General features: G+C 38.0%; 63 protein-coding genes and 1 tRNA gene (2 of these 64 cut by a window edge). 40 read left to right on the top strand and 24 right to left on the bottom strand.

The features are described 5' to 3' along the window. Positions 1–1,733 carry the 5' portion of an acyl-CoA dehydrogenase FadE gene (fadE, locus tag AC1EU0_RS06000; protein ID WP_480301187.1) on the bottom strand. 718 nt of this gene lie to the left of the window's left edge, so the window shows 1,733 of its 2,451 coding nt (coding positions 1–1,733); it begins with the start codon at positions 1,731–1,733; the stop codon falls past the left edge of the window. A gap of 280 nt (positions 1,734–2,013) precedes the next feature. Between fadE and AC1EU0_RS06005 the strand changes: the two genes are divergently transcribed. Beyond that, positions 2,014–2,787, top strand: coding sequence for a class II glutamine amidotransferase (locus tag AC1EU0_RS06005; protein WP_480301189.1), 774 nt, complete (start codon positions 2,014–2,016; stop codon positions 2,785–2,787). On the opposite strand, the gene AC1EU0_RS06010 is transcribed toward AC1EU0_RS06005, so the two are convergent. The 4 genes from AC1EU0_RS06010 to AC1EU0_RS06025 form a co-directional block, all read right to left on the bottom strand. After that, positions 2,784–3,554 carry a DUF3108 domain-containing protein gene (locus AC1EU0_RS06010; protein ID WP_480301191.1) on the bottom strand — a complete coding sequence of 257 codons (771 nt, stop codon included), beginning with the start codon at positions 3,552–3,554 and terminating at the stop codon, positions 2,784–2,786. The genes AC1EU0_RS06005 and AC1EU0_RS06010 overlap by 4 nt on opposite strands. Before the next feature lie 8 nt (positions 3,555–3,562). After that, complete coding sequence (locus AC1EU0_RS06015; RefSeq protein ID WP_480301561.1) at positions 3,563–3,928, bottom strand: MGMT family protein; 366 nt, start codon at positions 3,926–3,928, stop codon at positions 3,563–3,565. 85 nt (positions 3,929–4,013) lie between these two features. After that, positions 4,014–4,427 carry a CBS domain-containing protein gene (locus AC1EU0_RS06020; protein WP_480301193.1) on the bottom strand — a complete coding sequence of 138 codons (414 nt, stop codon included), beginning with the start codon at positions 4,425–4,427 and terminating at the stop codon, positions 4,014–4,016. Positions 4,428–4,544: 117 nt separating this feature from the next. Beyond that, positions 4,545–5,192: a class I SAM-dependent methyltransferase gene (locus tag AC1EU0_RS06025; RefSeq protein WP_480301194.1), complete on the bottom strand. Its 648-nt coding sequence runs from the start codon at positions 5,190–5,192 to the stop codon at positions 4,545–4,547. 77 nt (positions 5,193–5,269) lie between these two features. Between AC1EU0_RS06025 and AC1EU0_RS06030 the strand changes: the two genes are divergently transcribed. The 5 genes from AC1EU0_RS06030 to AC1EU0_RS06050 all read left to right on the top strand — a co-directional run bounded on the left by AC1EU0_RS06030 (position 5,270) and on the right by AC1EU0_RS06050 (position 9,696). After that, complete coding sequence (locus AC1EU0_RS06030; RefSeq protein ID WP_480301196.1) at positions 5,270–5,815, top strand: hypothetical protein; 546 nt, start codon at positions 5,270–5,272, stop codon at positions 5,813–5,815. A 75-nt stretch (positions 5,816–5,890) separates the two neighbouring features. Next, positions 5,891–6,661, top strand: coding sequence for a class I SAM-dependent methyltransferase (locus AC1EU0_RS06035; RefSeq protein ID WP_480301198.1), 771 nt, complete (start codon positions 5,891–5,893; stop codon positions 6,659–6,661). Positions 6,662–6,673: 12 nt separating this feature from the next. Further along, positions 6,674–7,132 (top strand): nuclear transport factor 2-like protein, encoded by a 459-nt coding sequence (locus tag AC1EU0_RS06040; protein WP_480301200.1) that lies wholly within the window; start codon positions 6,674–6,676, stop codon positions 7,130–7,132. Positions 7,133–7,348: 216 nt separating this feature from the next. Further along, a complete protein-coding gene (locus AC1EU0_RS06045) occupies positions 7,349–7,738 on the top strand; it encodes a hypothetical protein (protein ID WP_480301201.1) in 390 nt (129 codons plus the stop codon). A gap of 47 nt (positions 7,739–7,785) precedes the next feature. Then, on the top strand, positions 7,786–9,696 hold the full coding sequence (locus tag AC1EU0_RS06050; protein ID WP_480301203.1) for an ATP-dependent DNA helicase: 1,911 nt from the start codon (positions 7,786–7,788) through the stop codon (positions 9,694–9,696). A 45-nt stretch (positions 9,697–9,741) separates the two neighbouring features. Here AC1EU0_RS06050 and trxB read toward each other — a convergent pair whose 3' ends face one another. Together trxB and ald are read right to left on the bottom strand one after the other, a co-directional pair. Then, positions 9,742–10,695, bottom strand: a complete 954-nt coding sequence (gene trxB / locus AC1EU0_RS06055; protein WP_480301204.1) for a thioredoxin-disulfide reductase — start codon at positions 10,693–10,695, stop codon at positions 9,742–9,744. Between the two features lie 138 nt (positions 10,696–10,833). Then, positions 10,834–11,946, bottom strand: coding sequence for an alanine dehydrogenase (ald, locus tag AC1EU0_RS06060; RefSeq protein ID WP_480301205.1), 1,113 nt, complete (start codon positions 11,944–11,946; stop codon positions 10,834–10,836). A 177-nt stretch (positions 11,947–12,123) separates the two neighbouring features. Between ald and lrp the strand changes: the two genes are divergently transcribed. From lrp to serS, 6 genes are all read left to right on the top strand, one after another. Next, the gene (gene lrp, locus AC1EU0_RS06065; RefSeq protein WP_480301206.1) at positions 12,124–12,627 is read left to right on the top strand and encodes a leucine-responsive transcriptional regulator Lrp; all 504 of its coding nucleotides are present in this window, start codon (positions 12,124–12,126) and stop codon (positions 12,625–12,627) included. 113 nt (positions 12,628–12,740) lie between these two features. Beyond that, complete coding sequence (locus AC1EU0_RS06070; protein ID WP_480301208.1) at positions 12,741–15,164, top strand: DNA translocase FtsK; 2,424 nt, start codon at positions 12,741–12,743, stop codon at positions 15,162–15,164. Positions 15,165–15,177: 13 nt separating this feature from the next. After that, positions 15,178–15,798 carry an outer membrane lipoprotein periplasmic chaperone LolA gene (lolA, locus tag AC1EU0_RS06075; RefSeq protein WP_480301209.1) on the top strand — a complete coding sequence of 207 codons (621 nt, stop codon included), beginning with the start codon at positions 15,178–15,180 and terminating at the stop codon, positions 15,796–15,798. An 11-nt stretch (positions 15,799–15,809) separates the two neighbouring features. After that, entirely contained in the window at positions 15,810–17,141 is a 1,332-nt protein-coding gene (locus AC1EU0_RS06080) for a replication-associated recombination protein A (protein ID WP_480301211.1), read from the top strand. Continuing rightward, entirely contained in the window at positions 17,134–17,508 is a 375-nt protein-coding gene (crcB, locus tag AC1EU0_RS06085; RefSeq protein ID WP_480301212.1) for a fluoride efflux transporter CrcB, read from the top strand. The genes AC1EU0_RS06080 and crcB overlap by 8 nt, the downstream gene beginning before the upstream one ends. Before the next feature lie 17 nt (positions 17,509–17,525). Further along, complete coding sequence (gene serS / locus AC1EU0_RS06090) at positions 17,526–18,812, top strand: serine--tRNA ligase (protein ID WP_480301214.1); 1,287 nt, start codon at positions 17,526–17,528, stop codon at positions 18,810–18,812. Positions 18,813–19,043: 231 nt separating this feature from the next. On the opposite strand, the gene AC1EU0_RS06095 is transcribed toward serS, so the two are convergent. From AC1EU0_RS06095 to punR, 6 genes are all read right to left on the bottom strand, one after another. Then, positions 19,044–19,379 carry a TusE/DsrC/DsvC family sulfur relay protein gene (locus AC1EU0_RS06095; RefSeq protein WP_480301216.1) on the bottom strand — a complete coding sequence of 112 codons (336 nt, stop codon included), beginning with the start codon at positions 19,377–19,379 and terminating at the stop codon, positions 19,044–19,046. Further along, a complete protein-coding gene (locus AC1EU0_RS06100) occupies positions 19,376–19,642 on the bottom strand; it encodes a DsrH/TusB family sulfur metabolism protein (RefSeq protein ID WP_480301217.1) in 267 nt (88 codons plus the stop codon). The genes AC1EU0_RS06095 and AC1EU0_RS06100 overlap by 4 nt, the downstream gene beginning before the upstream one ends. 11 nt (positions 19,643–19,653) lie before the next feature. Then, positions 19,654–20,007 carry a sulfurtransferase complex subunit TusC gene (gene tusC, locus AC1EU0_RS06105; protein ID WP_480301218.1) on the bottom strand — a complete coding sequence of 118 codons (354 nt, stop codon included), beginning with the start codon at positions 20,005–20,007 and terminating at the stop codon, positions 19,654–19,656. Further along, complete coding sequence (gene tusD / locus AC1EU0_RS06110; protein WP_480301220.1) at positions 20,007–20,396, bottom strand: sulfurtransferase complex subunit TusD; 390 nt, start codon at positions 20,394–20,396, stop codon at positions 20,007–20,009. Before tusD ends, tusC begins: the two co-directional genes overlap by 1 nt. Before the next feature lie 61 nt (positions 20,397–20,457). Continuing rightward, on the bottom strand, positions 20,458–21,114 hold the full coding sequence (locus tag AC1EU0_RS06115; RefSeq protein WP_480301222.1) for a Bax inhibitor-1/YccA family protein: 657 nt from the start codon (positions 21,112–21,114) through the stop codon (positions 20,458–20,460). A gap of 184 nt (positions 21,115–21,298) precedes the next feature. Further along, positions 21,299–22,201, bottom strand: coding sequence for a DNA-binding transcriptional activator PunR (gene punR / locus AC1EU0_RS06120; protein WP_480301224.1), 903 nt, complete (start codon positions 22,199–22,201; stop codon positions 21,299–21,301). 182 nt (positions 22,202–22,383) lie between these two features. Here punR and AC1EU0_RS06125 point away from each other — a divergent pair. Next, positions 22,384–22,473: transfer RNA gene (locus AC1EU0_RS06125), tRNA-Ser, on the top strand. Between the two features lie 61 nt (positions 22,474–22,534). On the opposite strand, the gene AC1EU0_RS06130 is transcribed toward AC1EU0_RS06125, so the two are convergent. Continuing rightward, positions 22,535–24,784 (bottom strand): hypothetical protein, encoded by a 2,250-nt coding sequence (locus AC1EU0_RS06130; protein WP_480301226.1) that lies wholly within the window; start codon positions 24,782–24,784, stop codon positions 22,535–22,537. A 229-nt stretch (positions 24,785–25,013) separates the two neighbouring features. Here AC1EU0_RS06130 and AC1EU0_RS06135 point away from each other — a divergent pair, with 229 nt between their 5' ends. Continuing rightward, positions 25,014–25,457 carry a hypothetical protein gene (locus tag AC1EU0_RS06135; RefSeq protein ID WP_480301227.1) on the top strand — a complete coding sequence of 148 codons (444 nt, stop codon included), beginning with the start codon at positions 25,014–25,016 and terminating at the stop codon, positions 25,455–25,457. A 47-nt stretch (positions 25,458–25,504) separates the two neighbouring features. Here AC1EU0_RS06135 and sodB read toward each other — a convergent pair whose 3' ends face one another. Then, positions 25,505–26,089, bottom strand: coding sequence for a superoxide dismutase [Fe] (gene sodB / locus AC1EU0_RS06140; RefSeq protein WP_480301229.1), 585 nt, complete (start codon positions 26,087–26,089; stop codon positions 25,505–25,507). A 210-nt stretch (positions 26,090–26,299) separates the two neighbouring features. Between sodB and AC1EU0_RS06145 the strand changes: the two genes are divergently transcribed. Continuing rightward, positions 26,300–26,638 (top strand): Grx4 family monothiol glutaredoxin, encoded by a 339-nt coding sequence (locus AC1EU0_RS06145; RefSeq protein ID WP_480301231.1) that lies wholly within the window; start codon positions 26,300–26,302, stop codon positions 26,636–26,638. A 35-nt stretch (positions 26,639–26,673) separates the two neighbouring features. Here AC1EU0_RS06145 and AC1EU0_RS06150 read toward each other — a convergent pair whose 3' ends face one another. The 6 genes from AC1EU0_RS06150 to AC1EU0_RS06175 all read right to left on the bottom strand — a co-directional run bounded on the left by AC1EU0_RS06150 (position 26,674) and on the right by AC1EU0_RS06175 (position 33,092). Continuing rightward, positions 26,674–28,206, bottom strand: a complete 1,533-nt coding sequence (locus AC1EU0_RS06150) for a SpoVR family protein (RefSeq protein ID WP_480301233.1) — start codon at positions 28,204–28,206, stop codon at positions 26,674–26,676. 12 nt (positions 28,207–28,218) lie between these two features. Further along, positions 28,219–29,484, bottom strand: a complete 1,266-nt coding sequence (locus AC1EU0_RS06155; protein ID WP_480301235.1) for a YeaH/YhbH family protein — start codon at positions 29,482–29,484, stop codon at positions 28,219–28,221. A 108-nt stretch (positions 29,485–29,592) separates the two neighbouring features. Further along, on the bottom strand, positions 29,593–31,527 hold the full coding sequence (locus AC1EU0_RS06160; protein WP_480301236.1) for a PrkA family serine protein kinase: 1,935 nt from the start codon (positions 31,525–31,527) through the stop codon (positions 29,593–29,595). A gap of 159 nt (positions 31,528–31,686) precedes the next feature. After that, on the bottom strand, positions 31,687–32,172 hold the full coding sequence (gene bfr / locus AC1EU0_RS06165) for a bacterioferritin (protein WP_480301238.1): 486 nt from the start codon (positions 32,170–32,172) through the stop codon (positions 31,687–31,689). A gap of 11 nt (positions 32,173–32,183) precedes the next feature. Next, the gene (gene bfr / locus AC1EU0_RS06170) at positions 32,184–32,654 is read right to left on the bottom strand and encodes a bacterioferritin (protein ID WP_480301239.1); all 471 of its coding nucleotides are present in this window, start codon (positions 32,652–32,654) and stop codon (positions 32,184–32,186) included. A 243-nt stretch (positions 32,655–32,897) separates the two neighbouring features. Continuing rightward, a complete protein-coding gene (locus AC1EU0_RS06175; RefSeq protein ID WP_480301240.1) occupies positions 32,898–33,092 on the bottom strand; it encodes a (2Fe-2S)-binding protein in 195 nt (64 codons plus the stop codon). Between the two features lie 174 nt (positions 33,093–33,266). Here AC1EU0_RS06175 and AC1EU0_RS06180 point away from each other — a divergent pair, with 174 nt between their 5' ends. The 4 genes from AC1EU0_RS06180 (at position 33,267) to AC1EU0_RS06195 (ending at position 36,349) form a co-directional block, all read left to right on the top strand. After that, the gene (locus AC1EU0_RS06180) at positions 33,267–34,244 is read left to right on the top strand and encodes an alpha/beta hydrolase (protein WP_480301241.1); all 978 of its coding nucleotides are present in this window, start codon (positions 33,267–33,269) and stop codon (positions 34,242–34,244) included. Between the two features lie 10 nt (positions 34,245–34,254). Next, positions 34,255–34,575 (top strand): antibiotic biosynthesis monooxygenase family protein, encoded by a 321-nt coding sequence (locus AC1EU0_RS06185; RefSeq protein ID WP_480301243.1) that lies wholly within the window; start codon positions 34,255–34,257, stop codon positions 34,573–34,575. Positions 34,576–34,687: 112 nt separating this feature from the next. Beyond that, positions 34,688–35,089, top strand: a complete 402-nt coding sequence (locus AC1EU0_RS06190; protein ID WP_480301245.1) for a LexA family protein — start codon at positions 34,688–34,690, stop codon at positions 35,087–35,089. 3 nt (positions 35,090–35,092) lie between these two features. After that, positions 35,093–36,349, top strand: coding sequence for a Y-family DNA polymerase (locus AC1EU0_RS06195; RefSeq protein WP_480301246.1), 1,257 nt, complete (start codon positions 35,093–35,095; stop codon positions 36,347–36,349). Between the two features lie 24 nt (positions 36,350–36,373). On the opposite strand, the gene AC1EU0_RS06200 is transcribed toward AC1EU0_RS06195, so the two are convergent. Next, positions 36,374–37,693 (bottom strand): flippase, encoded by a 1,320-nt coding sequence (locus AC1EU0_RS06200; protein WP_480301247.1) that lies wholly within the window; start codon positions 37,691–37,693, stop codon positions 36,374–36,376. 274 nt (positions 37,694–37,967) lie between these two features. Here AC1EU0_RS06200 and AC1EU0_RS06205 point away from each other — a divergent pair, with 274 nt between their 5' ends. The 17 genes from AC1EU0_RS06205 to AC1EU0_RS06285 all read left to right on the top strand — a co-directional run bounded on the left by AC1EU0_RS06205 (position 37,968) and on the right by AC1EU0_RS06285 (position 51,800). Next, complete coding sequence (locus AC1EU0_RS06205; RefSeq protein WP_480301249.1) at positions 37,968–38,219, top strand: hypothetical protein; 252 nt, start codon at positions 37,968–37,970, stop codon at positions 38,217–38,219. A gap of 34 nt (positions 38,220–38,253) precedes the next feature. After that, positions 38,254–38,556, top strand: a complete 303-nt coding sequence (locus AC1EU0_RS06210; RefSeq protein ID WP_480301250.1) for a hypothetical protein — start codon at positions 38,254–38,256, stop codon at positions 38,554–38,556. A gap of 294 nt (positions 38,557–38,850) precedes the next feature. Next, positions 38,851–39,228, top strand: a complete 378-nt coding sequence (locus AC1EU0_RS06215) for an SET domain-containing protein-lysine N-methyltransferase (RefSeq protein ID WP_480301252.1) — start codon at positions 38,851–38,853, stop codon at positions 39,226–39,228. A 200-nt stretch (positions 39,229–39,428) separates the two neighbouring features. Then, positions 39,429–39,677 carry a hypothetical protein gene (locus tag AC1EU0_RS06220; protein ID WP_480301254.1) on the top strand — a complete coding sequence of 83 codons (249 nt, stop codon included), beginning with the start codon at positions 39,429–39,431 and terminating at the stop codon, positions 39,675–39,677. 179 nt (positions 39,678–39,856) lie between these two features. Continuing rightward, a complete protein-coding gene (locus tag AC1EU0_RS06225; protein ID WP_480301256.1) occupies positions 39,857–41,230 on the top strand; it encodes a serine hydrolase in 1,374 nt (457 codons plus the stop codon). A 423-nt stretch (positions 41,231–41,653) separates the two neighbouring features. Next, positions 41,654–42,805 carry an alkylhydroperoxidase-related (seleno)protein gene (locus AC1EU0_RS06230; RefSeq protein ID WP_480301258.1) on the top strand — a complete coding sequence of 384 codons (1,152 nt, stop codon included), beginning with the start codon at positions 41,654–41,656 and terminating at the stop codon, positions 42,803–42,805. A 420-nt stretch (positions 42,806–43,225) separates the two neighbouring features. Next, entirely contained in the window at positions 43,226–44,089 is an 864-nt protein-coding gene (locus AC1EU0_RS06235) for a hypothetical protein (protein WP_480301260.1), read from the top strand. A 405-nt stretch (positions 44,090–44,494) separates the two neighbouring features. Next, complete coding sequence (locus AC1EU0_RS06240) at positions 44,495–45,868, top strand: hypothetical protein (RefSeq protein ID WP_480301261.1); 1,374 nt, start codon at positions 44,495–44,497, stop codon at positions 45,866–45,868. 619 nt (positions 45,869–46,487) lie between these two features. Continuing rightward, a complete protein-coding gene (locus AC1EU0_RS06245; RefSeq protein ID WP_480301262.1) occupies positions 46,488–46,859 on the top strand; it encodes a hypothetical protein in 372 nt (123 codons plus the stop codon). Positions 46,860–46,898: 39 nt separating this feature from the next. Further along, positions 46,899–47,420, top strand: coding sequence for a hypothetical protein (locus tag AC1EU0_RS06250; protein WP_480301264.1), 522 nt, complete (start codon positions 46,899–46,901; stop codon positions 47,418–47,420). Positions 47,421–47,535: 115 nt separating this feature from the next. Next, positions 47,536–49,356, top strand: coding sequence for an ATP-dependent nuclease (locus AC1EU0_RS06255; RefSeq protein ID WP_480301266.1), 1,821 nt, complete (start codon positions 47,536–47,538; stop codon positions 49,354–49,356). A gap of 188 nt (positions 49,357–49,544) precedes the next feature. After that, entirely contained in the window at positions 49,545–49,877 is a 333-nt protein-coding gene (locus tag AC1EU0_RS06260; protein ID WP_480301267.1) for a hypothetical protein, read from the top strand. Positions 49,878–49,997: 120 nt separating this feature from the next. After that, positions 49,998–50,216, top strand: a complete 219-nt coding sequence (locus tag AC1EU0_RS06265; protein WP_480301269.1) for a DUF6500 family protein — start codon at positions 49,998–50,000, stop codon at positions 50,214–50,216. A gap of 17 nt (positions 50,217–50,233) precedes the next feature. Next, a complete protein-coding gene (locus AC1EU0_RS06270; RefSeq protein ID WP_480301270.1) occupies positions 50,234–50,374 on the top strand; it encodes a hypothetical protein in 141 nt (46 codons plus the stop codon). Positions 50,375–50,400: 26 nt separating this feature from the next. After that, on the top strand, positions 50,401–50,766 hold the full coding sequence (locus AC1EU0_RS06275) for a hypothetical protein (protein WP_480301272.1): 366 nt from the start codon (positions 50,401–50,403) through the stop codon (positions 50,764–50,766). A gap of 288 nt (positions 50,767–51,054) precedes the next feature. Further along, positions 51,055–51,600 carry a GNAT family N-acetyltransferase gene (locus AC1EU0_RS06280; protein ID WP_480301274.1) on the top strand — a complete coding sequence of 182 codons (546 nt, stop codon included), beginning with the start codon at positions 51,055–51,057 and terminating at the stop codon, positions 51,598–51,600. Next, a complete protein-coding gene (locus tag AC1EU0_RS06285; RefSeq protein ID WP_480301276.1) occupies positions 51,597–51,800 on the top strand; it encodes a DUF3565 domain-containing protein in 204 nt (67 codons plus the stop codon). Before AC1EU0_RS06280 ends, AC1EU0_RS06285 begins: the two co-directional genes overlap by 4 nt. A 360-nt stretch (positions 51,801–52,160) precedes the next feature. On the opposite strand, the gene AC1EU0_RS06290 is transcribed toward AC1EU0_RS06285, so the two are convergent. Next, the gene (locus AC1EU0_RS06290) at positions 52,161–53,450 is read right to left on the bottom strand and encodes a tyrosine-type recombinase/integrase (protein WP_480301278.1); all 1,290 of its coding nucleotides are present in this window, start codon (positions 53,448–53,450) and stop codon (positions 52,161–52,163) included. Between the two features lie 139 nt (positions 53,451–53,589). Continuing rightward, the gene (locus tag AC1EU0_RS06295; RefSeq protein ID WP_480301279.1) at positions 53,590–54,039 is read right to left on the bottom strand and encodes a hypothetical protein; all 450 of its coding nucleotides are present in this window, start codon (positions 54,037–54,039) and stop codon (positions 53,590–53,592) included. A gap of 276 nt (positions 54,040–54,315) precedes the next feature. Between AC1EU0_RS06295 and ccoN the strand changes: the two genes are divergently transcribed. The 4 genes in view from ccoN to ccoP are tightly spaced (at most 12 nt apart) and all read left to right on the top strand, a layout consistent with a single transcriptional unit that may run on beyond the window. Continuing rightward, the gene (gene ccoN, locus AC1EU0_RS06300; protein ID WP_480301280.1) at positions 54,316–55,740 is read left to right on the top strand and encodes a cytochrome-c oxidase, cbb3-type subunit I; all 1,425 of its coding nucleotides are present in this window, start codon (positions 54,316–54,318) and stop codon (positions 55,738–55,740) included. A gap of 12 nt (positions 55,741–55,752) precedes the next feature. Further along, complete coding sequence (ccoO, locus tag AC1EU0_RS06305) at positions 55,753–56,358, top strand: cytochrome-c oxidase, cbb3-type subunit II (protein WP_480301282.1); 606 nt, start codon at positions 55,753–55,755, stop codon at positions 56,356–56,358. Between the two features lie 11 nt (positions 56,359–56,369). Then, complete coding sequence (locus AC1EU0_RS06310; RefSeq protein WP_480301284.1) at positions 56,370–56,567, top strand: cbb3-type cytochrome oxidase subunit 3; 198 nt, start codon at positions 56,370–56,372, stop codon at positions 56,565–56,567. Positions 56,568–56,572: 5 nt separating this feature from the next. After that, positions 56,573–57,445 carry the 5' portion of a cytochrome-c oxidase, cbb3-type subunit III gene (ccoP, locus tag AC1EU0_RS06315; RefSeq protein WP_480301563.1) on the top strand. 105 nt of this gene lie beyond the right edge of the window, so the window shows 873 of its 978 coding nt (coding positions 1–873); it begins with the start codon at positions 56,573–56,575; its stop codon lies beyond the right edge, outside the window.

Genomic DNA, 57,445 nt, shown 5'->3' on the forward strand with positions numbered 1-57,445 from the left:
TTTGTTTTATCAGAGTATGGCGCATTTGAAAACCTTGCTCCTGTCAGACCTAACCAAAAGCTTCGACAAAAGTTACTAATGGCAAAGCCAATATGACCAAATACTGCGTTATCGAAATCTTTTAGTGCTTTAGCTGGATTACTATCAAAGGCTGACTGCATTTCAGCTAAAACAAAAGGATGGCAGCGTATTGCTCCTTGTCCATAGATAATCATTGAGCGGGTTAAAATGTTTGCTCCCTCAACTGTGACTGCAATGGGGGCAGCTTGATAACCTCTGCCTAGGTAGTTATTCGGACCTAAGCAGATGCCTTTGCCACCATGAATATCCATTGCATCGATGACACATTTCTGCATTCTATCAGTTAGGTGATACTTAACGATGGCTGAAATAACCGAAGGCTTTTCACCTAAATCAATACCTGTTGTGGTTAAGGATGTTACAGCTTCCATTAGGTAGGCATTACCGCCAATACGAGCCATTGGTTCTTCAATTCCCTCAAGCTTACCAATTGGAAGTTTAAATTGACGACGGATTCTAGCATAAGCACCAGTAGCTAGAGCTGCTGTTTTTACACCACCTGCTGCATTTGACGGTAAGGTGATCCCACGCCCAACAGACAGGCACTCAACTAACATTCGCCAGCCTTGACCTGCCATTTCTTTTCCGCCAATGATGTAATCGAGAGGAACAAATACTTCATTGCCTTGAGTAGGGCCATTTTGGAACATGCAATTAAGTGGAAAATGACGTCGGCCGATGATGACTCCGTGAGTTTCGGTCGGAATGAGGGCACAGGTAATTCCTAAATCTTCATTGTCACCAAGCAATTGTTCAGGATCTTTCAATTTAAATGCAAGACCTAGCACTGTCGCAATCGGTGCAAGGGTGATGTAACGTTTGTTCCAGGTAAGTTTCATACCCAAGATTTCTTCACCTTGCCATTCGCCTTTACAGACTATTCCAAAGTCAGGAATTGAACCTGCATCGCTTCCAGCTTCAGGGCTAGTTAATGCAAAACATGGAATTTCTAATCCTTTGGCTAATCTAGGCAAGTAATGGTCTTTTTGTGCTTCAGTACCATAATGCTGTAAAAGTTCGCCTGGTCCCAATGAGTTGGGTACTCCAACAGTACTTGCCAGTTCAGTGCTGACACCAGCAAGCTTTTGTAATACACGTGATTGGGCATAGGCTGAAAACTCCATTCCTCCATACTTTTTCTTAATAATCATTGAGAAAAAGCCATTATCTTTCAGGTACTGCCATACATGCTCAGGTAAATCTGCAAGTTCATGAGAAACTATATGTTGATTCACCATGCCGCAGACTTCTTCAACTGGGCCGTCAAGGAATGCTTGCTCTTCAGCAGTGAGTCTAACACTTGAGTAATTGTGCAACTTTTTCCAGTTAGGAGCTCCAGAGAATAAGTCTGCTTCCCACCAAGTAGTACCTGCTTCAAGTGCCTCTCTCTCTGTAGAAGACATTTCAGGCATAATTTTTTTGTATAACGCCAACATGGGTTTTGAAAATAAGTGTCGGCGAATAGCGTTTATATTAAGAGGAAGTGCGATGATTAAGAATAAGATAAATAGTGCTGGGTGATTAAAATTGAAATAGCTCATAGCACTGATGAACAAGCCTGTGAGTATCGTGGTTATCATTAAAGAAACACGTAAATATGAACAAGCCCCAATAAGTAAAAGTAGGGCAACTATCCAAGTAAGAGTTAACACAATGATTCTCCTTATTCTTTGTACCAATTCGATATAAAGTCTGCCTTATTAATTCTAGTATAGTACGTGGTCAGACCTCTGCCTTGGTTAAACATTAAACGTTGTGGAAACTTAATACAAGAATTTTTCAAACGATTGTTTGAATTTAAATTGAATTTAATCTAAGCAATTAAGAAAGTCTTTGGTTATTCAGATATTCTCATGGTCAAATAATTGTTAGTATTTCTATTCGATAGAGCTATTTGCTTTCTAGAATTTAAGTATTGTTGTTGAGAAGAATATGTGTGAATTACTGGCTATGAGCGCCAACGTGCCAACAGACATTGTATTTAGTTTTACTGGTTTGGTTGAACGTGGTGGGGTGACTGGCCCTCACGTGGATGGTTGGGGGATTGCTTTTTATGAGGGTAAAGGTAACCGGATTTTTAAAGACATAAAGCCTAGTTGTCAGTCTCATATTGCTGGGCTAATAAAATCATACCCTATTAAAAGTGTTTCTGTGATCAGCCATATTCGACAGGCAAATAGAGGAGAAGTGTCACTTGAGAACACTCACCCTTTTAATCGTGTGTTATGGGGCAAAAACTGGACATATGCCCATAATGGACAATTATCTGGCTACGAGACAAAGTTAGAGCCTAAACGTTTCTTGCCTGTCGGAGAGACTGACAGTGAGTTAGCCTTTTGTTGGATCATCGAAAAAGTATTACAGCGTTTTGGAGAGACAGAGCCTGCAGATTTACTCCCAGTGTTTCAATATATTGCCGAACTTGCCGATGAACTTAGAAAGTTTGGTGTATTTAATATGATCCTAACAGATGGAAAGTTCTTGATGGCTTACTGTAGTAATCATTTAAGTTATATCACTAGACGCGCGCCTTTTGGAAAAGCCATGTTGAAAGATACCGATATGACGGTGGATTTTGATAAAGAAACCACACCTAATGATGTGGTTACTGTGATCGCCACTAGGCCATTAACAACCAATGAGGAGTGGACCATATTAAAAGAGGGTGAATGGCGTTTATTCGAGTTAGGTGAACAACGGATTTAACTTTTAGGTTTAGCAGGGCTCGGGAAGGTAACAATAGGGCTTTCTCCTAAATATTCAGCAGATTTTAAAAATAGCTGAAATTGATTGCTGCCTTTTTTCACGTGCTGAACCTTTATTGGAAGGAAGCCATACTTTGGTGCAAGCCATACGTACGTTTGTCGTTTTTTACGCTTTTTAGCATCACGAACGACTTCTAGCTTGATGGCATCAAATGTTTTATTGCCAATCGTGATTTTTTCACTGCCAAGGGCGGCTAGTTCTATGTCATCTTCTTTATTGCTTCGCACGACATCATATTTTAGGGTTTGTTTTTTCTTTGCTAGATCCAGCCTCAACTGCATTTGGACTGACAAAACATCCCAAATATCATTTGTATATTCAAATTTCTTCTTTTTGTCCTTATATCGACTAACAATACTTTTTTGCTCTGGGAGGAATACAATTTGTTCTTGGAAGTCTGGTCCAAAACCCTTGCGATTATGGAAGAAACGAGTTGGGTGAATTTTGTCACCTTGGACATTAAACTCACTAGTGGCGTGTCTAACATCGGTGAGCACTAATAATGACAATGCACTATCGAATATGTACTGGTATTGTTGAGCAGATTTTTCCAATTGAAATCGTGCCTTTCCTAAATCTACATCACCATACTTAACCTGATACTCAACAGTTTGGGGAGTCAATGGCGTAATTGCATTTTCAGAAAATGCAAAATTTGAAAGTAAGAGTGAAACGGCTCCACACAGAACAACACTAATTTTCAACATATCGATCCTTAAAAAGGTAAGTCCATAACCAACGTAGCAATACAGGGTTGCCACTTATAATCTGACAATCGTACTTTACCTTGGTTCACTTCAATATTTTCACAACGTAGTAATTCAATTTGGGTTCGATATCCGTGAGAATCTTTTGGTAACGAAATTTTACCTTGGCTGTTAATAACTCTATGCCAAGGAGTATTGCGCGAGGGCGGCGAAGATTTTAACGCTTTTGATACTAAACGAGCTCGTTTAGGTAAACCTGCGAGATCAGCAACTTGACCGTAGGTGGTTACTTTTCCCTCTGGAATCATATCGACAACCATTAGGATTTTTTGAATGGGTGTCAGTTGAAGTTGCTGTTCATTGTCGTAGTGCATCGCCGTCAAATATCTCTGAATTTTTAACCATTAGTATGTGTGATAAAGCTTGGCTAGAAAAGCGCATTTTTCTAATTGAGTAAAATCAAACCGCTTTGCAATTGTTGTAGACGACTGCTAGTGCACACAGAATTCTCGTTCGCGTAATAATCCCTGTAACGCGACCACTTTCATCAACGACAGGGTAGTTTTTAGGTTTATCTCCAAGCATTTGCTCAGCCAGTGTTATCACTGATGTGTCTTCACTAACAGACAGAGGCTCTCCTCGCATTAAATCGGCGACAGTCATGCCTGAGTCGCAGTGATAGCTAGCGTGTAGCATTGGTTTTAATAGTTCATGTTCAGATAGGTAAGCCACCAGCTTTTTATTGCTATCTACAACTGGTGCTCCTATCAAGTTAAATGAATTTAGAAGCTCAATAGCAAGGCTTATCTCTGTTTCTGGGTGAATAATTGGAAATTGCGCCTGCATGTGTTCTTTTACTGACATCTTGTTCATTACTAAACTCCTTATCGAAAAACTTATTATGAGTATTAATTAGATAGAATCTAAGGTAAATCAGTTAAAATAAATTATGGCAATCGCTTTAATTGATGAAAGTATTACAAGATATCTTTATAAGCGATTGAAATACATAATGTGGCCTTTAAAATCAGACAATTGTGATTGCTTAGGTTGTACAATCGCACACTCAAATCCTGCTTGTTCAATTTGTTTGCAGAGCCGTGACTTTCTTCCTCGGCCAGGATCAACAAGAATCATTTCCCCTTTTGGTTTTGTATGCTTTAGCAAAAACTGACTTAATGTTTTTACTTGATGATCTTCGTATAGTAGGTCGCTGCCAATGATCAGATCAAATCGACCTAAATTATCATTGTCACTCTCCCAGTTTATCCGCTCAAATTGTATCGGGCTATGATGATTGAGTTTGTTATTACGTTCTATGAAACTTTGGGCTGCAGGGTGGTAATCACTCGCTGTAATGTTGGCATTGAGTTTATTTAACAAAAGGCTGCTCACACCGATTCCGCAACCTACTTCTAATATTCGTTTATGTTTAAAATCAAAATCTTGAACATATTCGGCAAGAATGATTCCAGATGGCCATAACACACCGAATAGGGGCCATAGAGCGGGTGATATGCCAGCCGCTTCTGCTCTACCATCAGGATCGGAGTATTGGTTGCTATCTCGAAGAGAGCAAATATGAAGGTCAGTTACAGCAAATTCTAATGTTTGATAGCGCAAGCGTAAATTTCCCATACTTATAGTTATAGCAGACAATTTTACAGCTATCGGATAAGCAACTATTTTTAAGGGAAATATCAAGGAGTGATGAAATGAAGAGTGTAACTTTGGCATTAGGGTTATTAGGTAGTATTTTTTACAGCACTAATTCGTACGCAGGTGAACCCCCAATATTTAATGATCGCCCAATTGTGTGTATGGACATATCTCAAGTATCGAATCAACACAGTCCGAATGTATTGTTTCATTCATTAAGGGATTGCTTGAAAAAGCGTGATTTTTGGAAAGCGGCCAAGCTTAACTTTGCAGCCAATTTATATGGCAATTACGATGCGCTAAGAGTAGATGGAGAACCAGAAAATACCGCATTTAACAAGTTACGCTTGAAAGCGGTTAAAGATATACCTCTTCATGTGTATAGTACGTTTCAACAGACATCAGAAGCATTGCTGCGTGATAAAAAAAAGAAGGATCAGCTTTGTAAGTTGATGACAGTAATTGGAAAACCAGACTATCACCCAAGTTATATTTATAAGCATGCAGAACAGTATTCTAAAGTTAACTTATCTATCAACACAGGTAAGCAAGGTAACAAGTTTTGGAAAAAAGTACTTTTAAATGATGGTCACTGCATGTAACCAATCTATTTTACAGTAGACCGTTAGCTTTAAATGTGATTTCATGTAGCTAAATAATAACAATGACTTAGCTACATGGACTACCTTACTATCAATCGTGAAACGTGGAATAAACGTACTCAAATTCACGTCAAATCAGAATTTTATAACGTCGATGGTTTTATCAACGGAAAAACTAGCCTTAATGAAATTGAGCTTTCGGCTTTACCTGATGTTAAAGATAAAACCTTATTACATCTTCAATGCCACTTTGGATTAGATACATTAAGTTGGGCACGTCGCGGTGCTAAAGTAACAGGTGTTGATTTATCCGACGCTGCTATTTCACAAGCAAGAGACCTTGCGGAAAAAACTAATCTAAAAGCGAACTTTGTTTGCAGTGACGTTTATGGCTTTAATGAAATTAACCAAGATAAGTTCGATATTGTATTTACATCATATGGCGCTATTTGTTGGTTACCTTGTTTAAAGCAATGGGCAAAAGTTATTGCAAACAGCTTACAAGCAGGTGGCACCTTTTATATGGCTGAATTTCACCCTTGTTACGATCTAATTTCAGGCTATTCCTACTTTGATAAAGCACAACCTGATATTGAGGAAGAAGTAACTTACTCTGAAAATGCGGGAGATCAAACATCAAAAGTGGTTCTTTGGCCTCACGCAATTTCAAATGTAATCAATGCGTTGATTAATGAAGGGTTAATTATTGAGGAAATTAATGAATTTCCATATAGCCCTTATAACTGTTTTGATGGAATGGAAGAAATTGCCAAAGGTAAGTACGTTATTTCACATAAAGATAATAATGTACCACTAGTCTTTTCAATAAAAGCAACAAAACAATGAATAGGATAAAACATGAAAGGGATATCGTTAATTATTTTAGGGCTGCTGTTTACTTTTAATGTGAGTGGCAAAGAGTTTGATGGTCAGAAGTTCGCAAATGACTATTACCAAGCGCTTATCAACACTCAAATGCCTAATGCAACGCAGAAAGATATAGAACATTATTTGTCTTTTCTAAAAGAGGATACTGGTAATCAGCACATACCATATCAACCTGACGATACGAGAAAGCCGGGTGCGATTGATAGATTTCGCAAGGGAATGACGTATTACCTAGGCTCACACACATTTTATGAGGCTAAATTGATCGAGACCAATGTTGGTGATGGCTTTATCATTGTAAAATTTCATAACAAAGCTAGTGGAATACACCCTCAAAATAAGCAAGCTATTTCTTATGCTAAGACTGTAATGGAAGTATTGGAAATAGAAGATGATAAAGTGGCAAGGATCAGAAGGTACACATATTAAATAATCTGAGTTCTACATCACGAGGGGGCGTTCCCAATTAGATTTTTGATTTGCTGCTGTTAATTTTGTGGTTAAACAAGGCGGAAAATGTGCGCTGTAGTTATTCTACATAAACATTTGACAACGCAGTTTAAACACAAAATAAACGCAGCCCTACGAATAATAATTTCGATATTATATCGCTATGGATTTAGTCATATAAAACAGAGGTTAATTATGATCGATGTGAGAAACAAAAGACTGTGGCAAGTTTACATATTGTTATTAATAACCACGATAGCAATTAGAACTATAGAGCGGCTACATATTGATTCAGGTGGTTTTATTAGTAACTTCTTGCCTATTATTGTGACTGTTTGGGTTGGCTATGGTATTTATGCCTGTAGTAACCATAAATCTGTACTTAATCAATACGTATGGCGTTTTACTAGCTGGCTTGTGTTAATTGCGTTAACCCTTGGGGTCGCATTTGGTGGTTATCTATTAGTACAAAATGGGCTCTTAGATAGAGGCGGGCTAATCCTTATCACTTATTCAGTATTGTTGATCCCAGCGTTTTATAAAATTTGGCAGTATGGTTATCGTTTACCGAATATTTGGCGTTAGCGAATGTGGTACACTGATTGAAATAACAGAAAATAAGAATTAGTTGCTTGAAAAAACAGTACCATCTACTTTGTCGGCAATATTTCGAAGCCAATGGCCATTTGGCTCAGTCCATTCGTGGATATCGAGTAAGACAAGGGCAAATTCAAATGGCAGAGCTGGTGGCTCAAGCCATTAGTACTGGTGACAATACGATTATTGAAGCAGGAACAGGAATAGGTAAAAGCTTTGGTTATTTAGTTCCTGTAATTTTGTCGAAAAAAAAAGTCATTATTAGTACTGCGACTAAGAACCTACAGCAACAACTTTTTGATAAAGATCTTCCCGTTATTAAGCAGTTGATCAATCCCCATTTAAAAGTCGCTATTCTCAAAGGTGTTTCAAACTACCTATGCAAGCTCAAGTTGAGCGAACAACTCAACCAAGCTGTGTCACATGATCAAATTTTTCTATCAGAAATATTAAGGCTTAATCAATGGCAAACGGTCACTAAAGACGGTGATTTAAACAAGCTAAATACCGTTTCAGAGAAAGCCGACTCTGTATCATCGGTAAGAACCGATCATAGTTCTTGTATAGGGAAAGCTTGTCAGTTCTTTAGTGAATGCTTTTTTAAAAAAGCCATTTCAAAAGCTAAACAGGCTGATCTTGTCGTCTTAAATCACCACCTTTTAGCAGATGAAATCCAAGACTTTGCAGCTGAAGAACAAAAAATTTTAAAACCCGAATCCGTACTTATTATTGATGAGGCGCATTCGTTCCCTGATGTTGTCACAGAGGTTTGTGGAACAAGCATTTCTTTCCATGAGGTAATTACAAGAATAAAAAAATTTTTTGATGCTTATAAGGCCGAAGCGGGAGATTTACCCGAACTGGAAGCGAGTTATCAGGTATGTCTAAAAGCAAGTGAGCGATTCAGACTATATATAAAAAGCTCTGAGCGGAAAAACATTAACTTTGATCACTTACTTAGTAATAGACAATCAGCAGACATTTGGTGGCAGTGGCTTTCTTCGATTAAAGAAATCAAGCGTCTAATGGTGCTATTAGAAGGCCGCTTAGTTGATGCAGTCTTTTATCAAGAGCAAGCTCAAGATATGCTCAATAAACTTGAACAGCTCTCCCAGCAACGCCAGGTAGGGTCATATGCTGTCATTGAGTCACAAGCACAAGGCCACCGAATCAGATTTAAAGAGGTGTTGTTAAACCCGTCTTTTCAAATCGCGCCAGTAATTAATTCTTCGGTTTCTTGCATTTTTACTTCAGCCACTATGCAAATTGATGGCAGTCTCAGTTACATTAAGAAAATGCTTGGATTACAGGGTGGAACTGAATCCATAATTTCCACACCGTTTTCATATCAAAAGCAAGCCATGCTATATGTTCCTCAATATACCAATTTTGACGATATTCGTGTCTGTATTGATTTGATAAATAAAAATGAGGGTAGAACATTTATATTGTGCTCCAGCACTGAATCCATTCAACGCATTTCTAATCTGCTAGCAGGAAAAATTAATTATCCTCTTTTGGTTCAAGGGCAAACTGGTAGAGAAGCGCTCATTCAAAAATATCGAATCTTAGGTAATGCTGTTCTCATTGGCAGCTTCACTTTTTGGGAAGGAGTTGATATTAAAGGTCGGTTATTGAGTAATATTATCATTGATAAATTACCTTTCTCCTCTCCTGAAGAGCCACTCATTGAAGCGAAACTTAAAGTAGCAGAAATAAATAGCATTGATGGATTTGCAAATATTTTGTTACCTAAAGCGGTACTGAGGTTTAAGCAGGGAGTAGGGCGATTATTAAGACATGAAACCGATAAAGGTTTAATCACTTTGCTAGATGATAGAATTATTAATAAGGCTTATGGTCATTCATTTATCAACTCGATTCCTCCCATCAGCAAAACTCGTAACCATCAAACTGCTTTAACATTTTTGGAAATGTTGCCATAAAGAATGCCAGCTCTATGGCTGGCATCTAAATTCAATATGTGTCACTTATTCTTGAGCATCAAGAAAGCGCTCAGCATCAAGTGCTGACATACAACCTGCACCTGCAGAAGTAATCGCTTGGCGATAGTGCTGATCCATAACGTCACCACAAGCAAACACACCTTCAACAGATGTTTGAGTCGCGTTACCTTGTAGCCCAGATTCAACTTTGATGTAGCCATTGTTCATTTCTAACTGGCCCTCAAAGATTTGAGTGTTTGGTTTGTGGCCAATAGCAACAAAGACACCAGCAACTTCTAAATCAGTGATGCTTTCATCTTTAGTACTTTTTAGTTTAAGCCCAGTAACACCCATATCATCACCAACGACTTCACTCATGGTTTGATCAAGGTGAAGAATAATGTTTCCTTCTTCAACTTTTTTCATTAGTCGGTCGGTCAATATTTTTTCAGAGCGGAAAGTATCACGACGGTGAACTAAATGTACTTCTGAAGCAATATTGCTTAGATACAATGCTTCTTCAACAGCAGTGTTGCCACCACCAATTACTGCAACTTTTTGATTGCGATAAAAGAAACCATCACAAGTTGCACAGGCAGAGACACCTTTACCCATAAAGGCTTGCTCTGATTCAAGACCTAAATACATTGCCGATGCACCAGTGGCGATAATTAGTGCGTCACATGTATATTCACCTGAGTCGCCTTTTAAACGGAAAGGGCGCTGAGATAAGTTAGTTTCATTAATATGATCGAATATGATCTCAGTATTAAATTTCTCAGCATGCTTTTGCATACGGTCCATAAGAGCTGGGCCAGTCAGATCATCCGCATCACCAGGCCAGTTTTCAACTTCAGTCGTAGTAGTTAGCTGACCACCTTGTTGCATGCCAGTGATCATTACTGGTTGTAAATTGGCACGTGCAGCATAAACAGCAGCAGTATAACCAGCAGGTCCTGATCCTAAGATCAATAACTTACAATGACGAGCTTCAGTCATTTGATTCTCCAAAATTATTCGAACGGCTTGGATTGTAGGTAAATCGTAGTTGAAATTAAAGATAAATATTTCGATTACTTAAATCGATTTTATAAAAAAGGGAGCAAATTTGCTCCCTTGATGTGAAGAAAAACTGAATTAGATAAGAGATTCAGCTGAAACGTATTCCATGCCATGAGCTTCAGCAACTTCTTCAATCGTTACTTTACCGTGCATAACATTTAATCCATTTAATAAATGCTTATCAGCTTGTAATGCAGCTTTATAACCTTTATCAGCTAGCGTGATAATGTAAGGCAAGGTAGCGTTATTTAAAGCAAAGGTTGAAGTACGAGCAACCGCACCTGGCATATTTGCTACACAATAATGTACAACACCATCTACCATATAAGTTGGTTCTTGGTGAGTTGTTGCTTTTGCTGTTTCGGCACAGCCACCTTGGTCAATGGCAACATCTACGATAGCAGAACCTTTCTTCATACGGCTGATGTGATCACGTGTGATTAATTTAGGAGCCGCTGCACCTGGGATAAGTACACCACCAATCACTAAATCAGCTTCTAATACATGACGCTCAATTGAGTCTGCAGTAGAGTATACCGCTTTAACGCTAGAGCCGAACTGTACGTTTAAGCGACGAAGAGTATCGATGTTACGATCTAGAATAGTAACGTCTGCCCCCATTCCGATAGCCATTTGTGCTGCGTTACTACCAACCATGCCGCCACCAATGATGACAACTTTTGCAGGCTCTACACCTGGAACACCACCTAATAGCATTCCACGACCACCTTTAGACTTCTCAAGAGCCATGGCGCCAGCTTGGATAGACATACGTCCAGCCACTTCTGACATAGGCGCTAAAAGAGGTAAGCCGCCTCGATCATCCGTTACCGTTTCGTAAGCAATACATACAGCACCGCTTTCAACTAATTCCTGTGTTTGTGGAAGATCTGGCGCTAAGTGTAAATATGTGAATAAGATTTGATCATGGCGAAGCATTGCACGTTCAACGGCTTGAGGCTCCTTAACTTTTACGATCATTTCTGCTTGTGCGAAGACTTCAGCAGCAGTGTCTAGAACTTCCGCACCTGCATTGATGTAGTCTTCATTTGAAAAACCAATACCTTCACCAGCATGTGTCTCTACGTAGACCTTGTGACCCTTTTGAGTCAGCTCACGTACGCTTGACGGAACCATACCTACACGATATTCGTGATTTTTAATTTCTTTTGGTACACCAATAATCATTTTAAAGCCTCAACTTGCTTTGCCGTTTTTAAAACGGTGTTTTTTTATTTATTTATCATACAAAAGATGTATATCTCAGTGTTATTTAGTATATTATTCCTGTTGCAGTTTATGTTGCTAAACTTTGGCTGTACATAGCATAAAACACTTTAATTTCTAGATTTTGTGGTTGATAAAATGTCATATAATAAAAAGAGTCCTATAAAAGACTTGGATCGTATCGATAAAAACATACTTAATGAACTTCAAGTAGACGGTCGAATTTCAAATGTAGAACTCTCAAAGCGGGTTGGTTTAAGTCCTACACCTTGTTTAGAGCGTGTGAAGCGCTTAGAAAAGCAAGGTTATATCAATGGCTACACAGCGCTTGTAAACCCTCATTTTTTAGGTGCCACTCTTCTTGTTTTTGCGGAAATCACACTAAAAAAAGATAACCCAGAAGTATTTGAAAACTTTAATCGAGCAGTTCAGCTTTTAGATGATATTCAAGAATGTCATTTAGTTTCCGGTGACTTCGATTATCTTTTAAAAACGAGAGTTGCAGACATGTCAGCCTATCGTAAACTTTTAGGTGAAACTTTACTCAAATTACCTTCAGTCTCTGACACCCGTACTTATGTAGTTATGGAAGAGGTGAAGCAAACTAACAAAATATCCATTAATCATTTTGCTGAAAGTTAACAATTTTGTTAGATAAGGGAGCTGTGGCTCCCTTTTTTTATTCTTAAATGCTAGTATTCTCTGAGGGTATAATCTTCTCTTCTTTTTATTTTTAGATAGTAAGGCTTGTTAATTTGTCACAGGGAAAAAAAGTAACCAAATTAAATGGTGTTCAAAGGCTTTTTGAAGGTGCGCTAGTCATATTTTGTATGGTGGCAACTTTTATACTTATTGCTCTGGCTAGTTTTAATCCTATGGATGCAGGTTGGAGTCAATCAAGTTTTCAGGGAAAAATAACTAATTTAGCAGGCTCAGTCGGCGCTTTAGTTGCTGATGTACTTCTTTATTTCTTTGGTTATGTCGCATTTTTAATTCCTGTCATCATCGCTTCATTGGGTTGGCTTCTTTTTAAGCGCGCTTACAAATTAACAGAAATTGATTATTTTACGGTAGGTTTACGACTGATTGGCTTTTTCATGATGATATTAAGCCTAGCAACCTTAGCAAGTCTCAATGCTAATGATATATACCAATTTTCCGCGGGTGGTTTAACAGGCAATATCATTGGCCACATTATGGTTGAATATTTTAACCATATTGGTACCACACTTTTATTATTATGTTTCTTGATTGCTGGTTTTACTCTTTTGACAGGCGTCAGCGTTGTCACCTTAATCGAATATATTGGTCAATATACAATCGTTTTCTTTAAGGCTCTATATTCGATACCGCAGCGCTTTAATAAAAAGGATGATGAAGAAGAACCAGAAGATAATGAAACAACAAGCTTCAGTGCAATCGTCTCAAAAGTTAAACAATTGCGAGATAAAAAACCTCAAGCAGAGGAAAAAACAGAGCCTGAATTTGGTTCATCATCAGAGCCTGCATCACAAAAAGTTGAACCTGTTTTGAACAATGATGTCGTTCAAGATGATCATCCACCACAGGACATTATTTTTGAATCTAATCCACAAGAGCCGAAAGATCAAAAAGCGAAAGTGGTTGATGGCATTGTAGTTATCCCTGGTAAAGAAAACAAAGTCGCTAAAAAAGACTTGCCACCACTGCCAAGCATTTCATTACTTGATGTCCCTAATCGCAAAGTGAACCCGATTAGTCAGGAAGAGTTAGACCAAGTCGCAAAATTAGTGGAAGCAAAACTAGCCGATTTTAACATCTCTGCAAAGGTTGTTGAGGTGTCACCAGGTCCTGTTATTACTCGCTTTGAACTTGAACTCGCCCCAGGTATTAAGGCTTCAAAAATATCTAACCTTTCAAAAGATTTAGCGCGCTCTTTATTATCTGAAAGTGTACGTGTAGTCGAGGTTATCCCTGGCAAGCCTTATGTTGGCCTTGAGCTTCCCAATAAATATCGTGAAACCGTCTTTATGCGAGATGTGTTGGATTGTGAAGCGTTTGAAGACAGCAAATCACAATTATCAATGGTGTTAGGGCAAGATATATCTGGTGATCCCGTAGTCGTCGACCTTGGCAAAATGCCTCATTTACTTGTAGCAGGTACAACTGGTTCTGGTAAATCGGTTGGTGTAAACGTAATGATCACCAGTCTCCTCTACAAGTCTGGGCCTGAAGACGTTCGATTCATTATGATCGACCCTAAAATGTTAGAGCTTTCCGTTTATGAAGGTATTCCACATTTACTTTGTGATGTTGTCATTGACATGAAGGAAGCGGCCAATGCATTACGCTGGTGTGTTGGGGAAATGGAGCGTCGCTACAAACTCATGTCAGCATTAGGTGTCCGTAACCTCAAAGGTTATAACGCCAAAATCAGTGCAGCAAAAGCAAAGGGCGAAGAAATTTATGATCCTTTGTGGAAGCCAAATGACAGTATGGATGATTCTGCTCCAGCTTTAGATAAACTTCCATCTATTGTTGTGGTTGTCGATGAATTTGCTGACATGATAATGATTGTTGGTAAAAAGGTAGAGGAACTAATTGCTCGTATTGCTCAAAAAGCACGCGCGGCTGGTATTCACTTAATTCTGGCAACACAGCGTCCATCTGTAGATGTTATTACAGGTTTAATTAAAGCCAACGTACCGACACGTATGGCTTTCCAAGTTTCTTCACGTGTAGATTCAAGGACCATTATTGATCAACAAGGTGCTGAAACCTTACTTGGTATGGGAGACATGCTTTATCTTCCACCAGGAACATCAGTACCAATGCGTGTTCATGGCGCATTTATAGATGATCATGAAGTCCACAAAGTAGTAGCTGATTGGAAAGAGCGTGGTGAACCTGAATACGTTGATGAAATATTAAATGGCTCAAGCGAAGGCTCTGAAGTTCTATTACCGGGTGAATCATCTGAATCTGAAGATGAATTAGATGCGCTTTATGATGAAGCGGTAGCTTTTGTTACAGAAACACGAAGAGGCTCCATCTCAAGTGTGCAACGTAAATTTAAAATTGGATACAATAGGGCTGCACGCATTATTGAGTCTATGGAAGCGCAAGGTGTCGTTAGTTCACCAGGCCATAACGGTAATCGAGAAGTACTTGCTCCACCACCTCCAAAGAATGATTATTAGGTACCGAAACGTAATGAAAAAGAAATTAAGCTATACGGTTTTAGTCAGTTTGTCCCTTTTTTCAGCCGCAAGTTTGGCTTCTGATGCTGATTTATTACGGCAGAAACTTACTAGTATCGATTCGCTTCATGCCCAATTTACACAGCGAGTCACAGACATTAACGGTAAAGTCATTCAAAATGGTAGTGGAGTGTTTGCGCTTTCTAACCCGAGTAAATTATATTGGAATCTGGTTGACCCTGACGAATCTTTAATCGTAGCGAACAAAGATACTGTTTGGGTGTATAACCCATTTGCTGAAGAAGTTACAATTTTTAGCTTAGACCAAGCTATAGCGTCATCACCAATGACATTACTGATTCATCGCGACACTAGAACTTGGTCAAAATATACAGTGGTAAAAAAAGATAATTGTTTTGAAATCACGCCTAAGGTTGCGGAAGGAAATGTAACTCAAGTTTCAGCTTGTTTTGATGGGAAGCAAATATCTAAATTTTCTATTCATGACACTCAAGGGAATATCAGTGATTTTTCTTTAAGTAAGCAAAGAAATTTAAGTCCAGAAGAATCCAGTCTATTTAATTTTATACCACCTAAAGACGTTGATATTGATGATCAACGTTTACACAATTAAAAGAGGGCGGGGTGAGCAGTCTAACTTTTGATTTTTCTCCTGACTTCAGACCTCTTGCGGCTAGAATGCGGCCACAAACGTTTGATGAGTATCTCGGTCAAAATCATATTCTTGGTTTAGATAAACCATTAAGAAAGTCTTTAGAAAATGGTCGAGCTTATTCGATGCTATTTTGGGGGCCTCCTGGAACAGGGAAAACCACATTAGCTGAACTCATTGCACATTATACTAATGCCCATGTAGAGCGTATTTCTGCTGTATCATCGGGTGTAAAAGACATTCGAGCCGCAATTGAGCAAGCCAAAGCTATTGCCCAGTCACGTAGTCAGCAAACCCTACTTTTTGTAGATGAAGTACACCGTTTTAATAAAAGTCAGCAAGATGCTTTTTTACCCTACATTGAAGATGGCACGGTTATTTTTATTGGTGCTACTACTGAAAATCCAAGTTTTGAAGTAAATAAAGCGTTGCTTTCTCGTGCTAGGGTTTATTTGATTAAGAGTCTACAAGATTCCGATATTATTAACCTTTGTCAAAGAGCCGTATCTGATAAAGAACGTGGAATAGGTGACAAACAGCTTACATTACCAAATGATGTCGCTGAAAAGTTAGCACTACACAGTGATGGTGATGCGCGGCGGGCGTTGAATCTTTTAGAGTTAATGTCTGATATGTCTGAAGTTGGCACTTCACTTTCTATTGAGACCCTAAACCAAGTTGCTGGTCATCAAGTAGCTAACTATGACAAAAAAGGAGATCAGTTCTATGATCTGATTTCTGCTGTTCACAAATCAGTTCGAGGTTCTGCACCTGATGCAGCCTTGTACTGGTATTGTCGCATATTAGAAAGTGGTGGTGAGCCTTTATATGTTGCCCGAAGATTACTTGCAATCGCGTCTGAAGACATAGGCAATGCTGATCCTAATGCAATGACTGTAGCAATGAATGCATGGGATTGTTTTCACCGTGTAGGCCCATCAGAAGGAGAAAGGGCAATTGCACAAGCAGTCATTTATCTGGCATGTGCGCCTAAAAGCAACTCAGTTTATACCGCCTATAAACAAGCAAGAGCATTGGCAAGAGAAACCGGTAGTTTAGACGTTCCTGTTCATTTAAGAAACGCTCCGACATCGTTAATGCAAGACCTAGGTTATGGTGCCGAGTATCGATATGCACACGATGAGCCTAATCATTACGCCGCAGGTGAAAACTACTTCCCTGAAGTGATAAAAGATTCTGCATTTTACTCTCCAACAGAGCATGGGTTTGAAAAGAGAATCAAACAAAAATTGCATGATTTAAAGGAAATAGATCAGCAAAGTACGGTAAAACGCTATGAATAATATTGCTTTTATAGCTCTTGGTGGTGCTATTGGAGCTTGTTTACGGTATTTGATTTCATTATTTATGCTTCAAGTATTTGGAACAGGATTTCCTTTTGGTACACTTGCAGTTAATATCATAGGTTCGTTTTTGATGGGTGTTGTTTTTGCAGTCGGAGAGGTGTCGCATCTTTCCCACGAACTAAAGGCGTTAATCGCAGTTGGTTTTTTAGGAGCATTAACTACATTTTCTACCTTTTCGAACGAAACTCTTCTGCTTATGCAGGAGGGCAAGATTATTCAAGCTTTAATGAACGTGTTGCTCAATGTCAGTTTATGTCTGTTAATGGTATATGCTGGTCAGCAGCTCATTTTGTCTCGTGTTTAAACAATAAGAATTGAATCATGTTAGATCCTAAATACCTTCGTAATGAAGTTGAAGTTACAGCTGAAAAGTTAGCTTCTCGCGGTTTTATCCTAGATGTTGCCCGTATAACAAAACTTGAAGAAAGCAGAAAATCCCTACAAGTTGAAACAGAAGAACTACAAGCGAAGCGTAATTCGATCTCAAAGTCCATTGGTCAAGCTAAAGCTAAAGGTGAAGATATTCAGCCTATTCTTGCTCAAGTTGGTGACCTTGGAAATCAACTTGACGCTAAAAAAGCGGAATTGGCTTCTCTACTTGATGAATTAAGTGGAATTGCACTGACACTACCTAACTTACCTGATGAATCAGCGCCTATTGGTAATGATGAAGCTGAAAATGTTGAAGTACGCCGCTGGGGTACGCCTCGTGAATTTAATTTTGAGGTTAAAGATCACGTTGATCTAGGTGAGGCTTTAGAAGGTTTAGACTTTAAAAATGCAGTTAAGCTTACTGGTTCACGATTTATCGTGATGAAAGGTCAAATAGCTCGTATGCACAGAGCACTAGCTCAACTTATGCTAGATACGCATACCCTTGAGCATGGATATACTGAAGCTTATGTTCCTTATTTAGTTAACGCAGATAGTTTACTGGGTACAGGCCAGTTACCTAAGTTTGGTGAAGACTTATTCCACACTAAACCTGCAACTGAAGAAGGCCAAGGTCTTAGCCTGATCCCAACCGCAGAAGTGCCTTTAACTAACTTAGCTCGTGACACAATTGTTAACGAAGAAGAATTGCCAATTAAATTTACTGCTCATACACCTTGTTTCCGTAGTGAAGCAGGTTCTTATGGTCGTGATACTCGAGGCCTGATTCGTCAGCATCAATTTGATAAAGTTGAGTTAGTTCAGCTCGTTAAGCCTGAGAATTCGATGCAAGCTCTTGAAGACTTAACAGGTCACGCTGAAAAGATTCTTCAGCTTTTAGGATTACCTTATCGTGTTATGTCACTTTGTACAGGTGATATGGGCTTTGGTGCAAGCAAAACATATGATTTAGAAGTATGGTTACCTGCTCAAAATACGTTCCGTGAGATATCTTCCTGTTCAAATATGAAAGACTTCCAAGCTCGTCGTATGCAAGCGCGTTATAAAGGAAAGTCAGATAAGAAAACTGAACTACTGCATACATTAAATGGCTCTGGTCTTGCAGTTGGGCGAACCTTAGTGGCTATTCTTGAAAACTACCAGAATGAAGATGGTTCTATTACAGTACCAGAAGCGCTTAGAAGCTACATGGGTGGCATTAAAAAGATAGGCTAAGCTAAAAACTTGATCTATTATAAAAAGCCTCTTTTTGAGGCTTTTTTATTGGAGAATAAAGGTCGTGCTGATCTTTCGTGTATATTTTTCCAGCTGAGATCAATAATTATTTATACCAAGTTAAGCTGGATGAAGAAATGGTGAAATTGAGAACCCCAAGTTCTGGTTGTAATAAAACGCACTGTATTCAGTTACAACGCGTTCTTCAACGCTACGTTGACTTATACAAATTTAAATACATTTAGCTGGTTTAGGTAACCCTGCAATTTTGGTTGCTTGTTTGGCTGGACCAAGTGGGAAAAGCTTGTAAAGATATTTTGAATTTCCTTTCTCTTCGCCTAATTTATTTGCAATTGCCTTAACCAATACTCTTATAGCTGGGCTAGTTTTGTATTCAAGATAAAACTCTCGCACAAATCTTACTACTTCCCAATGTGCATCACTCAATTCAATCTTTTCAGATGTAGCTAATATAGGAGCCAACTCTTCTGACCACTCCTTATAGTCAATGAGATATCCTTGTTTGTCAGTTGCGATAACTTTATTGCTAATTTCTAGTTGGTTCACCAAGTTACTACCTTTTTACACGTTAAACTTAATTCAATAAATTGCTGATAATTAATAACTGCGAATTCCTTCAAATATGAACCTAATCCAGATGCTTTAACGTCTTGTTCTAAAATATAAACCTTTCGATTATCAAGACCATTTAAAGTAGATAAAAGCTCAGGTAGATACTGACTTGTTACTATTAAAGGATCCTGAGCATTTGTATAGGTAATACATAAAGAAAGGGCATTTGCTTGCTTTTGGATAATATGTAAATTCATAATTTACCAACCTAAAAAACCAATACTTCATCAGCATTATCAATATGTTCTGATATCGCTATTTTGCTAAGACTACCCACATCCATAATGAAATCTTCTGCTGTTAAGTTAAACTTTGACAGCGAATCTGAGCAAAAATAAATGTTCTCAACATCATAAAGTGGCAGGGCTTTTAGTGTCGATATGTAATCTTTTCCGCCATTAGATTCTGGTTGCTGCTTGATTAAATTCAATATTCCTTGATCAACAAAAATAACGCTGATTTGTTGTTCAAAGCTAGCACTAAGCATTGTGAAATCTAAACCTTCTCGACCCACGGCATTATTTGCAGGATTAGAGCTAAAAATTACAGTTATTTTTTTCATTAGAAGGTGATCACTCTATCTGCGGTTTCCAGACCTGTTACTAACTCACCAAGTCCCGCCATTATAAAGGGGGGCTCAACGTTAAAGCCTATTAGCTCTTCTTCGCTAGCCTCTTGTTGTGCAACTATACCTCTGCGTAAGGCTGCCGAAACACAACACACTAATTGCACTTTATATTCTGAAGCCAAAGTTTGCCATTGTCGATTAATGTTAGATTCATCAGATGCAGGGCAAAGCAGGGCGTTTGCATGAGTAACGCCATCTTGATAAAAAAATACTTTAGTCAACTCATGCTCTGATTCGATAATGGCTTTGGCTGTTTCGATTGCTCTGAATGAAGCAGGATCGCCATAAGCATTCGAGGTAACTTGAATTACAAATTTGCTCATATTGAACTTAAAAAAATGACCCGCATAAGCGAGCCATTTTATCCTAATCAGGTTCAGACTTTTAGTCTCTATTTGCACCAAGTAAATTTAAAAGTGCAATAAACAGATTTAAGAAGTCTAAATATAAAGAAATTGTGGCTCGAATATAGTTCGTTTCGCCACCATTTACGATTCGGCTAGTATCAAACAAGATAAACCCGGTCATCAATAAAGCAATACCAGCATTAGTCACCATGAATAACATGCTGTTACCAAGGAAGATATTAACGACTGCAGCGACAACCATGACGATTAAACCGGCAAACAGGAAACCACGTAAAAATGAAAAATCTTTCTTTGTGGTTAAAGCATAAAAAGACAGGCCAATAAAAATGGCTGAAGTTAAGCCTAAAGCTTGCATTATCAGCGATGGACCGTTTGCCAGCGCTAGATAGTGGTTCAATAGGTAACCTAAGGAAGCACCTTCCATGCCTGTAAAAGCAAATATCCAGAAAATGCCAGATGCGCCCTCTGCTTTTTTAAGGGTAACAAATAGTAAGATCAAGCCACCGATAGAAAGCCCAATTGACATCAGTGGGCTAATATTCATAGCCATAGCTAAACCAGCACATAAAGCTGAAAAAGCTAACGTCATTGAAAGCAACATATAAGTGTTTTTCAACATTTTATTGACTTCTAGCGAAGAAGCACGACTAGAGTAGACAGTCTGTTGGTTCATTTCATTCTCCTTTGATAACGAAACGAGTTATTCTCTAATTTTAGATGATTATAACCACAAAGAGTTCATATATATTTAAACTCTATCATTTTTATCATCTTAAGTCTTTTATTGCATGTGAAGATTTCTTTAAGGATTAGATTCATTGTTTCAAAACAAACTTGCAAATAAATATTAATACAAATTAACTAAGCCACTGTTTTCTTAGGTTTTCTGTGTCTCCAAAGTAATCGACTAACCAAGTTAATGCTTCGGACTTATTGTCACTGAGCCAAGCAATACAGCAAGTTTCTTGTTGCAATGGATTTTCAACCGTTTTTGCTTTTAATCGACCAGATTGGATGAAAATATCAACTAAATGAGCAGGGAAATAACCGACTCCTAGGCCTGTTGCCACACAATTTATTGCTCGTATCCAATCAGGTACAACTATTCGTCGCTGATTAGGTAGTCGCCATAACTCACGTTTTTTACTTTCTCTTGCTGTATCTTCAACGCAAACTGCAGGAAATTGTTGTAGGTCGTTAGCCGTTAGCGGTGACTCTACATTTGCCATAGGATGCTTTGCACCAACACAAAATACCCAATTGATTTCGCCCATATCCCTATATTTATAGTTTCCACCATTGGGGATAGCAGTAGTTGCACCAACCGCAATATCAGATTCTCCACCCACTAAGCTTTCCCATACACCATTAAATACACCAAGCTTTACAGTAAGCTCCACGTCATTAAAGGCTTTGTAAAAGTCACCAATTAAGGCACTGATCTTATCGGCACGAAGAGCATTATCAAAAGTAATTGCAATGCTTGGTCGCCAATTGTTGGCGATGCGTTGAGTGCTAGTTTTTATTTGATCTAGTTGAAGTAGTAGATTCCGTGTTTCTTGCACAAAGTGAGAACCAGCGGGGGAAAGGCTCACGCTACGATGATGACGAATAAAGATTTTGATTCCTAACTCATCTTCAGCCTGTTTAATTGAGTAACTAACAGCAGAGGGCACTTTATTCAATAGATTTGCTGCTGCAGTGAAGCTTCCTAGATCAGCTACAGTATGAATTAAACGTAGAGTAGACTCTGATAACATAGTAATGACTTTCCATTGCCTTCAATATTTTTCACTGCGTTAACAATAGAGTTATTTGATATTTTATTCAATAAAATACATCTATTTTCCAGAACTATTGTTTGTTAGTTGTGCAGTTGATCTTCCGATGCTTAATTTTGCCTTTACATGGATATGGCATATCTATATTATTCATCGCGTTCGGAGGGGTGGCAGAGTGGTCGAATGCACCGGTCTTGAAAACCGGCAACGGTTTATCCCGTTCCAGGGTTCAAATCCCTGCTCCTCCGCCATATTCAGAAAAAGCCGCTCACTGAGCGGCTTTTTCGTAATTACTGTTTATTGAATTTTTCATCAATTATTAACTAATGGTTCTTCATCATCGGTTATATCATCTACAAACGTAACTTCTGGTTCTTCAGTTTCATTATCTTCACTTTTATCTAAATTCTGAGTCTGAGAATTTTGTTTACTTTCGATATTAGAGCGTTGAATTACAACGGAGCCTTCTTTCGATTCACCTTCATTTGTTGTTGAAAATGAACTGTCACTGTCTAATCCGTCATCAAATATTGGGTTTACTCTATGTATGTCTTCATCGTATTGATAGCTCTGCTCTAGCCATGGCTGAGTTCCGATACTTGAAGCGTCTGTATCATGTGTAATGGTTGTCAAACTACCAAAGCCACTAGTTTGATTATCACCTGATACGCTTGTTTTTCCTTTGTTGCTCATAGAACTAGAGTCTGCTTCTGTAGGTACAAAAGTAGGATTTTGATAACAAACCCAAGCGGGTTTATAAATAGGATTAATATTTGAATGAACTACAGAATTGTTATTTATGGGTTGCTGCCAGATTCTTTCTCTTGGGGCAGGCGTTTTATTCCATCTAAAGTATCTAACCAGTTTATCTAGTTTAGATTGATTCTCAACTGGGATATTTAAATCTGTTGATGTTTTGTTTGCATCTGAAGTACTTTCAGTATCCTCTGTCTCTTTAGACTCAATATTTTCTTCGGTTAAATCAGAATTGTTCTCAACAAGCCTTTCTAAATCTTCAGCATCTTTAGGCTTGAGTGCTTTTCTGATTGCGAAAACTAGTCCTGTAATTGTTAACCCTGTAGCTACTACAAGGCTTAGTACTATTCCTCCAACGATTATATACACTGTGCAATCATTTGGATTAGGGCTTGGTGATGGAATTGATGATGGCCTTATAAAAGTTGTCGATTGTGTAACTATTTTTGAAATATCTTCTGACAAGAATATTGTCTGTATCAGATCCTCAATTGATGAAGTTGAATCGAGGGTCATATATAAAATGTTACTACTATCTGTATAAGCTGTGACACCTTCTGAAATATATACTTCAGTTCTTGAACTTAATAGACTTTCGAGCATTGAATAATGTTCGCTTGAAGTTGGCTCGGGAAATGCGAAGGTTGCAGTTGGATCTGGTTTCTCTGGTTCACAGAACGGTAATTTGTGAAGAAAAGAGCCCTCATGTTCTTGTAATAAATGATGTGTCAAAGGTGTTCCTTGAATTTGAAAACACGTTGGCCCAATATTTCCTTCTGGTAAAAAACAATTTTGACGAACACCGAATTTTCCATTCGCACATCCAACTAGTTCTAAACACTTTTCGCTTGCCCACGCATAGGCTTCTACATCTAAGTTGCACGCTTCACCAGGAGAAGGTAAATACATAGTCATTTTACACTTTTTGTTAGTATCGATTGCAAATGTAATATTTGCTAAACTATTTGGATTAACTCCTGTTGCATCGTAGAGGTATTGCTTTTCTCCATCTTCGAACGTAATTGTTTCTGGCTCTATGCATTCACTTACTGTTTCAGGTGGTGAAGGTTCTGAAATATTTGGAGAAGGGCTGACTTTTTTTACTCTAATATGTTCATGGGGGCTTTGGTCATTATCCAAAGGTTTTTGTTCTTTTACATGATCATCAAGTGTTATAGTATTTCCATTCTCATTCGATAGAACGCCTTTAGCCCTTAGGGAGTCAACACAAAAATCGAACCCCAAAGTTGCGACAACTCCACCAACAACACCTCCGACTAATTTTCCAATGAAGTGTGTCGCCGTTCCTTTTTTTATCTCTAGATAATCCATTGCAACAATATTAAATTTTGCTCCAATTCGGGCCCCAAAAAAAGCCGTAAGTTTTTTGCAGATTGAGATTGTTTTATTGGTTGCCGTTACACTGGATGGAATCGCGAAGGTAGTCGCAAAACAAGCAGTATCAATTGTGAAGTCGGCAATAGGATTTTCTCTTATCGTTTTAGGCATTATTTCCTTAACGCCATGTGTAGATAAGCTAAAAAATATCACCATCGCTAGTTGAATGGTAAGTGTTAATGGTGCGGCAGTTCCCTCAAGCGCTGCGACGGCAACAAACCAGACAACATTAAAGCCGATATCAAATGCCATTTCCTTGTAATTTATGCTTATGTGCTCTGACTCTTCAACGTCGTATTTGACTGCATCGAGCTGAATAGCTGTATCTTTACCACCAGCAACGGTCATTTGAGGGGCAGCCATAGTTGAATGTCCAGTTAGTTGTTTAAGACCTTGATTTAATAACATTGAGGAAGATGATCAAGTTAATCTTTATTAACTAAATTTGTAGGGCTAGTCAGAATAATATTTTCGATCTGAAAATTTAGACCTTATTTTTTAGTGCTGTAACAATTGTCAATTAAGGAACTTTAACCTGTTCTTAACTGCCAACACATAATCGATTGCTAGGCTTAATTTAACGGAACAAGAAACCCTTTGACAGGCAAGTCTTTTAAATACTCAATAGAGGTTAAGTATGCCTGATCTAATGTATAGAGAAGCCGGCACGCAGGATTGGAACTTCATCAATTTGCTAAATGTGAATGAATTAAAAGAACACTTAAACGCTTTGTGGCCTTATCAAAATGATAGGGAGCAGTTGTCCAGAATAAAGCGAAGTAAGTTTTATCAGTGTCACTCGAAAATTATCACATATCAAGGCGTTGATATTGGTTATATCTCAATGAAAAATACTGATACTGAACTGGTTATAGAAGAGTTTGTTCTATGGTATGACGACGATGACGATGAAATTGCTACGTCGGTAATAGAGCAATTGATCATAGAGCCTCTTATATCAGGCGCTCAAGTCATAAGCAAAGCTAGACTGAATCATCCTCAAATTGAAGTATATGAACGACTAGGGTTTCGTCGTTACCTAGAAACAGAAAATAGAGTTTATTTAAGAAAAATTATTTGAAATTCAATAAAAAAGGAGCCAACGGCTCCTTTTTTATATGTTTTTGATTAACCTGCGAAGTTTGCGTTTACAAATTCCCAGTTAACCAAAGCCCAGAAACCATTCATGTAATCAGGACGAACATTACGATAGTCGATGTAATAAGCGTGTTCCCATAAATCTACAGTTAGTAGAGGGGTAACGCCTGCTTCAGTTAATGGCGTTGCTGCATTGCTTGTATTAACAATAGCTAAACTACCATCTGCTTTTTTAACTAACCAAGTCCAAGAGCTACCAAAGTTATTAATTGCTGAATTGGTAAACTCAGCTTTGAATTCTTCAAATGAGCCAAATGAAGATTTGATAGCATCTGCAATCGCACCAGTTGCTTCACCACCGCCATTTGGAGATAGGCAGTGCCAATAGAATGTGTGGTTCCAAATTTGTGCCGCATTGTTGAAGATGCCACCTGTAGAAGTTTTTACGATTTCTTCTAATGATTTATTTGCTAAATCGGTACCTTCCACTAAACCATTTAGCTTCACAACATAAGTGTTGTGATGCTTACCATAATGGTATTCAATAGTTTCTTGAGAGATATGTGGTTCAAGTGCGTTCTTTTCGTATGGTAGTGCTGGTAATTCAAAAGCCATTAGTTGTATCTCCGTTGACTTAAATTATAGTATGCTCACAACTGCTTATTGTACTTATAAATTCATTGATGTGAATCATTGTTTGATAAATTAATACGCTATTGGGTAAATTTTGGTTCATATCTAAATCCACAAAAATAATAGGTTTTTGTTATTGTTGCTGCTGAAGTACAATAGTAAAGAGACAATGTTGTTGTAATAGGAAACACTATGGAAACGGTTGAAAAAATTAAGCAGCAAATTACAGAAAATCCAATCATCGTATATATGAAAGGTTCACCAAAGTTACCAAGCTGCGGTTTTTCTTCTCAAGTTGCACAAATCATGATCAATTGTGGTGAGCAGTTCGCTTATGTTGATATCTTGCAGCACCCAGATATTCGCGCTGAACTGCCAAAGTATGCAAATTGGCCTACTTTCCCACAGCTTTGGGTTGAAGGCGAACTTATCGGCGGATGTGATATTGTGGTTGATATGTTCCAAAAAGGTGAGCTACAGCCAATCATCAAAGAAACAGCAGCAAAATTCAAATCAGAAGATGCTGAATAGTCTATTTTGGTAAAGCCGCAAACGCGGCTTTACTCTTATTCAGGCTTACTGTTTTCACTACTTGTGTTCCGTTCTGGACAACTACCAAGATAAACGATTTCGTTATCAAACTTCTGCTCTTCTAAATGAACATCAAAACCCCAAAGTCTGTGCATATGTTTAAGCACCTCTTGGTGGTCATCATTTAATGGCATTTTGTTGTATGGCACATGACGCAAGGTCAGCGATCTATCCCCATTAACTTCCACATTGTGTACTTGGATATTGGGTTCAAGGTTCGACAAGTTATATTGCTGCGATAACTGTTGTCTGATTTCTCTATAGCCTTGCTCATTATGAATGGCTGAAATCGTAAGATGATCCTTTTCAGAGTCATTGAGTACCCCGAAAAGTTTAAATTCTCTAATGAGTTTTGGTGATAAGTATTGGCTAATAAAACTTTCATCTTTAAAATTTTTCATTGCAAAGTGTATGGTTTCCAACCAATCTTTTCCTATTAATTCAGGGAACCAATACTTATCTTCTTCTGTAGGTTCTTGGCAAATTCGCTTAATGTCCATAAACATATTAAATCCAAGGGCGTATGGGTTAATGCCACTGTAATAAGGACTATCAAATGCTTGTTGTTTGATCACGCCTGTATGGCTTTCTAAAAACTCTAACATGAACCTATCGGTAACTACGCCTTGATCGTATAAATGATTAAGTAATGTATAGTGCCAAAAGCTAGCCCAACCCTCATTCATTACCTGTGTTTGTTTTTGAGGGTAGAAATATTGCGATACTTTACGAACAATCCTTACGATTTCACGCTGCCATGGTTCTAACCGTGGCGCGTTTTTTTCAATAAAGTACAAAATATTCTCTTGTGGTTCTGGCGGGAATCTTTGCTCTTGGTTCAATGTAGAGCTTTTTTCTGTGGCAGGTAAGGTACGCCAAAGGTCATTTACTTGACTTTGTAGATAGTCTTCTCGTTGTTTTTGTTTCTCTTTTTCTTTTTGTATCGACAATTTAGAAGGGCGTTTATATCTATCAACACCATAATTCATAAGAGCATGGCAGGAATCTAGTATTTCTTCTACTTTTGTCGTGCCTTGCTCTAACTCACACTTCGCAATGTAGTTTTTAGCAAATACTAGGTAGTCAATTATCGAGCTAGCATCCGTCCAAGTTTGAAATAAATAATTATTTTTAAAAAAACTATTATGGCCATAACAGGCATGAGCCATAACTAAGGCTTGCATGGTAATGGTGTTTTCTTCCATTAAATATGAAATACAAGGATCAGAGTTAATCACTATTTCATAAGCTAAGCCCATACGGCCACGCTTGTAGTTTTGCTCTGTTTGAATAAATTTTTTGCCAAATGACCAATGAGTGTAGTTTACTGGCATACCTATTGCGGAGTATGCATCCATCATTTGTTCTGCTGTGATGATTTCAATTTGGTTAGGGTAGGTATCAAGCCCAAAATGCTTAGCTGCTTCGCGTATATGGTGCTGATATTCTTCGATCAGTTCAAAAGTCCATTCAGGACCATCACTTAATGGTAATGTTTGCTCTGTCATAATTTTACTCCCTTAAACAACGCGCTTTTTAAATAACTCCCGAAAAACAGGGTAAATATCATCCACAGTTTTGATATGTTGCACTGCCATATTATCTAGCTCGGCTTCTAACTTTTCGTATTGCCGCCACAGTGATTGATGCGCCCGCTGTGTAATTTCTATGTATGAGTAATAGCGGCACACGGGTAAAATCGATTTATTCAATATATCTATACATTTGCTGCAATCGTCAGCCCAGTTATCACCATCTGAAGCTTGTGCGACGTATATATTCCACTCATTATCTGGAAAGCGTTGCTGTTGAATTTCATGCATTAATTTAAGAGCGCTTGATACGATGGTTCCGCCAGTTTCCTGTGAGTAAAAAAACTCTTGCTCATCGACTTCTTTAGCTTGGGTATGATGCCGAATAAACACCACTTCTAGGTTTTCATAAGTACGGGTTAAAAACAGATAAAGTAAGATATAAAATCGTTTAGCAATGTCTTTTGTCGCTTGATCCATTGAACCGGATACATCCATTAAGCAAAACATAACCGCCTGAGAGGTCGGCACGTTATGTTTTTTGTAATTGTTATACCTAAGGTCAAATGTATCGATAAAGGGTACTTTTTTAATTTTGTTTTTAAGTTCAGCAATGTGCTGCTGTCTATCATTAATTTCGTCAATACTTGCACCAGGAATTTCTAATAGCTCTGCGAGTTCGATTTTTTTCTTATTCAATTCTTGTTTTTTGCTTGCACTTAGCGCGATTCGTCTACCCAAAGAGGCGGTTAACGATCTGACAATATTGATGTTGGTAGGAACTCCGTCAGTTGTATAGCCAGCACGGTTTAATTGGGTTTCCACAATTTTGGCATTATCAGTTTTATGTAAGTTAGGGAGCTCAAGATCTTCAAATAACAGTTCTAAATATTCATCTTTAGATATCTGAAAAACAAAATTTTCTTGTCCTTCACCTGAGTCAGAGGCGTCACCTTCACCTTCTCCTTGCTGTCCCTGTTGTGGCTTAGGAATTTTGTCACCTTTTACAAACTCTTTATTACCAGGATGAACTTGCTCCCTAATGCCACCATCACCATGATGAAAAAATGGTTCAGTGGTATCTTTCGTCGGGATTTTTATGCTTTCTCCAGAATCAACATCGGTGACACTTCGATTAGTGATTGCATCATTAACCGACTGTTTAATTTGCTTTTTGTATCTCTCGATGAATCGCTGTCGATTAACTGTGCTTTTGCCTTTGGCATTAAGCCTACGGTCGATAAAATTCGCCATAGTCACTCCTTTGTAATCATAGAGCTTGAATACACCCGACCATTCAGCCAGATTTCGTCAGTTAACCCATAAACGACAAGTATCCTTTATGGGTTCTGGTTAGCACTGTTAAGATGACTTACGAACCCTTAAATACCATTCAGAAAGTAATCGAACTTGCTTCTTGGTATAGCCTTTTTCCATCATTCGATTCACAAAGTCATCGTGCTTACGTTGATCGTCAGTAGAGGTTTTGGCATTAAAGGAAATGACTGGCAATAAATCTTCGGTATTAGAGAACATTTTCTTTTCAATTACCGTTCGAAGTTTTTCGTAATTGGTCCATTGAGGGTTGTTACCACCATGATTGGCTCGAGCTCTCAATACAAAGTTGACAATTTCATTACGAAAATCTTTCGGGTTACTTATACCCGCAGGCTTTTCAATTTTCTCCAGTTCGGTGTTTAACGCGATTCTGTCAAACAATTGCCCGGTTTCAGGATCACGATACTCTTGATCTTGAATCCAAAAATCGGCGTAAGTTACGTAGCGATCGAAAATGTTCTGTCCATACTCAGAATAGGACTCAAGGTAGGCGGTTTGGATTTCTTTCCCTATAAATTCAACATAGTTAGGGATTAAGTAACCTTTTAAAAACTCTAGGTAACGCTCACCCACATCTTTCGCAAATTGTTCTTGCTCGATTTGTTTTTCGAGTACATAAAATAAATGTACTGGGTTGGCTGCGACTTCAGATTGATCAAAGTTAAATACACGAGATAAGATTTTAAAAGCAAATCGGGTGGATAACCCAGACATCCCTTCATCTACACCTGCAAAGTCTCGGTATTCTTGAAATGATTTTGCTTTAGGGTCGGTATCTTTAAGGCTTTCACCGTTATATACCCTCATTTTTGAATATACTGACGAGTTTTCTGGCACTTTCATCCGTGAAAGCACGGCAAATTTAGCCAAAATTTCCAATGTCGACGGTGCACATTGTGCTTCCGTTAATTCTGAGTTCGCAAGCAGTTTCTCGTAGATGTGCATTTCTTCTGAAACTCTTAGACAGTAGGGGACTTTGACGATGTAAACCCTATCTAAGAAAGCTTCATTGTTTTTATTATTTCTAAAGCTGGCCCATTCTGATTCGTTGGAGTGAGCGAGAATTATTCCATTATAGGGTAATGCTGATAATCCTTCTGTTCCGTTATAGTTACCCTCTTGAGTTGCGGTCAGTAGTGGATGTAACACCTTTATCGGTGCTTTAAACATTTCCACAAACTCCATTAAGCCTTGGTTAGCTCTACATAAGGCACCAGAGTAAGCATAGGCATCAGCATCGTGCTGAGAAAAGTGTTCAAGTTGTCTGATATCAACTTTACCCACCAGCGATGAAATGTCCTGATTATTTTCATCTCCGGGTTCGGTTTTAGCGATTGCTATTTGATCCAGTATTGAGGGATACATTTTCACTACTTTAAATTTCGATAAATCGCCCTCGTACTCATGTAAGCGTTTTACGGCCCATGGCGACATAATGGTTTTTAAGTAGCGGGAAGGGATGTTGTAGGAATCTGTAAGTATTTTACCGTCTTCATCTGCGGCAAATAAGCTAAATGGATGATCATTTACTGGGCTAGGTACGCCATCTGCACTTAATACATAGATGGGCTGTTGCTGCATCAACGATTTTAACTTCTCGGCTAAAGATGATTTACCACCACCCACCGGTCCAAGCAGGTATAAAATTTGTTTGGATTCTTCTAGCCCCTGTGCTGCATGTTTTAAGTATGAAACTATTTGTTCAATGGCTTCTTCCATGCCATAAAACTCAGAAAAAGCGGGATAACGTCGAATAACTCTATTGCTAAATATTCGGCTTAGCACAGAATCTTTTGATGTATCGATATGTTCTGGTTCGCCAATGGCTGCTAGTAATCTTTCTGAAGGTGATGAATATAAGCTTGGATCTTCCTTACACATTTCAAAAAATGCTTCCAGCGTATACTCTTCGTCTCGTTTGTGTTCATATCGTTGTTGGTATTGCTCGAAAATACTCATGAATGCCCCCAAAAGAATAGTGAAGTGTCTTACTCTTTCAAGTCTAGAAGCAAGTTACGATTTTTCCATAAAACCCAATAAAAACAATAACATTTGCAAATGCAAAGGTTGTGTCAAAATTTTAAAGTAGGGGGGTAATGAAGAATTATTTGCAAATAATTACATAGAAGGTGATGTGGTCATTTGTGATTGAATATAATTTCTGATGCCGATTTTTTCGATGAGTCCAAGATGTTGCTCAAGCCAATAGATATGGTCCATCTCAGTATCATTAAGTAAACGCTCTAATATTTCTCGACTGACAAAATCGCCTTCAGTTTCACATTCAGCAATAATGTCTCTTAGGCTTTCGGCTACTCGTTGTTCAGCTTGCAAATCATACTCAAGCATTTGCTTTACATTGTTTCCGACCTTAATTTTTTCTCTAGAAGCCGTATCAGCTCGTCCCTCTAAAAAAATGATCCTTTCTATTAACGATTTAGCGTGAGCTAATTCTTCTTCATACTCATGTGTTAATTTAGCGTGGAGTTTATCAATGCCCCAATCCTCATAGAGCTTTGCATGCGCTAAGTATTGATCCATTGAAGTGAGTTCTAAGGTTAACTGCTTATTGAGTAATTTAATGATCTTAGTTACACCTTTCATAATTACGCTCCCTAATGCTCTAGATTGGCTTGTTGGTAGTTTTGAATACCAATGTGACTGATAAGCATTATTTGTGTCTCAATCCAATCTATGTAGTTCTCTTCATACTCAAGAATAGATTCCAATAACTCTCGGGAGACAAAGTCCTGTTGTTGTTCAAAATACTCAATGGTTTTTTTCAATAACTCTATTTGTTCCATTTGTAAGGCTAAATCACAGCTGAGCATTTCTTCCGTATGTTCCCCAATTCTCAATCTTTCTAGATGTTGTAGATTGGGTAAGCCTTCAAGAAACAATATTCTCTCTATAATGGTGTCAGCTTGTTTCATATCTTCAATCGATTTTGAGTAAGCTTTTTCATTGAGTTCTTCTAGTCCCCAGTTTTTATATATTCGAGCATGAAGAAAATATTGATTGATGGAGGTAAGTTCTATAGTCAGAACCTTGTTGAGCGCTTTAATAATACTTTGATCTGTTTTCATATCGATAACCTTGTTTCAAGATTTTTGATAGGAGTTTTCTGTGAGGAGTTATAAAGCTTTTTTAAGATATTTGCCAAGAACCATTGAATATAACTGACATGAAGTGGGTTATAATAAAAAAGAATAAACCTTTATGAGAATTGAACTGATTTCTGTTTTTTATAAAAATAGCATTTGTGTGAATATTTTTGAATTGGATGGGGAGGTCGGAAGGAGCAGAATAGCTCCTGTATATTTAAACGCTTACACTGCCTTAGCTAAGTCGTAATTTAGGTCTGTTTTATTATCTTTCAATATTTTGGCTGCTAGGTAGAGGCACTTACCGCAATCGGTGCCTAAATCATAAGAATCGCGCAGTTCTTTAACATGCTCCGCACCATCATTTATGGCTTGTTGTATATCCTTTTCAGTTATCCCATGGCAAACGCAAACATACATACTCTAATTTCTTATTTTTCTGCTTATCGATTTAGGTATAGATAGTATTCACAATGCGAATCATTATCAATACCAAGGGTCGAGTTTTAGGTTTATCTCTTTAAATTAAGTTGACCTTGCTCACAAAACAGCCATAAGATCGATTGTTAAATATGTTGGCAAAGGGATACTAACTTGTTATTTATCACCAACCGAACTCCAAAACAGTCGGCGCGCTCCCGTAAAGGTAGACGGATCAGTTTTGATTATCAAAATACTGCAGTATCACAGTACTTGTATTTTTGTCAGCGCCATAATGCCGATGAATATACCGAAATTCTGCATCATGATTTCTTTCAGCATTTAAAATCCTTACCTGCTCATACTCAGCTTTTGTTTTACATTCATGGCTTTAATAACAATATGGAGCCAGATGTTTTTGAAAATGCCAATAAGCTTCAAAACTTGATTAATCAGCAATCATCACAGCTGGTGGAAGTTATCCCAATCATTTGGCCGTGTGATGATGACTCTGCCTTAGCCTTTATTGATGATTATTGGGATGATCAAGATGCTGCTGATGCCAGTGGCCCAGCTTTTTCAAGACTATTGGGTAAATTTGAACAATGGCGTCGAGAGGCTGAGCAACAACAGCATCCATGTTTTAAGCGGATGAATGTATTAGCTCACTCTATGGGGAATCGAGTACTCGTAAATGCGATAGCTGACTGGGCGACGAAATATAATTCTAATAATATGCCATTGCTATTTCGAAATATTTTTATGGTGGCCGCTGATGTTGATAATCAAATTTTAGAGGCTAACAAACCTGGTCACTACTTGAGCGATTCAGCGCGTAATCTATGTGTTTATTTCGCCAGAGATGACTTGGCTATGCCCGCCTCAAAATTAGCTAATTTACGTCATAAATGTTTATCGCGTCGAATGGGAATGACGGGACCTAATGATTTAAAACAGTTACCAAAGAATGTTTATGAAATTGATTGTGATAATTTTAATAACAAGTTTGATTTAAAAGGGCATAGTTATTTTCTTGATAATAAGCATGGCGTGGCAAGCCCTGTCATAGAACATATGATAAAAGCGATCACCACAGGTCGTGTTAGTCCACCACAACCGAGTCATATATTACCGTTTATTCAATCGGAGTAAGGGCAGTGTTATGAGTCTAATATGTAATACACCAAAGCCACCTTATTATGCGGTCATTTTTACTTCAGTGAGATCCAACATTGAAGATGGTTATGCCGATATGGCAAATCACATGATGACGTTAGCTGCACAGCAACCGGGATTTCTTGGCGTAGAGTCTGCTCGCGAGTCTATAGGTATAACCGTATCGTACTGGGAAAGCTTACAAGCAATAAAAGATTGGAAAAACAATCAAAATCATATGAAAGCGCAGCAATTGGGTAAGGAAAAGTGGTATTCAGAATATACAACTCGCATCGTTAGAGTAGAAAAAGAATACAGCTTTAAATGATGAAGGAAGTCTATAAGATTTATCTGCAGTCGTTATCACAATTTATTTGATCTTTACCTTATCTGATAATCCTTGCTAATATATACTGTATAAATAAACAGTGTATCGATATATGAAGATAATTCCTATATATGCTCAAGCAGGAGTAACAGGTTTTGAATCCCCAGCTGCAGAATACTCACAGCTGACATTAAGTCTAGATGAGTTGCTTATCGAGCATCCTAGCGCGACTTTTATTGGCCGAGCGAAAGGAGATAGCATGCAAGGTGTTGGGATTTTTGATAATGATGTTTTGATTGTCGACAGGCATGTTCATCGTCGGCATATGGATATTGTGGTGGCTAACCTTAATGGTGAGTTTGTCTGTAAGATTTATGACGCTAAGCGTAAGCAGCTGCTTTCTGCCAACGAACAATATCAAGCAATTACAGTAAATGAGTACGATGAGTTTTCTATCGAAGGAGTGATTATTCGTTCAATTCGTTGCCATCGCGTTAGCGCATTGTTGGGCTAATCAATGTTTGCCCTTGTTGACGCTAATAGCTTTTATTGTTCTGCGGAAGCCGTATTCCGACCTGATTGGCGCCGTAAGCCAATCATAGTGCTAAGTAATAATGATGGCTGCATTGTGGCAGCAAACCGTCTTGCCAAAGAAGCCGGAATAAAAAAGTTTATTCCGTATTTTCAAGCCCGTCATTTATGTGAACAGAAAGGGATTATTGTTTGTTCGTCAAATTATGAACTGTATTCCGACTTATCTTCCAAATTGATGCAAACCATTGGACGCTTTGCACCTGAACAGCACATATATTCAATTGATGAAACGTTCTTGTCGCTTAAAAATACCGCAAAAACAATTCCAGATTTAGTGGATCATGGACAGTTGATCAGAAGAACCGTCTGGAAAGAAACTCGACTGCCAGTATGCGTCGGTATAGGTTCGACATTGACCTTAGCAAAACTTGCAAATCATGCGGCAAAAAAACATCGAGTATATAACGGCGTGTGCGTACTAGACTCTATTTCCTGTATTGCCTCACTTTTACAGCTTACCGATGTTGAAGACGTGTGGGGAATAGGTCGCAAGTTATCTATAAAACTGAGGTTACTAGGAGTAAATACGGCTTATGAGCTTGCTAAGATGCCCGCTAAATTAGCCAGAAAACAATTTAGTGTTGAAGTAGAGCGTACCATTAATGAACTTAATGGCATTTGTTGCAAACACTGGGATGAGGTAAAAGCGGACAGTAAACAAATCTTTTCTACTCGCAGCATGGGTAATCGAATCACTAATAAAGCAGAGTTACATCAAGCATTATCTAAACACGCAGGTATTGCAGTGGCTAAAGCTCGAAAACAAGGCTCTGGTTGTACCCAAATGCTGATCTTTGCTCACAGCTCTCCTCATGATAAGCAACCGCGCTTTTTTAAACGCTTATTAAGTTTTCCTAGGCCATCGAATTGTTCTATGGAAATTTGTGCTGCCGTGTCTCAAGTAATCGAGCAACTTTTTGAAAATGGGGTTCGTTATTACAAAGTTGGTGTTGGGTTATTAGATTTAGTGGATATGAGTCATCAGCAGCTGGATTTATTCAATAAACCTATAGATAAACCAGAACTGATGGGAGTGATGGATAGCCTTAATCAGCGTTATGGTAGAGATACTTTATTTGTTTCCGCTCAAGGAACTCAAGTAAAGTGGGGAATGCGGCGAGATTTTTTAACGCCGCAATATACTACCAGTTGGCGAGGGCTTCCTGAAATCAGATGTTAATAACCTCAATCATAAATAGAACATCTAGGCTGCTTCTACTTCAGCTTTTTCCTCTGGCGCCGTCCAAGGGAAGAAGCCTAAGTGTTTTTTAAGTTTGACTACTACAATAATGCTTGAAATGACAAAAGAAAGTGATGTGGCAATAGCTGCGCCTTCAATACCCATTCTTGGGATAAGGATATAATTTAAGGTTGCGTTTATCCCTAATGTAAATATTAAGTTGTACATTAACCATCTTTCTTGACCTGAATATTGAAGCCATAAAACACTGGCGCTATTTATGCTGTAGATACAAAAACCAGCTGCTAATGTCATCAAGCAAATGTATGTGTTCTCTACGTCATTACCAAAAACACTGAGAAGTTGAGTTCCGAATAGACCGAGTAAACAGAAAGTTGGTAAAACAGTTTTCAAGAGAATAAAGAATGCTTTACGGTTCATTTGAACGATGGCTGCTTTTCCGGATTCGAGCGTAGGAATAATTAGAGGAGTGATTAAACCATAAATAGCCGATTGTACTGAGTTAATTACTGAAACAGATGTCATGGCTGCCGCATAATGCCCTACAGACATTTCATCCAACTGAAACTCAATCATATAAATATCGATTTGCCTCATAAACGTTTGTAGGACAATGATCAACATCATCGGAGTGGATATCTTCAACCATTCAATAGGTTTTACAAAGTTTTTATTTCGTTTTAGTGGCATTAAACCCAAACGAAGAGTGTGATAGGCACAAAAGACCGCAATCAAAAATGCAGCAATTAGCGTAAGGCCTACAGCTTCAAAATCGTTTAAAGAGCCAAAAATTAAAAAGAATCCACCACACAAAACAAGCCGTAAACCAGGATAGCCAATTCGCCAAGGAAGAAAAGACAAATTCAACTGTTTCGCTAATTGTAAAATACCGCCAAATAAGGCCGCCATGGCAACAAGGGGCAGAGCAAGACTTGCAATAATGAGAGGGTGGTAATCTTTTTCAGGGTATAGTGAAAGGTGGTAGTGATGCGCCGTATAGATCAGAATCAAAAGCACTACAGACAAAACTGTTGATAATACGATGTAAAAGCGAACATATTCCCATACACCTTCGCAAGAACCATCGTTTATTTGTTTTGATAAAAAGCTCGCGGTAGCACGTGAGCCTCCCATCATCACAACAAGACTACCAAGGGCAATATAAGCCTCGGCAATCTTATAATCCCCATAATCAACAGGCCCTAACATATTAGAGAGTAATACATTAAATGCATACGCAGTAAGGAAGCCTACCGCAAATGTAGTTAGCATTAATATGCTGCCACGGCGTAGATACTGATTTTTTGAATGTGCTTTGTCCATAAAACCCAAAAACTTCTTAATTGATGAAAGGTATGAAAAATTATTTAGCTATTTAAAAATAGCATAAGACTGAAAAAGCAATGGAAGGAATCGAGTAAACCTTGTTCAGCAATGCAAACAAACTTTTACTTATCTCAAAATCATGGCTGCTCAAATAGTAAGCAAAAGGTTCTTGACTTGAAGAGATATCTTTCATGTCACGTGGATTTTAAATATATTCAATACTATTGAATGCTGCGATTGAGGTAGTTAATACACAAAGGAGTTGTAGTAGATGTTCAATGCTTTTTTAAAGAGAGCCTCATTAGTTTCGTTTTTGATTCTCTCTGTTGGCTGTACAAGTCTGCACGTTGAAAAGTCGATTGATGCACTTGGCAATGGTGTCAGTGATAGCGTTCAATCAAGAAATAAAGATAAACCGCATGACCTGAAGAATCATGAACTGAACAGTGAGGATGTAGCGAGTGGTATTTTAAATATGTTATTACAAAGCTTTATTGGTCTATTCAGTTCTGAAAAAGAATAATAGTTTGGAAAGTAAGCAATTCAATGGTTGTTCGATGAAAAAGGGAAATGCAAAACACCCTAAGCTAGCCATGTTTTTTGCTTTGTTTGGAGTTTTCCTTGGAACACTCAAATATGGATTTACTGAAGTTCATGGGTACTTTTTAGGTATTCCATTTTACCTGATCGGTTGTGTGTTTTCAGGTTTGATAACTGGAAATATGACCTATACACAAGGTGATTATAATGGACTTCATTCTGCCTCTCGTAAGGACAAGCCATTTACATACTGGTTCGCGGTAATTATCACTAGCTTTATCGCATGGTGGTTAATCAAACAATTTAACGCCATTAATTGAGTTCAACAAAGAAATTGGCAATATTGCGAATAAGCTTTAATTTGCCCATTAGCTTTCTGTAGTTTGAGAAGGCGAGTTACTATTTGAACCAATGGCTTTTGAAGTGCAAGATTTGGATAGTGAATATGAAAGATTAACTGAGTTAGGCGTTGGTTTTTTATCACTCGCAAAGAATCAGGAACGGTAAAGATTGTAGTGCTAGACGATACATGTGGTAATTACATCCAATTAATGCAAGTAATGGCTAAGTATGAATTTTCTCTAACAACATCTGTTTGTATGAGGTGAAGCATAATGTTTAATGTTGCAGTTTGCATCAAACCAAGTGCTATTCATGGGATTGGTTTATTTACAAAGCAAATGATAAAAAAAGGACAAGTCATTTACACTGAAACACCAGAATTAGATTTACACCTAAGTAAAGAGCAATTTGCTGAACTAGATGAAAAAGAGCAAGCGTTTATAGAACATTTTGGCTTCTTTAACCACATCGAAAGTCACTGGCATTTATCACACGACAACATTAGGTTTTGCAATCATGCCACACAATCCAACATTACATGGAAAGATAATAGTTACCTTGTCGCATTAAGAGATATTACAAAAGGCGAGGAGTTAGTTCAGGATTACCGAGAAATGAATACCTATTCTTGTCGAGATCTTGATAATTAATGCTCATTGCAATTAATCAAGTGTTCATATCAGCATTTTAAAGTCACCAATTTAGCAATCATAAAGAGCAGTATATGGTTGAAATGCATAGAGATAGTGAAGCTCTAGACATTTCTTTAATTGAGAACGGCCTCTAGCTTTCGTTGACATCTTTCATCATAATCACAGAGATTATAAAAATTTAGTTAAAGGAGTGGTAAATGAAGTATGCCATTATAGGCTTCGTTATTGGTCTCTTGCTGCCATTAGTTACAATATATATAGGTCTTCAAGTCTCCCCTGAGTTGGCCAATATTTTACTCTTTCCAACATCAATCATCATTTACGTGCTTGGAGAGCCCATAGGGGAAATGTCATTATTGCTTAAGTTAGGACTACTCATTTTTTCAGGCGTTTTTTGGGGTGCACTATTGTTTGCAGTGTCTCGTTATGTAAGAAGTGAAAAATAATTCGTTTCAATCGCGTCTAGGTAATTTTACCTAAGAACAAGTTATACAAATCCAACCGTACACCATGTTACACTGGGTGAAAATTAGTCAACCCTAAGTCGTTTATATACTAAGCAAATGTAAAACATACACCAAAATTCTACTATTGATGCTTAAACTCCACAAGGAAGGGAGATGCGATGAGAAAAATTAACCGTTTGTTCAACTTAGCTGTTTTAACAATGGCTTTTATTATCCAGCCTTCTATGGGGAAAGACCTAAAATATATCCCCAGTGATGTTACAGAAACTATTCAGTCTCGTGTCGAGGACGGAAGTTATACCGGAGTAATGGTTGGTATTATTAACTCCCAAGGTTCACATTATTATAGCTTTGGAAGTAAGTCAGTTAATGGAACTCATGCACCTGATAAACACACAGTTTATGAGATAGGTTCAATTTCAAAGGTTTTTACGTCTACTATTCTTGCCGATATGGTCATAAACAAAGAACTAAGCCTTGACTCGCCTATCACAAAATATTTACCAAAAACAATTAAAGTACCTAGTTATGACAATCAACACATTAAACTCGTAGACATAGCAACTCATACCTCATCTTTCCCCCGAATGCCTAGCAACATGGCACCCAAAGACCCAAATGATCCTTATGCAGATTATTCGGTTGAAGATATGTATAACTTTATGACTGAGCATAAGTTACGACGCCCAATAGGCGAGAAGTACGAATATTCAAACTATGCATATGGACTTCTAGGACATATTCTTTCGCTAAATAATGCTTCAAGCTATGAGGTCTTATTGAAAGAACGCATCGTTAATAATCTAGATCTTAAAAATACAGGGATTACGTTATCGCCTAAAATGAAAGGTCTTCTTGCAAAAGGTTCGCATGGTGGATTGGAAGTGAAAAATTGGGACTTTGAAGCTCTAGTTGGTGCTGGTGGAATACGATCAAGCACTCATGATTTGCTTCTATTTCTTTCAGCTAACATAGGCTTACAAAAATCCTCATTATCATCAGCTTTTCAGATGACTCATAAGCCAAGAATAACCAAAGGTGTCGGCAAAGGTATGGCTGTAGGTCTTGGCTGGCATATAAGTTCAAGAAACGGCAAAGAATTGATATGGCATAACGGTGGAACCGGGGGATACCGCAGTTTCACTGGCTTTACCCGTGATGGAAAAATAGGGGTTGTAGTATTAACAAATTCATCGACAAGTGTTGATGACATTGGCTTTAGTCTTTTAGATCCTACAATTAAATTAAACGCGAATGAACCTAAGCTTAAAGTTTCTAAGGCTATTTTAAAATCTTACGTAGGAACATATCAATTAGCTCCGACATTTTTTATCACAATTACTACTAATGGTAGTAAGCTGATGGCTCAAGCAACCAATCAAAGTAAATTTCAGATTTACCCGCTAACAGAGACTAAATTCTATTATAAAGTTGTAGATGCTCAAATCTCTTTTAATTTCAATGAAGATGGCACAGTGAAGGGACTGATCCTACATCAAAATGGTCAAAATATTCCGGGTAGGAAACAGTAAGAGTAAAGACTGTTAAGTTACGTTTTGGAGAAGAATCGGTGCTATCTCACCTTTTCGAAGTTCTCCAATGCTAACTTATGTTAAAACTGCACATAGCCTTGTTCTGTTGCTCTTAATCAATATACGGAATAGTTTTAGTTTTAAGAGGCATAATCAGACGTTGTCATTAAAAGTAAGGCTTTTGTAAATAATGAGTTTTACGGTAAGTACATTTAAGGATCATTCATTTCTTACAAGCACAGCTTCGATATTAACCCTGCAGACTTCAGGACTGAAAAATTTGATTATCATCCATTAGCGTAATCCCATATCGGCACATATAGAATTACAACCGTCTTTCTGTTGTATGCGATGATATACTTTTTTATCTAAATTCATTTATTATCCTAAACAAACATACTACCTATATAAGCTTAAATAAAAATGACTATAAAAGAGCAAAGCTATTTTCATAAAGAATCTTTTCCGGTGAAAATCGATGAAGCTAAACTGACGATGTTTAATCGCATTTGGGAACGTTTGGCGCAACCGGGTTACTGGTGGGATGCCACCGAAAAAAATGCCATAGCCCAAGTTATTCGCGAGGCAAAACCACTTCCAGTATATGACCGCAAACGAAAATCCATAACCGAGTTATCGCAACTTCCTACCATAGACGTGCTATCTCCACTGGCAATCGATACCATTGAGCGTATTGTGACGGAATCCGGACAGCTGAATACCGAATGGGCAAAGGAAGTCATTGAGCATTTGGGAGAAGGCGCTTATGCCGAATTGATCGGAATTACTATTTTACTGCTTCCAGTAGATTTGTTTTGCCGCTTCTTAGATGTAGTCCCTATGCCATTGCCAACTCCGATAGTTGGTGAACCGACACGACAGTATCCTGAAAACCTACGTGATAATGGCGCTTGGATAAGGCAAACTCAAGAAGCTATTGACGATCAAAATTTGGTAAACGTTTCGCGAGCTATCAGTATATTACCGATAGAAAACGGCTTGCGCCGTGACTTGGTAGAAGCCATGTATATGGAAGGCCATAGCTTCTTCGATAAAATATGGAAAAACAAAGCGCTATCTCGTCCTCAGTTGGAAATTCTTGCGACTAAAACTTCGATGATCAACCAGTGTTTTTACTGCGCCAATGGTCATGCCGCCATTCTGGACATAGTCGCCAAAAAAGCAGGGCAAAAAAGCGATCTAAATTTGCTTAACAACGCTTCAATTGAGAGTGCTATTCCGCAAAGCACTTTACTCTTGGAGGTGACTGAACAAATTAATCGTGAGCCTGAATCAGCAATTCAGTTCCATAAGCCACTGACTCAAAATTTCGGTGAAAAAGGGATGGTTGAAGTCTTGGCTACGGTAGCCATTTTCAACGGACTGAACCGAACCTCAGATCCAGCAGGAGTTCCTATGGAAGAAGTGCTATTAGCCGTTATGGGCCAGAAAATAGATCAATTGGCGCTTTCAGAATTTCAGGGAGTAAATTACATCCGTGTCCCCAAAGGTTTAGAACGTATTAAAATCCTATTAGCATTTGCTTGGCGAAGATTGTGGAAAGCTGGGCAATAGTTTAAAACAACAATATAAATCATTTCCGGTATAAAATCTGCACATTTAACTTTAAATCTGCAGATTTTATTCAGTTTAAATGTGTTGCCAAGATCTCATCATTAAATAAGTTGTTTATTTATCAGGCGTTAGGCGAAAGACCACATCATAGTAAACTTCACGAATCTATTTTAATCAGTTTACTAGGCTATTATGTTTTGCTCAATTAAATTCTGGGAGAATTTATTCGAATCTTTATGTTGATAGCCATTAGTTATATCTAAATCATCACAAGACCTGCTTTAAATAATGTTCAGGCCGACGAAATGTTCATCATTGATAGTTGAGCTTAATTATTGAAATTAATGAATATTAATTTCACGATTATAGTTTGTGGTGTATTTTAAAATAGTGGTAAAAATACAACTGTTAGGCTTGAAAATGTCACTAGCAAATATTGTCAAACTTGGAAATATAGTTAATGCGGCAAATATTGGCAAAGTAGTCAATATTACACATAAAAAAATTGAAGAGCCGTTTGTTTTTTCTTTATCTAAAAAACATCAATATTCGAAAACTAATTGTTCGGTGGTAGCGGCACCTGTAACAGGTTATCAAGTTTTATCGGCTAATTCTCCTGAAACAAATCATGAAATGTTAATCTCGAAATTTCATCGAGGTGAGTTATTTGCAAAAATGTTAACCCGCTGTAATTCTTGGGAACCTTTCAATACTGCAAAATTTGATTATGATTTCGATGAACTTGAACACATTGGAACCTTGAGGGCATCATCAACCTCTTTGTTACTGCCTTTTAAAGGCAGCATGCTATATCGAGAAATTGGTGTGATATTAGATTCAGAAAGATGTGAAGTTAGAAGTGTTACTAAGTATGACTCACTAACAGAAAGAGTGAACAAACAAGGCAAGAAAGTCTATTGGGATTTACACTCTCATAGCTATAAGCTCCTTTATGATAAGGAAGCGAAAAAATCTACCAAATACCATGGTGATTTTGAGATTTGCCGTAGCGCAGTACAGTTACCGTTAACCTATTTTTTCACACCTGAATATCAAAATTATTTGCTTACAGGGGCAAACAGATTACATGAAGTCGTACTTGATTGGGGGAAGTCGGCAGTTATTGGTATAGTGATCAGTGACCGAGAAATGGAAGGTACTTCTATGGAGGAGTTAATTGGCCATGCTAAATTCTTCCAAACTAGACTAATTGAAATTGTAAGGAGAAGATTACCTATTTATTCGTACGATGTGAAGGTAGGAGAGCTTAGGCTTATTGAGTAACAATAGAATACACAGCTGCTTGGCAAGCAAAGGCAGTGTTCGTTAAGCAATTGAAGTAAATGTGGAATGTGCTAATTTACTGAAACTATCTTGGTTAGGCTTGCCATCCAGCTAATGATTTTTTTCTAGTTCTCTTCGGTAACTTCAAATGGCTCTTAAAGAGAAGAGGTTCAATGCCAATCAATGGCAGATGTTTCCACAGATATCTTGTTGCCTCTTCTATGACTTAACGTGCTGGAAAATCTGTATTATAACGTTTCTGCCCCAAAACGTTTTTCGTTTGGCATGATACTTATCAAATCACTGTCTACATATATTAACCAATGATGAAGCATACTTAATTTTGCTTTGTTACATGGCTGAATTGTATAGACTATTAGATGGTTTGTTCACAGTTGTTAGTATATGTTTCCTCCAATCTTAAGAAGTACCAAATCCTCAGAATGGCAAACTTATTTAGAGCAGAATCCAGAACGATTACAAGTGTCGTCTGATAGGACTAGGTTACGATTAACAATTGATGCAGATAATATATTCGAAATAGTAAGAGATAGGGACTGTTGTCTAGCTAAAACGATACAATACTTTTGTAAAAATCAAGAAGTGCAGGATGAGCAGTTTGGCCACGCTTATATCCTTGGTGCAGTAAATGCAATTCGTAATAACTATGGTAGTTTTTCCGCATTTTTCGCATCTCAAAAAATCACCGAACGTCAACGCTCCCCTAATAAACAACTTGCCGATCAATTCTCAGCAAACCTTCAAATTTCGAGACTAGGTGAAAGCGCTCATGTCTCCCGTCAGCAACCGAGAGCCTGCATAGCCTCTGCTGAAAAAGTTCTTCCAACACCTCCCTTGCTTAACCCTAAGGTTGCGTTAAGAAACGAGTTTGATCTTTATGTGGTAAGAGATGAGGCTCACAATCAATGGTACTTCGATCCTGAAAGAAAGTTGACACCAGTGAGGCGCTTAGCACAGTGGGTGACTGATGTTCAAAAGACTAGAAGTAAAAGCAAAACAGAAAGAATTGGTGGTGCATCTTCATATATTGGAAATAGGGATGACTTCTACATAGAGCTATTGAGGAGAGAACATCTTGCAGATTTTACTAAAGAAGAAGCATTAGACACACATCGAATAGCCAGAGAAATGTATAAATACGTGCATATTGTGCCAAGTATTATAGTGGAAAGGGGTGTTGTTATTGCAAGAGACGCAGGAATAGAGGTACAAGATGGCCTCCTAAATAACGGGAAATTCTTGCATGTTCATCAGTTTGAAGGTGTATGTAAGGACTTGATGACACTAAATTATTATCAGATATATTTAAGAGATATTCACACGGGAAATATGGCCGTTTCCAATCTTTCAGCACCGGTTAAAATTATTGATACTTCAGATGCCATCGATTTTAAATATCAAAGCGGGAGACATAAAAAGGATACTTGTTGCTGGCTGTACACGACCACACAAATCAGTTTGAGCCGTGAAATGGGGGATGAGAACGCTTTTAAAGCTGGTGATAGATATGCATTAGCATTATGTATTTGCGAGAGTACCGATACAACTGGATCTATTTTTGATGCCGTTGGTGAAGGGTCTTGTCCGTATCAAAAACCAGGATATGATAGATTTTTCGACACTTGGATACAGCAACACGTAATGCCTGAGCATCAAGATAAATTCAAACTCCTACTTCGTGATCCTTTAACCTTTGTTACCAATTACAATTTACACATTCATCAAATGATAAAATGGGATGCTAAACACAAAATTTGAGTTCGATTCATTGTGCAGGTTATAACCAGAGTGAGTTCTTTGCGTGTCGCTGTAAGTATCGTGTTTGCGACAAACAGCTTTATATATAATGGTTGGACGAGAAGGGCGGATGAAGGTGAGTAACCTAAATCAATTAGCACTATTTATCTAAGACTATGTAACTTTACTTTCAATCGGTATTATTTCAATAAAACGAGAGCTGGATGCTTTTCAATCAATTTCAATGTCATTTGAACATGCGCATGTAACTAAATCTAAATGATTTTTGGATCTAGTTCACTTTTCAAACAAAAAACATTCATTTAATCAGAATGCCATACCAAGCCGTTAAATTTTGCGCTAATATCGTCCGCAAAAATAGGAATCACCAGACTGGATGTCATTTCAAGTTACGATGCCCAGTGCTGTAGCGTGCCTAATCGTTTCTTCCGGAAAGAAGGATAAATCCCTCGTTTCCACTGAAAAAGAGGAGTACCTCCTTCTTTCTGCAAGTAAATGGATTTAATTCTTTGATTTTTATATGTTTTTAAATAATTAAAGATAGCGCTGGGTGAAATCCATATAGTAGAAAAGAGGACTTATTCCTCTTAATTACACTGTTATGTACCTAGGAGAACTCGTGGACATTATTTCACCGATTAATAATTCTTTAACTTTAATTTCTAGGTTGAGAGAAATATCTAAGAATATTAATGAAGCTGAAATTAAAAATGTGTTGGCTGACCTTAGCCTTGAATTAGCTGATACCAAATTAGCGGCAGCAGGGTTAAAAGAACAAATTGTATTGCTAAAAGAAGAAGTTGCTTCTTTAAAAGCTCAACAAGTACCAACAGAAAAACCAGATTTAAAGTCAGGTTGTTACTACTTTGACGAGGATACCTCAAGATTGTATTGCACTGCCTGCTTTGACTCCAAAGGGCAAAAATGCCTTACATCCTCAGGTCTAAACGGCTTTAGAAGATGTGGTGTTTGTAAAGCAATTGCAAAATAGCAGCGGTACATACAAGTAGTTCAACAGGACAAATAATGTTTGGCTTTTTTCACTGCGTTCCAAATTTTAGCCAAACACCATTTGCCCGTTAACTGGGCATTATGCGTTTCAATACATCACAACCATTTACTTATGAAATACATGTTATCTAAATTAGTTCTTTTTATCGTTCTTATCAGTAGCAGTCATTTCAGCTTTGCATCAAACCTGAGTAACTATAAATGCAGAATCAATAGAGTATCTTTCGTCGATGGCTACAATGAAAATTCCAGAGATCTATACCAAAAAATGTACGTCGGTAAAGAGTTTACGGTTGATAGGAAAAGTGGGCTGATGGTCGGAGAATTGACAAACTCCTACATTACAAAACCACAAGTCATTGATATGGGGTCAGACGAAAATTCCTACAAAGTCGTCACTACAATGACAAAAGAGCAAGGTATTGGTTCGGGATCTAATATTTACGCTTTAACTGTCAATGAGTTCGAAGGTAGTGGAAATAAACCATTTGTCTTCTTACAAAATGACAAAGTATTTCACGGTATTTGTAAACACTTCTAAAAGGCAATTTCACCGTATAAAAAACGCATAGCAAGTGGTTCGAGGTGTCGCCTAAGGCGCACCTAAACCATGCGTTATATTTCTTCAAACATCTCAGCAAAATTCAAGGATAGAAATGAAAATCAAAAAGCTAGAGCTTAGGAATTTTCGTGGCATTTCTTATGCCTCGATTGACATCGAGAACTTTACGACGTTAATTGGCCCAAATAACATCGGAAAATCTACGATATTACATGCCATCCATATTTTATTAGATAATAAAAAGCCCCAACTTGAAGATTGGCCTAACCAAAGCCTTGAATGTGATGAATTAGAAATATCGTGTGAATTTGACCAGCTAGAGGAGTGGGAAAAGAAAAAATCTGCTATTTCTCAAATTATTCATAATAATAGGTTAAAAATTCGTGTTTTTTGCAAGGCTAATGATGAGAAAAGTTCTTATAACTGGGAGTACAGCGTCTTTTACAATAAGGAAGTATTTCCTGGTGAAGGATTAGGAATACAGAAAGCGAGACAAGATCCAGTTTTGTCGGATGTATTAACTGCATTAAACATAAAGAATAAACCTGATTACGATGCTGGCGCTGAAGATATAAAAAATTATATAAGAGAACACAAACCAGAAACGATCGAGCAAATCGAAGACTGGCATGTTAAGAAGTTTGCAAACTCACTTCAGCAAGCTATCCCTCATGTTATGTATGTGCCAGCAAGCTTTAAAATTGAAGATGATCTAAAAACAACGAGTAGTAGCCCTTTTGCCTATCTTTTTTCAAAGAAGCTCTTCCCTTTAGTTAAAGGTGATACTTTATACGAAGAATACGTTGAAAAAGCAGAGAATCTTCAAAAAAAACTTAAAGGGCAAGCTGAAGATGATTCAGTAATAGAAGGGCTAAACCCCGCTTTAGAACAAATATCAAAAACTTTAAATCAAATTCTTGATTTTGACTCTCAAGTAAAGCTCGCGGTAAATGATATAGATATTGAACCCCTATTCATGAAAGCTGCTACTTTCTTAATTAATGAAGAAGTCGAAACAAGTCTTGAGTATCAAGGTAGTGGCGTACAAAGAGCTTTGGCTTTCGCAATTCTAGAATCAAACGCAGAGGTTGAATCTGAGGTTAGCGGTGATAGAAGATCAGTTGTAGTTCTCTACGAAGAACCTGAACTATATATTCATCCACATTTAATGCGAAGACTAAAAGGTGCATTAGAGAAACGCTCTAATTCACCTAAGTGGCAAGTGATTTGCTCTACCCACTCACCTTTTTTAATTGATATAGCAAAAAATCCAGAATCACTAAAGCTGTTAAAGCGATCAGCAGACAATAATAGAACTGTTCATCAAGTATCTTCAGATATTTTTGAAAAAAATGGTGATTATGACGAGCGTTCATTATTGAGAGCAGCCTTAGATTTTCACCCAACAGTGTGTGAATCTCTTTTTGCCAAACGAGTCATTCTTGTCGAAGGTGACACGGAAGTTGCTGTTCTCGGAATGGCAGGCAGGCTTATTGAAAAATTAAAAATACAGAACACAGTAGAGAAAGACACTACGGTAATATCAGCAGGTGGCAAATGGACTATCCCTGCAATTGCAAAAGTACTTAACCACCTTAAAATTAGTTATAAAGTAGTACATGATGAAGACAGAAAAGAACTAACTGACGCCGAGCTACAAGATGTTAGAGCAATTCATCCGTATAGAGCTAACAAGAAAATTTCTGATATTGCTGGCTTGGATAATGTATTTCTCGTCAGTGACACTTTTGAACATGTTTTATGGGATCGTGAGTTGGGTGAAGAGGTTAAAAGTTCAGATAAGCCGTACAACTCTTGGAAACGAGTCTGTGACTACCTAGATGGGGACATAGAATTGAGCCAAAACTGTGAAGCAACTCTTAAAGAGATTATTCAATTTGCGTATGGTGCATAGAAATATAACAAGAAAATCCAGATAACGTCTACAACGCACCTGAACGAAGCGTTAGGCGCTAATAGCACCATCTCAGAAACATCTCGTTATCGACATAAGACAACATTATGATACTGAATCATAATGTCATATTTACGGATTGAACATATGACTCTAAAATGTTTGTCTTTCTAGAAAGGATATTTTCTATGATGCGTATAGCTATTATTGTTCTTGGGATCATGCTAACCTTTGGATGTCAGAGCTCAAGCAATCAATTAACGTCACCAACAAAGAAGCACTCCATGAACGTATCAGATAATAAACCCCTAGAGTTTTCGGGTGCTGTTGTATATGTTCCAATTGAAGGTGGCTTTTGGGGAGTTGTTACAGACAATAACAATAAGCTGGAAGGTAAAATCCCAACAGAATTTAAAGTCAAAGGACTGCGTATCAAAGGCTCATATCAAGTAATTGAAAATGCTGGGTCTTACCGTATGTGGGGTAAAGTCGTTAACTTTACAGATCTCCAAAACGAATAGTCCATTCTACTTACCGTTTTCACGCGCCTAACGCCTAAATCCAAGTGACGGTTACGGCGTACCTCATTTAGGCGGTATACGTATCTAGCCTACGTCATCATCTAAAGATAGATAATCAGAATGAGAAAAAATTTAAGAACAAAAATTATCGAGATCTGTGATAAGAAGATTTCGACTAAAGGTAATAATGTTGGATTATCTTTCTATGCTTTTTTTGCCAACAAAAATGATAACCCTGAGCTACTGATGGAAGCCGCAGAGTGGTGGATTATGAAACACAAGCTTGACCATTTCGAGAAAGCAGTAAAGATAAAAGAGATGGTACAATCTGGTCAGTAAAAGGGGTGTAGAAGTTAATGATTGAAGCAGTACTTCTCAGTACTGGTCACCATCATTTAAGCAATCATGACGGCTTCGGCGCACCTGATTTAGGCGTTACACTCTTATCGAGTTCAATATCACTATTCATCAAGCTAGAATGCATGCTGGTTCTATGACTAAACATTAAAGGCTATACATTATCATGAACATCATTCGTTATGTTTTGCTCTTACTACTAGCAATTTCAATTATTGGTTGCTCTCAAGCAAACCAAAAAGAAAGTGATTATAAAAAGAAATTTTCTTTTAATTTTTTTGAAACGGAACATTGGGTTTCTGGAGTTGTAATCGAAAAAACCATACAAGGGAAAGATGGTTCAATTTGGAAGTTCAAGTCCGATGATGGCAAAGTATATTCGTTACTAGTAAGTATTCCTAACATGGGCAGAGAACACAGTAAAAACATATCACTAGTACGACCAAACCAGCAATTAAGAATAAAAGGAATAGTTTCTAAAAGTGAAGGCAAATACAGATTGAATGCAAGACAAATAGAAAAATCAAAATAAAATACGTTAACTTTGATGTGATAAGCGATAAATTGGCAACGCTGACTACAGTGAAAGAGGTTTGCTATCTGCGCGGGAGCGAGTCTGACATTATTTCATCATTTGGTTGCTAGCCATTATGTCTACTACTGGTATACGACATTCGACCGGTTAAAGAAGTCAATCGTCAAAGCAGAGTAGCTAAATAAATTTGGACGTAGTTCCAATACTGAATACCTCGTACTATTTATGCTTAGCGGAGTAGGGCTGTAACTTCCAATGCACCCTATGGCTAACTAAGATGTTGCTATGAACAAATTTCCATTATTAGAAACTGAACGTTTAATTTTAAATGAACAAGTCCTTGAAGATGTTGAACCCATTTTTGAGATGTTTTCAGACACTGATGTCACTGAATTTTACGACTTATCTTTTAGTGATAAAAGTGAGGCTATTGCTTTAATTAATGACGATACAAAACGATTTACTGATGGAAAAGGTATCCGTTGGGCTATTAGAGATAAATCAACTAATCGTTTTATTGGTGGATGTGGTATCAATCGATTTGAGGAAAGCAACCATGTAGCTGTTATTGGCTATGAATTTTCTAAGCTATCTTGGGGAAAAGGTTTTGCAACAGAGGCTATTGGAAAGCTTGTTGAATTCATATTTTCAGAACATTGCCCAAAACACATTAATAAAATTGAAGCTTATGTAATGCTAGGCAATCGAGCTTCAGAAGTAGTTTTAGAAAAGCATAATTTCAAATGTGATGGAGTGTTAAGAGCGCATGGTTATTGGAAAGGCGCTTATCACGATTTGAAAGTATTCTCGTTATTAAGAAATGAGTTATGAAGCAATCAATCATTGGTTACCGTAAAGATGAAGAAGATGACTGGGTAGCAGAATTGAACTGTGGTCATTTTCAACATGTTAGACATCAGCCACCATTTATAAATCGACCTTGGGTGGTTTCTATTGATGGACGCAAAAAGTTTTTAGGGCATAAACTAGATTGCAAAAAATGCGACTCTAACGCACCAAAAGATTTTTGATCCATCTCTAAAATATCAGCACCAAATTTACCCAATGGATTTTCATCTACACATAAGCATATTTACATTTTCAAGATTTACGGTTCTGAAGTTTGCTGACAAAAAAAGTAGGGCATTCTGACCTTGCTGGAAAATCCAAGTCTGAGTGTCAATTTACAATTGTAGGCACTCTAGTTACTTCTAAATAGTATTTAACATAATATAGATTGTGCGCATACCTGTATGTAAGGTTCAAGCTAGGCAGGTTTGTTAGTTTTAAAGCCTAACTTGTTGAAATTACGCTCTAACGCTACGTGAATAATTCTCGAGTTTAGTATCTAAGGTACAGAACTATTCACGTAGCGACGCCTTGTATTCGTATTATTTTATTCCTGCCAAGTGATCCATTGGTTTTGATGCGGCACTTTGGGCGCGTTCAAAATCTGTTGTATGAATATATAAACTGGTTGTATCAATACTTTCATGACCGGCGTCAGCCTGTACATGGGCTAATGGTCTATGGTTTAGATTAATGTCGTGGCTGATGCCTGTGTGTCTAATGTTATGTGCCGTGAGTTCTCTCATTTGCTGCGCATCTAATTCAAATCCATCTTGTTGAGCATTATCCGCAGCGAGATTAATAATGGTTTGAACATCTTCTCTTATTTGGCGAATACCTAAATTGGCATTCAGAATGCCTTGTTCACGACCTCGACCTGATGCGCGATGTCTAACAAACAATGGCGTATTCTCATTTAAAGTTGGAGATTCAGGTAATTTAAGAAATCTTCGATAACTTTTAAGTGCGTTTAGTAATGATTTAGATACTGAAACACTGCGTTTTTTGCCACCTTTACTTTTCGGTATGTAAAACAGCCAAACACCAGTTTGTTGGTTTTGTCTAAATTGTCCCATTACAGGAGAATATCCAGCGCGAGCTGAGACTTCTGATATCCGCAAATAACAGCTATATAATAGTTGTATTAAAAATTGATGCCTTTGATAAATATTTGGGTTCTCAAGAGCCAATTTTTGAACTGTTGTAATCACATATGACCATTGTAATTCAGTGAAAATTGGTAATTTTTCATCTGAAGATTCCATTTTATAGCTTTTATTTTTACCAAACCGACTATGGTTAAGCCAGATTTGAGCAACATTTCGCTCACAGTATTCTTCTGTGATCAAATAATTGTAAAACGCAGATAAAATGGCAATTTTGGTTTTAAGCGCATTGTCACTCAATGTATAAGGTATTGGGCTGCCATTCGCTTTTTTACCTATGAATGGTCTCCAATTTGGGTTTGGCTGTCGTAGCTCATCTTTACCTGTAAATTGAGCCACATTGAAATATCCGGTCAGTGCTTCTGGTGGATTTTGGCAGTAATTAATGTACTTAGCCATATCTTTACGTGTCATCTGTATTGGAGATAGTTTTGCTATATCAAAACACCAATGAAAAAACGTAGTGATTTCACTTCGATACGCTTTGTAGTTATTTTCGCTATGCCTTTCTTCATAAAGCCAATCTGCAGCATGCTCTAGTAATAAGCTTGCGTCCTCTACAGATGAAAGACTAACGTTGGTGATATATTGATTAACAACAGGATTCCCTTCAAGTATGTGTTCTGGCTTGTCGAAAATCGGAATTACAGGTGGAAGTAGTTTCATTTGTTTTCTTATATGAATTGCCGATAACGGTGATTATCGGCATTAAGCTAATTGAAGTTGTCAGCTTGAGTTAAGGTTTTGTGAGCTGTTACACAAATTTAAACTTTGTCATTTTTGTTCGATTTACAAAACAATAATGCTACTTTTGCTTGTTATCAGCTAAGAAATCAAAATGAGTGTTGATTTGTTGACCTTGGTATTCGGCGCTAACAAATAAGCGCCATACCATATAACCACTAGCGCATGAACCTAGCATAAACTGGCTATCGTAGGTATTTGATTCAGTTTGAGATATAGCTACAGGAATGATGCCCATGAACATATCCCTCCCCTCTAGGCGGGCTTTTACATTTGTGAGTGTTTTATCAACAGTTAGACGTAAATGTAAATCTTGTTCACTTGGCACCTCTTCAGGACTAATTTTTATTGTAAAATTAACACCTTTCGATGAATTTGTGCACGAATTGTCTATAAAACTGCATAAAGTAGGATCTGAACTCCCTTTTTCTACATTTTTCGTGTCTTTTTGACCACAGCCAATTAATCCTAAGCTTATGATTAACGGTAATAAAATTCTTAAAATTGTCATATCGCCCACTGCAAATTGTCCTTTATTAGTTTTCGCTCACATTCTGGTCGCAAACATGATCCAGATCAATTTTGATAACAAGTCATAGGTATCTTTTTGACGGTGCCTTTAGTAAAATACCACTGCTTTGCAAACCTTTATAACTGTTGTGCAAGCAATGCAACAATGCCCTTTCGTTTTTTTGAATATAAAACAATCGATTTGGCATTAATTTAACCAGGTATAGCTTTGCTCTACCTAAAACTATAAGTAAAAGTAATAAGCAGTGGAAGCAATATGATGAACCATTCCCAGCCTACAGGCGCTGATTACAATTACACCGTTGTCCGCCAATTTGCCTTAACCACTGTTTTGTGGGGTATTGTTGGTATGGCAGTCGGTGTTCTTATTGCAGCTCAGTTGATCTGGCCTGCATTGAACTTCGATACTCCATGGCTAACGTACAGTCGTCTTAGACCTCTGCACACTAACGCCGTGATTTTCGCGTTCGGTACCTCAGCCCTTTTTGCTACTTCGTACTACATTGTCCAAAGAACTTGTCAGACAAAATTATTTGCGCCTAAATTAGCTGCATTTACATTTTGGGGTTGGCAAGCGATTATCCTTTCAGCAGCAATTACGTTGCCGTTAGGTATCACTACATCTAAAGAATATGCCGAACTTGAATGGCCGATTGATATCGCCATCACCATTGTTTGGGTTGCTTATGCGATTGTATTCTTCGGAACCATCATTAAGCGTACTACATCACACATTTATGTAGCTAACTGGTTCTTCGGTGCATTTATTATCACCGTAGCCGTGTTGCATATTGTGAACTCAATGGCCATGCCAGTTAGCCTGTTTAAATCATATTCGATTTACCCAGGTGCTATTGATGCAATGGTTCAGTGGTGGTACGGACATAACGCAGTAGGTTTCCTTCTGACCGCTGGTTTCCTAGGTATGATGTACTACTTCGTTCCTAAGCAAGCTGAGCGTCCAGTATATTCTTATCGCCTGTCTATTGTGCATTTCTGGGCACTTATCGCTCTTTATATTTGGGCTGGTCCTCACCACTTGCACTACACTGCTCTACCTGACTGGACTCAGTCTTTAGGTATGGTAATGTCTTTGATTCTATTCGCTCCTTCTTGGGGTGGTATGATCAACGGTATCATGACTCTGTCTGGTGCATGGCACAAACTACGTACTGACCCAATTCTACGTTTCTTGATTGTATCTCTGTCTTTCTACGGTATGTCTACCTTCGAAGGCCCTATGATGGCAATTAAGACTGTTAATGCTCTTTCTCATTACACAGACTGGACTGTTGGTCACGTTCACTCAGGTGCACTTGGTTGGGTAGCTATGGTTTCTATTGGCTCTCTTTATCACCTAATCCCTGCAGTGTTTAATCAAGGCCGCATGTACAGTACTTCACTGATTAATGTTCACTTCTGGTTAGCGACTGTCGGAACTGTTTTGTACATTGTTTCTATGTGGATTTCTGGTGTTATGCAAGGTCTGATGTGGCGTGCAGTTAACTCTGACGGAACACTGACTTATAGCTTTGTTGAGAGTATTGAAGCTTCATATCCATTCTACTTTGTTCGATTCCTTGGTGGTGCAATCTTCTTAACCGGTATGCTATTGATGGCATACAACGTTATCAAGACTGTTAAAGCCCCTGAAGGTTCATTGAAGAAAGTTGAAGCATAAGGAGTAGATACGATGAAATTTAATCACGAGTTTATTGAAAAGAACATCGGTCTGCTTGGTATCTTTACCGTTATTGCTATCAGCTTTGGTGGTTTGGTTCAAATTACACCGTTAATTTTTCAAAAAGATACTACAGAACCTGTTAAAGGCCTGAAACCTTACACTGCATTGCAGCTTGAAGGTCGTGACATTTATATTCGCGAAGGTTGCCACGTTTGCCATAGCCAAATGATCAGACCTTTACGTGCAGAAACTGAACGTTATGGTCATTATTCTGTTGCTGGTGAATCTGTGTGGGAATACCCATTCCTTTGGGGTTCTAAGCGTACAGGTCCTGATTTAGCCCGTGTTGGCGGTCGTTACAGTGATAAATGGCATGAAGTGCATTTATTAGACCCACGTGCAGTGGTTCCGCAGTCTAATATGCCTGCATTTCCATGGTTAGCAGAAAATACGCTTGATGGCGAAATGACTGCTAAGAAAATGGAAGTTTTCCGTAACTTCGGAGTGCCATATACAGATGAAGATATCAAAGGTGCGCAAGCTGCAGTTAAAGGTAAAACTGAAATGCAGGCACTGATTGCATATCTACAATCATTGGGGCACGCCCTTAAATAAGGAGGCAATATATGGATTACGGCACATTACAAGGGATTTTGACCATTATTGTAATGATCGTCTTTATCGGTATATTCGCTTGGGCTTATAGCTCGCGTCAGAAGAAGAATTTTGATGAGGCGGCTAACCTTGTGTTTTCGGATGAGGAAAACTCTAACGAGAAGGACTCTACTAAGGAAAACAATAAGGACTCAGGAGAGCAAAAATAATGTTAATGAGTAGCTTCTGGAGTGTTTGGATCACAGTTATTACATTATTTGTAATTGCAGCCTGCTTTATTTTGCTGCAACTGTGTAACAAAAACCACACAGATGTCGAAGAAGGAAAGTCCATGGGACACTCTTTCGATGGCATCGAAGAACTAAACAATCCACTACCTAAGTGGTGGAAATACATGTACCTAATCACTATTGTGTTTGGTCTAGCTTACCTAGCTCTATATCCAGGGCTTGGCAACTACAAAGGCCTTTTACAGTGGAATAGTTCTAACCAAAGTGTTGGTTATGAAAAAGGTATTAAAGAAGACTCTAAAGCGGCAACTGAACTTGCTGCTAAAGAAGGTCGTTACGTTCAGTATGACGCAGAAATGAAAAAGGCTGATGCAACTTATGGTCCTATTTTCGCAGCATACTTGAAAACACCTCTGGAAGAGTTGGTTAAAGATAAAGAAGCGTTAAACGTTGGTAAGCGTCTGTTCGTTCAAAACTGTGCTCAGTGTCATGGTTCAGATGCTCGCGGCGGTAAAGGCTTCCCTAACCTAACTGATAATTCTTGGTTATACGGTGGCGATTTAGCAACGATTAAAACTTCTATCATGAATGGTCGTAACGGTATGATGCCTCCTAAAGGTGGTCTACCAATTCAAGATAGTGAGTTGAAAGCGTTAACAGAATACATCTTTACCTTAAACGGTCGTGAAGGTGACAAAGAGCTTGCTGCGCAAGGTCATGCGTCATTCATGAAAGGCTGTTTTGCTTGTCACGGTATGGACGGTTCTGGTAATAAATTTATGGGTGCGCCTAACCTGAAAGATAAAGCTTGGGTTTATGGTGGTTCTCGTAAGGCGATTCTTGAAAGTATCACGAAT

The sequence above is a fragment of the Parashewanella sp. 2210YD4-3 genome (assembly GCF_056591735.1).

Bases quoted from the DNA above. Each gene is read 5' to 3' on its own strand.
- AC1EU0_RS06005 (WP_480301189.1), top strand. From the start codon at position 2,014: ATGTGTGAATTACTGGCTATGAGCGCCAACGTGCCAACAGACATTGTA.
- AC1EU0_RS06010 (WP_480301191.1), bottom strand. From the start codon at position 3,554: ATGTTGAAAATTAGTGTTGTTCTGTGTGGAGCCGTTTCACTCTTACTT.
- AC1EU0_RS06015 (WP_480301561.1), bottom strand. From the start codon at position 3,928: ATGCACTACGACAATGAACAGCAACTTCAACTGACACCCATTCAAAAA.
- AC1EU0_RS06020 (WP_480301193.1), bottom strand. From the start codon at position 4,427: ATGAACAAGATGTCAGTAAAAGAACACATGCAGGCGCAATTTCCAATT.
- AC1EU0_RS06025 (WP_480301194.1), bottom strand. From the start codon at position 5,192: ATGGGAAATTTACGCTTGCGCTATCAAACATTAGAATTTGCTGTAACT.
- AC1EU0_RS06030 (WP_480301196.1), top strand. From the start codon at position 5,270: ATGAAGAGTGTAACTTTGGCATTAGGGTTATTAGGTAGTATTTTTTAC.
- AC1EU0_RS06035 (WP_480301198.1), top strand. From the start codon at position 5,891: ATGGACTACCTTACTATCAATCGTGAAACGTGGAATAAACGTACTCAA.
- AC1EU0_RS06040 (WP_480301200.1), top strand. From the start codon at position 6,674: ATGAAAGGGATATCGTTAATTATTTTAGGGCTGCTGTTTACTTTTAAT.
- AC1EU0_RS06045 (WP_480301201.1), top strand. From the start codon at position 7,349: ATGATCGATGTGAGAAACAAAAGACTGTGGCAAGTTTACATATTGTTA.
- trxB (WP_480301204.1), bottom strand. From the start codon at position 10,695: ATGACTGAAGCTCGTCATTGTAAGTTATTGATCTTAGGATCAGGACCT.
- ald (WP_480301205.1), bottom strand. From the start codon at position 11,946: ATGATTATTGGTGTACCAAAAGAAATTAAAAATCACGAATATCGTGTA.
- lrp (WP_480301206.1), top strand. From the start codon at position 12,124: ATGTCATATAATAAAAAGAGTCCTATAAAAGACTTGGATCGTATCGAT.
- lolA (WP_480301209.1), top strand. From the start codon at position 15,178: ATGAAAAAGAAATTAAGCTATACGGTTTTAGTCAGTTTGTCCCTTTTT.
- crcB (WP_480301212.1), top strand. From the start codon at position 17,134: ATGAATAATATTGCTTTTATAGCTCTTGGTGGTGCTATTGGAGCTTGT.
- serS (WP_480301214.1), top strand. From the start codon at position 17,526: ATGTTAGATCCTAAATACCTTCGTAATGAAGTTGAAGTTACAGCTGAA.
- AC1EU0_RS06100 (WP_480301217.1), bottom strand. From the start codon at position 19,642: ATGAATTTACATATTATCCAAAAGCAAGCAAATGCCCTTTCTTTATGT.
- tusC (WP_480301218.1), bottom strand. From the start codon at position 20,007: ATGAAAAAAATAACTGTAATTTTTAGCTCTAATCCTGCAAATAATGCC.
- tusD (WP_480301220.1), bottom strand. From the start codon at position 20,396: ATGAGCAAATTTGTAATTCAAGTTACCTCGAATGCTTATGGCGATCCT.
- AC1EU0_RS06115 (WP_480301222.1), bottom strand. From the start codon at position 21,114: ATGAACCAACAGACTGTCTACTCTAGTCGTGCTTCTTCGCTAGAAGTC.
- punR (WP_480301224.1), bottom strand. From the start codon at position 22,201: ATGTTATCAGAGTCTACTCTACGTTTAATTCATACTGTAGCTGATCTA.
- AC1EU0_RS06130 (WP_480301226.1), bottom strand. From the start codon at position 24,784: ATGTTATTAAATCAAGGTCTTAAACAACTAACTGGACATTCAACTATG.
- AC1EU0_RS06135 (WP_480301227.1), top strand. From the start codon at position 25,014: ATGCCTGATCTAATGTATAGAGAAGCCGGCACGCAGGATTGGAACTTC.
- sodB (WP_480301229.1), bottom strand. From the start codon at position 26,089: ATGGCTTTTGAATTACCAGCACTACCATACGAAAAGAACGCACTTGAA.
- AC1EU0_RS06145 (WP_480301231.1), top strand. From the start codon at position 26,300: ATGGAAACGGTTGAAAAAATTAAGCAGCAAATTACAGAAAATCCAATC.
- AC1EU0_RS06150 (WP_480301233.1), bottom strand. From the start codon at position 28,206: ATGACAGAGCAAACATTACCATTAAGTGATGGTCCTGAATGGACTTTT.
- AC1EU0_RS06155 (WP_480301235.1), bottom strand. From the start codon at position 29,484: ATGGCGAATTTTATCGACCGTAGGCTTAATGCCAAAGGCAAAAGCACA.
- AC1EU0_RS06160 (WP_480301236.1), bottom strand. From the start codon at position 31,527: ATGAGTATTTTCGAGCAATACCAACAACGATATGAACACAAACGAGAC.
- bfr (WP_480301238.1), bottom strand. From the start codon at position 32,172: ATGAAAGGTGTAACTAAGATCATTAAATTACTCAATAAGCAGTTAACC.
- bfr (WP_480301239.1), bottom strand. From the start codon at position 32,654: ATGAAAACAGATCAAAGTATTATTAAAGCGCTCAACAAGGTTCTGACT.
- AC1EU0_RS06175 (WP_480301240.1), bottom strand. From the start codon at position 33,092: ATGTATGTTTGCGTTTGCCATGGGATAACTGAAAAGGATATACAACAA.
- AC1EU0_RS06185 (WP_480301243.1), top strand. From the start codon at position 34,255: ATGAGTCTAATATGTAATACACCAAAGCCACCTTATTATGCGGTCATT.
- AC1EU0_RS06190 (WP_480301245.1), top strand. From the start codon at position 34,688: ATGAAGATAATTCCTATATATGCTCAAGCAGGAGTAACAGGTTTTGAA.
- AC1EU0_RS06195 (WP_480301246.1), top strand. From the start codon at position 35,093: ATGTTTGCCCTTGTTGACGCTAATAGCTTTTATTGTTCTGCGGAAGCC.
- AC1EU0_RS06200 (WP_480301247.1), bottom strand. From the start codon at position 37,693: ATGGACAAAGCACATTCAAAAAATCAGTATCTACGCCGTGGCAGCATA.
- AC1EU0_RS06205 (WP_480301249.1), top strand. From the start codon at position 37,968: ATGTTCAATGCTTTTTTAAAGAGAGCCTCATTAGTTTCGTTTTTGATT.
- AC1EU0_RS06210 (WP_480301250.1), top strand. From the start codon at position 38,254: ATGAAAAAGGGAAATGCAAAACACCCTAAGCTAGCCATGTTTTTTGCT.
- AC1EU0_RS06215 (WP_480301252.1), top strand. From the start codon at position 38,851: ATGTTTAATGTTGCAGTTTGCATCAAACCAAGTGCTATTCATGGGATT.
- AC1EU0_RS06220 (WP_480301254.1), top strand. From the start codon at position 39,429: ATGAAGTATGCCATTATAGGCTTCGTTATTGGTCTCTTGCTGCCATTA.
- AC1EU0_RS06225 (WP_480301256.1), top strand. From the start codon at position 39,857: ATGAGAAAAATTAACCGTTTGTTCAACTTAGCTGTTTTAACAATGGCT.
- AC1EU0_RS06230 (WP_480301258.1), top strand. From the start codon at position 41,654: ATGACTATAAAAGAGCAAAGCTATTTTCATAAAGAATCTTTTCCGGTG.
- AC1EU0_RS06235 (WP_480301260.1), top strand. From the start codon at position 43,226: ATGTCACTAGCAAATATTGTCAAACTTGGAAATATAGTTAATGCGGCA.
- AC1EU0_RS06240 (WP_480301261.1), top strand. From the start codon at position 44,495: ATGTTTCCTCCAATCTTAAGAAGTACCAAATCCTCAGAATGGCAAACT.
- AC1EU0_RS06255 (WP_480301266.1), top strand. From the start codon at position 47,536: ATGAAAATCAAAAAGCTAGAGCTTAGGAATTTTCGTGGCATTTCTTAT.
- AC1EU0_RS06260 (WP_480301267.1), top strand. From the start codon at position 49,545: ATGATGCGTATAGCTATTATTGTTCTTGGGATCATGCTAACCTTTGGA.
- AC1EU0_RS06265 (WP_480301269.1), top strand. From the start codon at position 49,998: ATGAGAAAAAATTTAAGAACAAAAATTATCGAGATCTGTGATAAGAAG.
- AC1EU0_RS06270 (WP_480301270.1), top strand. From the start codon at position 50,234: ATGATTGAAGCAGTACTTCTCAGTACTGGTCACCATCATTTAAGCAAT.
- AC1EU0_RS06275 (WP_480301272.1), top strand. From the start codon at position 50,401: ATGAACATCATTCGTTATGTTTTGCTCTTACTACTAGCAATTTCAATT.
- AC1EU0_RS06280 (WP_480301274.1), top strand. From the start codon at position 51,055: ATGAACAAATTTCCATTATTAGAAACTGAACGTTTAATTTTAAATGAA.
- AC1EU0_RS06285 (WP_480301276.1), top strand. From the start codon at position 51,597: ATGAAGCAATCAATCATTGGTTACCGTAAAGATGAAGAAGATGACTGG.
- AC1EU0_RS06290 (WP_480301278.1), bottom strand. From the start codon at position 53,450: ATGAAACTACTTCCACCTGTAATTCCGATTTTCGACAAGCCAGAACAC.
- AC1EU0_RS06295 (WP_480301279.1), bottom strand. From the start codon at position 54,039: ATGACAATTTTAAGAATTTTATTACCGTTAATCATAAGCTTAGGATTA.
- ccoN (WP_480301280.1), top strand. From the start codon at position 54,316: ATGATGAACCATTCCCAGCCTACAGGCGCTGATTACAATTACACCGTT.
- ccoO (WP_480301282.1), top strand. From the start codon at position 55,753: ATGAAATTTAATCACGAGTTTATTGAAAAGAACATCGGTCTGCTTGGT.
- AC1EU0_RS06310 (WP_480301284.1), top strand. From the start codon at position 56,370: ATGGATTACGGCACATTACAAGGGATTTTGACCATTATTGTAATGATC.